This is a genomic window from Sinorhizobium alkalisoli (assembly GCF_008932245.1).
Classification (GTDB): domain Bacteria; phylum Pseudomonadota; class Alphaproteobacteria; order Rhizobiales; family Rhizobiaceae; genus Sinorhizobium; species Sinorhizobium alkalisoli.
The window spans coordinates 1763464-1821134 of sequence record NZ_CP034910.1 but is presented as its reverse complement, the minus strand read 5'-3'; the positions used below and the strand labels follow the sequence as shown (position 1 = coordinate 1821134).

The 57671-nt window shown below is 62.0% G+C and carries 50 protein-coding genes (2 of these 50 only partly in view); 35 read left to right on the top strand and 15 right to left on the bottom strand.

Annotation, left to right across the window (positions count from 1 at the left end):
• The 4 genes from EKH55_RS26265 to EKH55_RS26250 all read left to right on the top strand — a co-directional run.
• Positions 1 to 109 carry the end of a RidA family protein gene (locus tag EKH55_RS26265; RefSeq protein ID WP_151613757.1) on the top strand. 275 nt of this gene lie to the left of the window's left edge, so the window shows 109 of its 384 coding nt (coding positions 276-384); its start codon lies off the left edge, out of view; the stop codon is at positions 107 to 109.
• Between the two features lie 69 nt (positions 110 to 178).
• On the top strand, positions 179 to 991 hold the full coding sequence (locus EKH55_RS26260) for an IclR family transcriptional regulator (RefSeq protein ID WP_069457192.1): 813 nt from the start codon (positions 179 to 181) through the stop codon (positions 989 to 991).
• Positions 992 to 1070: 79 nt separating this feature from the next.
• Positions 1071 to 2168, top strand: a complete 1098-nt coding sequence (locus EKH55_RS26255; RefSeq protein ID WP_151613756.1) for a glycosyltransferase family 4 protein — start codon at positions 1071 to 1073, stop codon at positions 2166 to 2168.
• On the top strand, positions 2165 to 2935 hold the full coding sequence (locus EKH55_RS26250; RefSeq protein ID WP_151613755.1) for a polysaccharide deacetylase family protein: 771 nt from the start codon (positions 2165 to 2167) through the stop codon (positions 2933 to 2935). The genes EKH55_RS26255 and EKH55_RS26250 overlap by 4 nt, the downstream gene beginning before the upstream one ends.
• Here the strand turns inward: EKH55_RS26250 and EKH55_RS26245 are convergent.
• Positions 2922 to 3752 (bottom strand): MBL fold metallo-hydrolase, encoded by an 831-nt coding sequence (locus tag EKH55_RS26245; RefSeq protein WP_069457195.1) that lies wholly within the window; start codon positions 3750 to 3752, stop codon positions 2922 to 2924. The genes EKH55_RS26250 and EKH55_RS26245 overlap by 14 nt on opposite strands.
• 261 nt (positions 3753 to 4013) lie before the next feature.
• Between EKH55_RS26245 and EKH55_RS26240 the strand changes: the two genes are divergently transcribed.
• Positions 4014 to 5189 (top strand): DUF3095 domain-containing protein, encoded by a 1176-nt coding sequence (locus EKH55_RS26240; protein WP_151613754.1) that lies wholly within the window; start codon positions 4014 to 4016, stop codon positions 5187 to 5189.
• Positions 5190 to 5313: 124 nt separating this feature from the next.
• On the opposite strand, the gene EKH55_RS26235 is transcribed toward EKH55_RS26240, so the two are convergent.
• Positions 5314 to 6651, bottom strand: a complete 1338-nt coding sequence (locus EKH55_RS26235) for a nucleotide sugar dehydrogenase (protein ID WP_151613753.1) — start codon at positions 6649 to 6651, stop codon at positions 5314 to 5316.
• Between the two features lie 389 nt (positions 6652 to 7040).
• On the opposite strand from EKH55_RS26235, the gene EKH55_RS26230 reads away from it, so the two are divergent.
• The 9 genes from EKH55_RS26230 to EKH55_RS26190 all read left to right on the top strand — a co-directional run bounded on the left by EKH55_RS26230 (position 7041) and on the right by EKH55_RS26190 (position 19194).
• On the top strand, positions 7041 to 8390 hold the full coding sequence (locus EKH55_RS26230) for an adenylate/guanylate cyclase domain-containing protein (protein WP_151613752.1): 1350 nt from the start codon (positions 7041 to 7043) through the stop codon (positions 8388 to 8390).
• 8 nt (positions 8391 to 8398) lie between these two features.
• Positions 8399 to 9358, top strand: coding sequence for a polysaccharide lyase family 20 protein (locus EKH55_RS26225; protein WP_151613751.1), 960 nt, complete (start codon positions 8399 to 8401; stop codon positions 9356 to 9358).
• Positions 9359 to 9525: 167 nt separating this feature from the next.
• Positions 9526 to 11418, top strand: a complete 1893-nt coding sequence (locus EKH55_RS26220; protein WP_151613750.1) for an ABC transporter ATP-binding protein — start codon at positions 9526 to 9528, stop codon at positions 11416 to 11418.
• Positions 11415 to 13316 carry an ABC transporter substrate-binding protein gene (locus EKH55_RS26215; protein ID WP_151613749.1) on the top strand — a complete coding sequence of 634 codons (1902 nt, stop codon included), beginning with the start codon at positions 11415 to 11417 and terminating at the stop codon, positions 13314 to 13316. Before EKH55_RS26220 ends, EKH55_RS26215 begins: the two co-directional genes overlap by 4 nt.
• A gap of 1 nt (position 13317) precedes the next feature.
• Entirely contained in the window at positions 13318 to 14316 is a 999-nt protein-coding gene (locus tag EKH55_RS26210) for an ABC transporter permease (protein WP_069457740.1), read from the top strand.
• Entirely contained in the window at positions 14313 to 15488 is a 1176-nt protein-coding gene (locus EKH55_RS26205; RefSeq protein ID WP_151613748.1) for an ABC transporter permease, read from the top strand. Before EKH55_RS26210 ends, EKH55_RS26205 begins: the two co-directional genes overlap by 4 nt.
• Before the next feature lie 75 nt (positions 15489 to 15563).
• The gene (locus EKH55_RS26200) at positions 15564 to 16778 is read left to right on the top strand and encodes a glycosyltransferase family protein (RefSeq protein WP_151613747.1); all 1215 of its coding nucleotides are present in this window, start codon (positions 15564 to 15566) and stop codon (positions 16776 to 16778) included.
• 5 nt (positions 16779 to 16783) lie between these two features.
• Complete coding sequence (locus EKH55_RS26195; RefSeq protein ID WP_151613746.1) at positions 16784 to 18031, top strand: glycosyltransferase family 4 protein; 1248 nt, start codon at positions 16784 to 16786, stop codon at positions 18029 to 18031.
• Positions 18013 to 19194: a glycosyltransferase family protein gene (locus EKH55_RS26190; protein ID WP_151613745.1), complete on the top strand. Its 1182-nt coding sequence runs from the start codon at positions 18013 to 18015 to the stop codon at positions 19192 to 19194. The genes EKH55_RS26195 and EKH55_RS26190 overlap by 19 nt, the downstream gene beginning before the upstream one ends.
• On the opposite strand, the gene EKH55_RS26185 is transcribed toward EKH55_RS26190, so the two are convergent.
• A complete protein-coding gene (locus EKH55_RS26185; protein WP_151613744.1) occupies positions 19172 to 19846 on the bottom strand; it encodes a class I SAM-dependent methyltransferase in 675 nt (224 codons plus the stop codon). The genes EKH55_RS26190 and EKH55_RS26185 overlap by 23 nt on opposite strands.
• Positions 19847 to 20093: 247 nt before the next feature.
• Between EKH55_RS26185 and EKH55_RS26180 the strand changes: the two genes are divergently transcribed.
• The 3 genes from EKH55_RS26180 to EKH55_RS26170 all read left to right on the top strand — a co-directional run bounded on the left by EKH55_RS26180 (position 20094) and on the right by EKH55_RS26170 (position 24303).
• On the top strand, positions 20094 to 22805 hold the full coding sequence (locus EKH55_RS26180; RefSeq protein WP_151613743.1) for an ABC transporter transmembrane domain-containing protein: 2712 nt from the start codon (positions 20094 to 20096) through the stop codon (positions 22803 to 22805).
• A gap of 93 nt (positions 22806 to 22898) precedes the next feature.
• Positions 22899 to 23363: a Crp/Fnr family transcriptional regulator gene (locus EKH55_RS26175; protein WP_151613742.1), complete on the top strand. Its 465-nt coding sequence runs from the start codon at positions 22899 to 22901 to the stop codon at positions 23361 to 23363.
• Positions 23364 to 23553: 190 nt separating this feature from the next.
• Positions 23554 to 24303, top strand: a complete 750-nt coding sequence (locus EKH55_RS26170) for an FkbM family methyltransferase (protein WP_151613741.1) — start codon at positions 23554 to 23556, stop codon at positions 24301 to 24303.
• Between the two features lie 155 nt (positions 24304 to 24458).
• Here the strand turns inward: EKH55_RS26170 and EKH55_RS26165 are convergent, their stop codons facing one another.
• The 5 genes from EKH55_RS26165 to EKH55_RS26145 all read right to left on the bottom strand — a co-directional run bounded on the left by EKH55_RS26165 (position 24459) and on the right by EKH55_RS26145 (position 28705).
• Entirely contained in the window at positions 24459 to 24932 is a 474-nt protein-coding gene (locus EKH55_RS26165) for a DUF411 domain-containing protein (RefSeq protein WP_192803891.1), read from the bottom strand.
• Between the two features lie 33 nt (positions 24933 to 24965).
• Positions 24966 to 25442 carry a Cu(I)-responsive transcriptional regulator gene (gene cueR / locus EKH55_RS26160; protein ID WP_151613739.1) on the bottom strand — a complete coding sequence of 159 codons (477 nt, stop codon included), beginning with the start codon at positions 25440 to 25442 and terminating at the stop codon, positions 24966 to 24968.
• A gap of 235 nt (positions 25443 to 25677) precedes the next feature.
• The gene (locus EKH55_RS26155; RefSeq protein ID WP_151613738.1) at positions 25678 to 26790 is read right to left on the bottom strand and encodes a mechanosensitive ion channel family protein; all 1113 of its coding nucleotides are present in this window, start codon (positions 26788 to 26790) and stop codon (positions 25678 to 25680) included.
• A 155-nt stretch (positions 26791 to 26945) separates the two neighbouring features.
• Positions 26946 to 27419, bottom strand: a complete 474-nt coding sequence (locus EKH55_RS26150) for a DUF2269 family protein (protein WP_151613969.1) — start codon at positions 27417 to 27419, stop codon at positions 26946 to 26948.
• The gene (locus EKH55_RS26145; RefSeq protein ID WP_151613737.1) at positions 27419 to 28705 is read right to left on the bottom strand and encodes an SDR family oxidoreductase; all 1287 of its coding nucleotides are present in this window, start codon (positions 28703 to 28705) and stop codon (positions 27419 to 27421) included. Before EKH55_RS26145 ends, EKH55_RS26150 begins: the two co-directional genes overlap by 1 nt.
• Before the next feature lie 258 nt (positions 28706 to 28963).
• Here EKH55_RS26145 and EKH55_RS26140 point away from each other — a divergent pair, with 258 nt between their 5' ends.
• The 3 genes from EKH55_RS26140 (at position 28964) to EKH55_RS26130 (ending at position 32002) form a co-directional block, all read left to right on the top strand.
• On the top strand, positions 28964 to 29854 hold the full coding sequence (locus EKH55_RS26140) for an NAD(P)/FAD-dependent oxidoreductase (protein WP_151613736.1): 891 nt from the start codon (positions 28964 to 28966) through the stop codon (positions 29852 to 29854).
• A 623-nt stretch (positions 29855 to 30477) separates the two neighbouring features.
• A complete protein-coding gene (locus EKH55_RS26135) occupies positions 30478 to 31287 on the top strand; it encodes a nucleotidyltransferase family protein (protein ID WP_069457727.1) in 810 nt (269 codons plus the stop codon).
• Between the two features lie 4 nt (positions 31288 to 31291).
• Positions 31292 to 32002: a metallophosphoesterase family protein gene (locus tag EKH55_RS26130; protein ID WP_151613735.1), complete on the top strand. Its 711-nt coding sequence runs from the start codon at positions 31292 to 31294 to the stop codon at positions 32000 to 32002.
• 164 nt (positions 32003 to 32166) lie between these two features.
• On the opposite strand, the gene otsA is transcribed toward EKH55_RS26130, so the two are convergent.
• Positions 32167 to 33540: an alpha,alpha-trehalose-phosphate synthase (UDP-forming) gene (gene otsA, locus EKH55_RS26125; RefSeq protein WP_069457725.1), complete on the bottom strand. Its 1374-nt coding sequence runs from the start codon at positions 33538 to 33540 to the stop codon at positions 32167 to 32169.
• A gap of 36 nt (positions 33541 to 33576) precedes the next feature.
• The gene (gene otsB / locus EKH55_RS26120; protein ID WP_151613734.1) at positions 33577 to 34356 is read right to left on the bottom strand and encodes a trehalose-phosphatase; all 780 of its coding nucleotides are present in this window, start codon (positions 34354 to 34356) and stop codon (positions 33577 to 33579) included.
• 408 nt (positions 34357 to 34764) lie between these two features.
• On the opposite strand from otsB, the gene EKH55_RS26115 reads away from it, so the two are divergent.
• The 5 genes from EKH55_RS26115 to EKH55_RS26095 all read left to right on the top strand — a co-directional run bounded on the left by EKH55_RS26115 (position 34765) and on the right by EKH55_RS26095 (position 40098).
• Positions 34765 to 36060: a hypothetical protein gene (locus EKH55_RS26115; protein WP_151613733.1), complete on the top strand. Its 1296-nt coding sequence runs from the start codon at positions 34765 to 34767 to the stop codon at positions 36058 to 36060.
• On the top strand, positions 36047 to 36829 hold the full coding sequence (locus tag EKH55_RS26110) for a COG3904 family protein (protein WP_151613732.1): 783 nt from the start codon (positions 36047 to 36049) through the stop codon (positions 36827 to 36829). Before EKH55_RS26115 ends, EKH55_RS26110 begins: the two co-directional genes overlap by 14 nt.
• A gap of 313 nt (positions 36830 to 37142) precedes the next feature.
• Positions 37143 to 38060 carry a DnaJ C-terminal domain-containing protein gene (locus EKH55_RS26105; RefSeq protein WP_151613968.1) on the top strand — a complete coding sequence of 306 codons (918 nt, stop codon included), beginning with the start codon at positions 37143 to 37145 and terminating at the stop codon, positions 38058 to 38060.
• Positions 38057 to 38395: a chaperone modulator CbpM gene (locus EKH55_RS26100; RefSeq protein ID WP_151613731.1), complete on the top strand. Its 339-nt coding sequence runs from the start codon at positions 38057 to 38059 to the stop codon at positions 38393 to 38395. Before EKH55_RS26105 ends, EKH55_RS26100 begins: the two co-directional genes overlap by 4 nt.
• Before the next feature lie 410 nt (positions 38396 to 38805).
• Entirely contained in the window at positions 38806 to 40098 is a 1293-nt protein-coding gene (locus EKH55_RS26095) for an NCS2 family permease (protein WP_069457720.1), read from the top strand.
• A gap of 75 nt (positions 40099 to 40173) precedes the next feature.
• Here EKH55_RS26095 and puuE read toward each other — a convergent pair whose 3' ends face one another.
• Positions 40174 to 41589 (bottom strand): allantoinase PuuE, encoded by a 1416-nt coding sequence (gene puuE / locus EKH55_RS26090; RefSeq protein WP_151613730.1) that lies wholly within the window; start codon positions 41587 to 41589, stop codon positions 40174 to 40176.
• A gap of 174 nt (positions 41590 to 41763) precedes the next feature.
• On the opposite strand from puuE, the gene uraH reads away from it, so the two are divergent.
• The 4 genes from uraH to xdhC are packed head-to-tail and all read left to right on the top strand — an operon-like array spanning position 41764 to position 46824.
• A complete protein-coding gene (uraH, locus tag EKH55_RS26085) occupies positions 41764 to 42129 on the top strand; it encodes a hydroxyisourate hydrolase (protein ID WP_151613729.1) in 366 nt (121 codons plus the stop codon).
• A gap of 6 nt (positions 42130 to 42135) precedes the next feature.
• Entirely contained in the window at positions 42136 to 43614 is a 1479-nt protein-coding gene (gene xdhA / locus EKH55_RS26080) for a xanthine dehydrogenase small subunit (RefSeq protein ID WP_151613728.1), read from the top strand.
• A gap of 13 nt (positions 43615 to 43627) precedes the next feature.
• Entirely contained in the window at positions 43628 to 45964 is a 2337-nt protein-coding gene (gene xdhB / locus EKH55_RS26075; RefSeq protein ID WP_151613727.1) for a xanthine dehydrogenase molybdopterin binding subunit, read from the top strand.
• A 5-nt stretch (positions 45965 to 45969) separates the two neighbouring features.
• Complete coding sequence (gene xdhC, locus EKH55_RS26070) at positions 45970 to 46824, top strand: xanthine dehydrogenase accessory protein XdhC (RefSeq protein ID WP_151613726.1); 855 nt, start codon at positions 45970 to 45972, stop codon at positions 46822 to 46824.
• Here xdhC and EKH55_RS26065 read toward each other — a convergent pair.
• From EKH55_RS26065 to EKH55_RS26055, 3 genes are all read right to left on the bottom strand, one after another.
• A complete protein-coding gene (locus tag EKH55_RS26065; protein WP_069457715.1) occupies positions 46814 to 47782 on the bottom strand; it encodes a DUF2950 domain-containing protein in 969 nt (322 codons plus the stop codon). The genes xdhC and EKH55_RS26065 overlap by 11 nt on opposite strands.
• A gap of 16 nt (positions 47783 to 47798) precedes the next feature.
• Positions 47799 to 49160, bottom strand: coding sequence for a DUF3300 domain-containing protein (locus EKH55_RS26060; RefSeq protein WP_069457714.1), 1362 nt, complete (start codon positions 49158 to 49160; stop codon positions 47799 to 47801).
• 129 nt (positions 49161 to 49289) lie between these two features.
• The gene (locus EKH55_RS26055) at positions 49290 to 50024 is read right to left on the bottom strand and encodes a potassium channel family protein (RefSeq protein ID WP_192803829.1); all 735 of its coding nucleotides are present in this window, start codon (positions 50022 to 50024) and stop codon (positions 49290 to 49292) included.
• 516 nt (positions 50025 to 50540) lie between these two features.
• Here EKH55_RS26055 and EKH55_RS26050 point away from each other — a divergent pair.
• The 6 genes from EKH55_RS26050 to EKH55_RS26025 all read left to right on the top strand — a co-directional run bounded on the left by EKH55_RS26050 (position 50541) and on the right by EKH55_RS26025 (position 57079).
• Positions 50541 to 52781 carry a DUF3141 domain-containing protein gene (locus EKH55_RS26050; protein WP_151613724.1) on the top strand — a complete coding sequence of 747 codons (2241 nt, stop codon included), beginning with the start codon at positions 50541 to 50543 and terminating at the stop codon, positions 52779 to 52781.
• 48 nt (positions 52782 to 52829) lie between these two features.
• The gene (locus EKH55_RS26045; RefSeq protein WP_151613723.1) at positions 52830 to 53795 is read left to right on the top strand and encodes a phosphate acetyltransferase; all 966 of its coding nucleotides are present in this window, start codon (positions 52830 to 52832) and stop codon (positions 53793 to 53795) included.
• Positions 53796 to 53800: 5 nt separating this feature from the next.
• A complete protein-coding gene (locus tag EKH55_RS26040) occupies positions 53801 to 54988 on the top strand; it encodes an acetate/propionate family kinase (RefSeq protein ID WP_151613722.1) in 1188 nt (395 codons plus the stop codon).
• A gap of 83 nt (positions 54989 to 55071) precedes the next feature.
• Positions 55072 to 55854: an enoyl-ACP reductase FabI gene (gene fabI, locus EKH55_RS26035; RefSeq protein ID WP_151613721.1), complete on the top strand. Its 783-nt coding sequence runs from the start codon at positions 55072 to 55074 to the stop codon at positions 55852 to 55854.
• Between the two features lie 207 nt (positions 55855 to 56061).
• Positions 56062 to 56586, top strand: a complete 525-nt coding sequence (locus EKH55_RS26030) for a CYTH domain-containing protein (protein ID WP_151613720.1) — start codon at positions 56062 to 56064, stop codon at positions 56584 to 56586.
• A gap of 25 nt (positions 56587 to 56611) precedes the next feature.
• Positions 56612 to 57079, top strand: coding sequence for a histidine kinase (locus EKH55_RS26025; protein ID WP_151613719.1), 468 nt, complete (start codon positions 56612 to 56614; stop codon positions 57077 to 57079).
• A 106-nt stretch (positions 57080 to 57185) separates the two neighbouring features.
• On the opposite strand, the gene ppk2 is transcribed toward EKH55_RS26025, so the two are convergent.
• Positions 57186 to 57671, bottom strand: partial view of a polyphosphate kinase 2 gene (ppk2, locus tag EKH55_RS26020; protein WP_151613718.1) — the 3' portion only. Its footprint extends 363 nt past the window's final position; the window shows 486 of its 849 coding nt (coding positions 364-849); its start codon lies beyond the right edge, outside the window — the gene reads right to left on this strand; its stop codon occupies positions 57186 to 57188.

Sequence of the window (57671 nt, the reverse complement as noted above, 5' to 3'; positions counted from 1 at the left end):
CTACGCCGAATATTTCGGCATGAACCCGCCGGCACGCGCCTGTGTGCAGTCGCGCATGATGGTCGACTGCAAGGTTGAAGTTGACTGCGTGGCCTACAAGGCTAAATGAAGTGATCTTCCAAGTGGCCGGAGCGGGATGGGACCTTCTCGTCGCGTTCCGATCTAAACCGAGGGTGCGATGACGGACGCAGCAGACACGATCAATCGCCGGGCACGGGGGCTCGACCGGGCCTTCGAGATCCTCGACTTCCTGCGTCTTCAGCGCCAGCCGCTCCGCCCGAACGAAATCGCCCAGGGGATCGAGGCACCGCGTTCGTCGGTCTATGAACTCGTCAATCTGCTTCTCCGTCAGGGCGTGCTCGAATATCGGGGCGACGACGGCCGCGTGTTTCTGGGCCGCAGGCTCTATTTTCTCGGCGCCGCCTATGCCGAGCAGTTCGATCTCATCCGCGAGTCGGAGCATCTGCTCGCGCGGATTGCCGAAGAGACGCGCGAAACCGCGCAGATGTGCCAGTTGGAAGGCAATAAATATGCCGTCGTTCTGATGAACGAGGGCAGCCGGCCCTTCCGCATCTCGACGAATATCGGCGAACCGGTCGCCATTCCGTGGACTGCTTCTGGCCGCTTGCTCGTGGATCATATGAGCGACGAGGAGCTACTGGCCTTCATCCCGCAGGAGGATTTCCTGCTGCCGAACGGGCATCGGCTCGACCCGGCCGAATTCATCGCGCAAGTCCGCGAAGCCAAGAAGAACGGCTACTTCACTTTCAACAGCATCGTAGACAGTTTCACCCATTGCTTCGCCGTGCCGGTCTATGATGCGGGCGAAATTTGCATCGCTACACTCTGCCTTGTCGCCCCCAAGGAGGACGGTTTGCGCAATCGCGATGCCTATCTCCGTGTCCTGATCGACGCGGCGAAAGAGCTCTCGGAAAAGCTCGGCCATCGGCATGATTCCGGAGAGTTCGTCCGGGCCGCGGCAGCAGGCTGAGTGATTGATCCTGCGAGCACGAGAGTGCTCGTGCCTGCTGTTGACATGGGGTCTGGAAGGCGGGATAGCTCGCGGCGCAATGAAAATCGCGTTCCATGCGCCTCTGAAACCCCCTGACCACCCAGTCCCCTCGGGCGACCGGCAGATGGCGCGCATGCTCATCGAAGCGCTGCAACTGGCAGGGCATGAGGTCGACATCGCTTCGCGCTTGCGAAGCTTCTCGCGCGAAGCCTCGCATGCGGATTTCTCGACGCTACGCCTGCAGGCAGATCAGGAGATCGCGCGCCTTCGCGCCCTCTGGCGGCAGGGCGGCGCACCCGATGCGTGGTTCTGCTACCATCCTTACTACAAGTCCCCGGACCTGATCGGTCCCCGCCTGTCGGCGGAGTTCTCCATTCCCTATGTGACGGCCGAGAGCTCCTATTCGTCCCGTCGCAGTCACGGGCCCTGGAAGCTTGCCCAGGACGAGGTGGCCGCCGGTGCGCGGCAGGCCGCCGTCAATGTCTGTTTCACTCAGCGAGATCGGGAGGGACTGGAGAGCGCAATCCCGGACGGGCGCTATGCGATGCTCTCGCCCTTCATCGACGTAGCGCCTTTCGAGAAACTGGAAAGAAGAAAGAGCGGGAGCTTCCGGCTGATCTCGGTTGCCATGATGCGGCCGGGCGACAAGATGGACAGCTTTCGAATGCTGTCGCGTGCTTTGCAGCACCTTGTCGATCTGCCCTGGACGCTGACGGTCGTCGGGGACGGTCCTGCCAGCGCGGAGGTTTCTGATGCCTTTTCCTTCCTCCCGGCAGAGCGGCTCGACTGGGCCGGTGCGACGCAGCCGGGGGCGATCGCCGGAATTCTGGCTAGCGCCGATCTCTATGTCTGGCCCGGCTGCGGTGAGGCATACGGGCTTTCCTATCTCGAGGCGCAGGCGGCGGGCTTGCCGGTCGTAGCGCAAAGGACGGCAGGCGTGCCTGCGGTCGTCAAGGATGGTGAGACGGGAATTCTGACGCCGCCCGGGGACGTCGCGCTTCTCGCTGCGGCAATCCGGAGATTTCGCGATGACGAGACGCTTCTGGCCGAATGCGGCGAGCGTGCGCGCCGTTTCGTGTTCGAAGAACGCTCACTTCCGGCTGCCGCTCAGCGCCTCGGCGGGATATTCGACCATTATGTGAGGAGCAAGCCATGACCGGGCATTCCGCTTGGCAGGCGCTGATCGACCGCCTCGACCATTTGCAGGACGCCGGGCAAAGTGTCGATTTCTGGCTGCGCGACGACGATGCGGTCGAACCCACCGCGGCGCTTCACCGGTTGCTCGACCTGACGGAGCGCTTCTCCGTGCCGGCGACCTTGGCCGTCATACCCGCCTATACCGACGAACGCCTCGCGCGCTGCGTCGCCGGACGCCGCGGCATCAGCGTTGCGGTTCACGGCTGGTCGCACGAAAATCACGCCTCGGCGGGAGAAAAGCGGCAGGAACTCGGAGCGCACCGGCCGAGCGGCGCGATCGTCGGGGAATTGAGCACCGGATATGCGCGTCTGCGCATGCTCTTTCCCGCGGCCTTCGTGCCGTTGCTCGTCCCGCCGTGGAACCGCATCGATGCCGGGGTAGTTGCCGAACTCTCCAATATCGGATTCAGGGCGCTCTCGGTCTTCGGCCCGGAGGCCGCCGGCAAAGCCGCCGCCCTTCGCCGGCCGGAGCTCGCTTTCATCAATACCCATGTGGACGTGATGGATTGGCGGGGGACACGCGGCGGTCGCGATCACGCGATGCTCGTCCACGAAATCCTGCGGCGGTTGGACGAGGTAAGTGATGGCGAGGGAACGGTCGGAATCCTCACCCACCACCTGGTTCACGACGAGAGCGTCTGGGCGTTCCTGTCGAAGCTGTTCGAAATCACCGCGTCGCACCCCGCCTGCCGGTGGCGCAGCGTCGCCGATCTCATAGGTCGATGATCTGGCGGTCGCGAGCGGCGAACGCACCGGGAAAGAAAACCTGCACTTCCTGTTCCATCGCGGCAAGCGCCGCATCGGTGCGCGAAGGGTCGTGATGGAACATGGCAAGCCGCGGAATGCCGGCGGCCTTTGCCAAGCGTGAACCGTGCATACCTGTCGAATGACCGAAGCCACGATAGGTCGGAATTTCCGATTCCAGATAGGTGCAGTCGTAGACCATCAGGTCGGCGCCGGCGATGAAATCGAGGAGCGCGGGATCGAGGATGCCCGGCTCGTGTTCCGTGTCATAGATGAGCGCGACAGCGCGGCCACCCCAGTCGACCCTGTAGCCGACGCAGCCGCCCGGGTGAACAAGGCTCATTGTTCGGACGGAGACATCGTCTCGGGGAGAAAGCGTATCGCCAGGACCGAAGTCGACGCAGTCGAGGCTGGCTTCGCATATTCCCGTGCCGACCGGGAACCACGGCGGCCGCATGAACTCGTTGATCATCTCCCGGGTCGACATCTGCCCGTGAAGGTGCCCGGACCAGAAACGCACCGCCGTGCTGCAGCGGTAGATCGGTTTAAAATAGGGCAGGCCGATAATATGGTCGTAATGGCTATGGGTGAAGAAGACATCGAATTTCGATATGCCTTCCCGCATCAGTGACAGCCCGGCTTCCCGTATACCGGAACCGGCGTCGAAGATCAGCACCTCGTTGCCGTAGCGGACTTCGATGCAGGAGGTATTGCCGCCATAGGCCAGGAATTGCTCACCGGAAACCGGCAAACTGCCTCGTACGCCCCAGAACCTCACGCGAAAGGTTTCTTCCTGCATTCCAATCCGGCTTTATCCTGCCCGCTTCGAGCCCCTTGCCTAAAGCGCGCTGACTAGACAAGCACACATTATCATGGTCCTGCAAGGCATTCGCGCCTCGCGGCCGGACTGCATCTCTGGTGCGGCCGACCGGAGCCCCCCTTGAAACTCTGTTTTGGCGCACCAACGTGTTTGTCCATCGGCGGGACGCGATAGATGTTGATCGGGCGCTGATCCGGTAGCGGGCCCGCTCGCGCGATCAGTTGAAGGGTATGGATATCCATGGCTAACGCGGCCGACATGCAGTTCTACGCGAACCTACCGCTTTTCGAGGCGTTCGAAGGCGTTGCAGACGAGGCCAACTACAGGCCCCTGCCTGAAGGCTGGCTGCTCGCCGTTGCCGACATTGTCAATTCTACCGGCGCGATTGCGGACGGGAAGTACAAGAGCGTCAATACCGCCGGTGCCAGCGTGATATCAGCGCTCATGAATGCGCTTGACGAGCGAAACCTGGCCTTCGTCTTCGGCGGCGACGGGGCGCTTGCCGCCATACCGGCGGCGGTGGCGGTCAAGGCGCGATCGGCCCTCGCGGCGGCCAAGACCTGGGTGGCGGAGGAACTCGGCCTCGAGTTGCGTGCTGCGCTGGTGCCCGTCTCCGACATTCGGGCACAGGGGCTCGACATGCGCGTGGCCCGCTTCAAGGCGAGCGAGCAGGTCTCCTACGCCATGTTTTCCGGCGGCGGCGCAAGCTGGGCGGAAGCCGAGATGAAAGCAGGCCGTTACCAGGTCGAGGCGGCGCCGCCTGGCACGAGGCCCGACTTGACCGGCCTCTCCTGCCGCTGGAGCCCGATCGTCTCAAGACACGGCGCCATCGTCTCGATCATCGCCCTGCCGGGCGAGCGTGGCAGCGGCCCCGAATTCCAGGCCTTGATCGGCGAGATCGTGGCCTTGGCCGAGGGCGAGGAGCGGGCGGCGCACCCGGTGCCCGAAGACGGCCCGGAGCCGCGTCTGTCGATCAACGGGGTCACGGTCGAATCGCGCGCCGTGGCTTCGAGAAGCTGGCGGTTGCTCGCCTGGTCGTGGATCGCACTGCAGAGCCTCGTGCTCTTCCTGTGCTTCCGGCTAGGCCTCAATCTTGGCAAATTCGATGTCGCTCAATACAAGCACGATCTCGCCAGCAATTCCGATTTCCGCAAGTTCGATGACGGGCTCAAGATGACGATCGACGTCAGCGCCGATCGGTTGCGCCGCATCGAAGAGCGGCTGGAGCGAGGGGTGGACGCACGCGTTTGCCGGTACGGACTGCATCGGCAGGACTCGGCACTGATGACCTGCATCGTTCCCACACCCATGAGCCGCGATCACATGCATTTCATCGACGGTGCCGCCGGCGGCTATGCAATGGCTGCAAAGAACCTCAAGGCGATCTTTCCGGGACGGTTCGCTAGCGCGGGATGAGGAAAAGTGTGCGCGGTTTTCCGCCCCGCATCCCGCGCCAACTCTTTAGAATCGATCACGTTTATGAATTTAGGTCCATCCGACCTAAAATCATCGTGATCTAGTGGGGTCGCCGGTTCTTCCGTCATGCCTTGAGGATGTGGTCCGCCGAGTGTCCTCGGCGCGCAAAGACGTTGCGCGTGTCGATGATCAGCGGCGCCCAGCGGACGAGGGCGGCATAGTCGACGGCGTCATGGTCCGTCGCGACAAGCACGGCATCGAAACGGCGGATTGTGTCTTCGTCGAAGGCGACAGACCGGCGTCCCTTCAGCGAAGGATACTCTCGCGTCGAGGGAATTTCGTCCACATGCGGATCGTGGAAGGAAGCCTTGCCGCCCCGTTCCTCGATCAGTTCGATCAGCCTCAGCGACGGGCTCTCGCGAATGTCAGGGACGTTCTTCTTATAGGCAAGGCCGATGATGAGCACGCTCGAGCGGCTCAGCGCCTTTCCCTGCCGGCGGTCGAGCGCCTCGGCGAGCCGTCCGACCACATGGCGGGGCATGGCCGAGTTGATCTCGCCTGCGAGTTCGATGAAGCGGGTCGGCAATTCGTATTCGCGCGACTTCCATGTGAGATAGAACGGATCGATTGGGATGCAGTGCCCACCGAGTCCTGGGCCGGGATAGAAAGGCATGTAGCCGAACGGTTTCGTCTTGGCGGCCTCGATCACTTCCCAGATATCGATGCCCATCGCGTCGTAGACGACCTTGAGTTCGTTGACGAGCGCGATGTTGACCGCACGGAAGATATTCTCCGTCAGCTTCACCGCCTCGGCCGTCGCATTGGATGAGACCGGCACGACCGACGCCACCACGGCGCCATAGAACCGCTCCATGAGCGCCGCGGCGAGTGCACCGTCGCCGGCGACCACCTTGGGGATACTGGCCGTCTCGAAGGCGCGGTTGCCGGGATCTTCCCGCTCTGGCGAAAACCCGAGGAAGAAGTCAGCGCCCGACTTCAGTCCCGTCTCCTCGAGGATCGCGCGCACAACGCCATCGGTGGTTCCGGGATAGGTAGTCGACTCCAGCACGATGAGCTGACCCGGCCGCAAGGTCTTGGCGATCGCGTGAGACGTCTTTTCCACGAAGGAGAGGTCGGGATCGCGGTGCTTGGTGAGCGGTGTCGGTACACAGATCACGATCACGTCGCAGAGGCCGAGGCCGGCGAAATCGGTCGTCGAGCGGAAGCGCCCGGCTTCCGCTTCGCGTCCGAGAGCGTCGTCCGTAACTGCCTCGACATACGAGCGCCCCTCATCGAGTGCGACGATCTTCGCAGGGTCGATGTCGAAGCCGGTTACCGAAAAACCAGAGCGCGCGACGGCAATGGCGAGCGGCAGGCCAACATAGCCCAATCCGATGACGCCGACATGGGCGGCGTGCGCTGTAATCGATTCGAGGAGCCGGTCGTGATGAGGGGAGGTCAAGTTAAGTTTCCAGTGTTCTCAGGCGGTCGATCTGACCATGGTGCGGCTGCCATTTCGATTCCGTTTTGTTGGCGATAATGCAGCCTCAAGTCAAGCACGGGCCGTTCCGCTCCACGCAACCCCGGCAATTCGAGGGTGCAAACGGAGCCGACGTTTCGTGTAAGAGTCGCTCTGCGATCGAAAATTGCGGAGGTCTCTGGAAATCCTGCCCGACCGTGAATATCTGCGGAGGGCAGGCGACACCCGGTCGCCGTACGAGTCTGCCGCAATGCGGCGTGAACTTTTCTAATTCGACGGTGCGAAACTTCTGATGCTGCCCCGGTCAGGCGATCCCTTTTGCCGTCCTGCCGTAGCGGGAGCGGACGCCACCGCAACGATGAGGACATCCAATGAGCCAATCCGATGGCAATGTTTCCGAAATCCTCCTGGACAAGGTTGCGGATTGGCTCATGCGCACTTCGCTTAGCGACGAAACGCTGGAGACGATCGTGCGCGGCTTCTGCGAAAGGCTCGCGGCGGCGGGCCTGCCGCTGATGCGCGTCCATCTGTCTTTCTCGATGCTGCACCCGCTCTATGACGCACTCGGCTTTACCTGGTGGCGCGGCAGGGGCATCGAGGTGACCGGATTGCGCCACGAGGAATTGGCACGCAATCCGCAGCGCTTCCTGGAGAGCCCCTATTATTACCTGCTCAGCAACAATCTCGACCATGTGAGACGGCGCATCGACCCGTCTGAACCGTCGGAGTTTCCGATTTTTGACGAGTTGAAGGAGCAGGGCGCAACCGACTATATCGCGTTCATGCAGCCGCTCGGCGCAGAATCCGAGCATGGCATGGTCGGCTCGTGGACGACGGATCGCCACGGCGGCTTCAGCGATGACGTCATCGCGGCCTTGTTGCGGCTCCAGAACCACTTGGCGATCGCCGCAAAGGTCGCCGTGCTCGGCAAGCTCGCCGACAATATGCTGACGACCTATCTTGGCGCCAATGCCGGACGGCGAGTCATGAGCGGACAGGTTCGGCGCGGCGATGGCGAGACGGTTCGCGCTGCCCTGGTGATGGCGGACATGCGCGATTCCACCATGTTGGCGGAGAAGGAGGGGCGGCAGGCCTATATCGAAACGCTGAATGGCTTCTTCGACGCTATCGCCACGCCGTTCAATCGCAACGGCGGTCAAATCCTGAGCTTTGTCGGCGACGGCTTCATCGCCGTCTATCCCTGCGGCAGGCACCGGGAGCCGTCGGAACTGGCCAGCCGAGAGGCTTTCGCGGCCGTCGGCGCAGCGAGCGCGCGCATGGCCGCCCTCAATGCCGAGCGGAAAAAACTTGGCCGCGATCCGATCGGCTTTGGCATCGGTCTGCATGTGGGCAATGTCATGTTCGGCAATGTGGGGCTTCGGGACCGGTTGACGTTCTCAGTCTTCGGCTCCGCAGTGAACGAGGTGCAGCGGCTGCAGAGCCTGACGAAGAAATATGGCCACAGCGTTGTCGCCAGCGAAGCCTTCGTCAACTACTGCGGGGGCGACTGGCTGACCCTTGGCGAGGAGACCTTGCGCGGGGTGCGCCAGAAGTTCACCGTGCTTTACCCGCGCGATACTGCCCTTGCCGCGATCGTGGACGAGAATGCAGAGCGCGCGGTTGAGGATGGACTCTCCGAAGCCGAGCATGTCATGTTGCTCTATCGTAACAAGAAACAGGTGTCGGGGCCGCGCGGTCTGATCGACAAGATGCTTCAATGAGGAGTTCAATGCTTCGCGTCGTTTTGCTGGCTGCCATTTTCATTCTGCCCGGCGTTGCGGGTGCTCAATCGTCGCAGCCGCCGACGGAGCGCAAGCTCGTCGACGGCTTCGACGGCAAGGATTTCGCCCCGGAGGGCGGCCTTTATTACCGTGAGAACTTCGAACAAAGTGCTGGATCGGTCGAGTTTCAAAGCCTCGTCAAAAGAACGGGCACTGGGGGCCTGAAGCTCAGCGTGGTACCCCATTGCCCAAGCCTGAACGACGGGTGCAGCGAGCGGGCGGAAATCTGGGAAAAGACAGAGCTGCGCGTGCCTTACGACGAGGGCGTCTGGTACGGCTTCGCGGTAAAGTTCGACGATCCCATCCCGAACGGCGATCACCGCTACCTCATCGCGCAGTGGAAACGCGAGATCGACCCCGGTGCGGATGGCGATTTCAGTCCCTTCCTTGCGCTGCGCATGGATCTCGGCAAGCTTTTCGCGACCGTAGAGACGAATTACCTGCCGCCGGCTTCGACCGGGCCCGACAATGTCCCCGCACGCTGCGGCGCCGGCGAGACGCCCGTTTGGCTCCGCCCTGACGTTAACCAGATGCGCATTCTGGTTGCGGCAGACAGCAATTGGGAGCCGGAAGACGGCAGCCTCTTCAATTCCTGCACGACGGCCGTGAGGGTTACCAATCATGGCAACCCGCTGCCCCATCCCGACTCCGGCTGGATCGATTTCGCCGTCTACACCAAACCTGGCCCCGACGGTACCGGCCACATTGAGCTCTATGCCAATGGTAAGCCGATCGTGACGGTGAAAGGCCATATCGGTCATGCGGACAAGGGTCTTGGTGAAAACCAGTATTTCAAATTCGGTCCCTATCGCGCTGCCGATACCACCGACTGGACGCTCTACTACGACGATTTCCGTCGCTCGCCATTTTGCACCGACGTGTTGACGAACGGCACTTGCCCCTTTTAGGCGAATTCACCCGCCTTCCGGTCTGCTGGACAGCCTGTTGAACCTAGGCTACTGTTTTTGCTTGACGGCCGCCGCGGATGCGCGAGCGGCGCTGATAACACTTTGGGGTTGCTTGCATAATACCAAGCCGGATTATGCGAGGAGTGGCGCGAAGGAAGCGTGTTGCAATGAGCTTGGGAGCGGACCTGCTGCGAGTTGAGGGTCTGCGGATCACGTTTTCGGTTCTTGGGGGCGAAGTGCATGCGGTCCGGGGGGCCAACTTCAGGATTTTGCCGGGCAAGGTGACCGCGCTCGTCGGTGAGTCCGGCTCGGGAAAATCGGCGATCAGCCAGGCGATCATGGGCATTCTGCCGAGCGTGGCCAAGGTCAGCGGGCGGGTCCTGTTCAGTGACCCGAAGGCGGTTGGAAAGCCTGTCGACCTTCTGGCGCTGGAGCCCGATGGACGCGAGATCCACGAGATTCGCGGTGCGCGCATCAGCAAGATCTTTCAGGAGCCGATGACGTCGCTGTCGCCGCTCCATACGGTCGGAAACCAAATTTCCGAAGTGCTGACGATTCATACGGATGCGGACAAGGCCGAGCGGCGGCAGCGGACCGAGCAGCTTCTGGGATATGTTGGATTTGCCTATCCGAAGCGAGCATACGACATGTACCCGTTCGAGCTTTCCGGTGGAATGCGGCAGCGCGCGATGATCGCGATGGCACTGATCTGTCGGCCGGCGCTGCTGATTGCCGACGAGCCGACAACCGCTCTCGATGTCACGGTGCAGGCTCAGATTCTCCAGCTCCTGCGTGAGCTCCAGGCCAAGATGAACATGGCAATGCTGCTGATCACGCATGATCTCGGCGTCGTCGCCAACATGGCCGATGAGGTCGTGGTAATCTATCATGGGGAAATCGTCGAGGCCGGCCCGGTCGATGCGATCTTTCGCAATCCCCAGCACCCTTATCTGAAGGGGCTGATGGCCGCCGTGCCGCATTTCGACATGAAGCCCGGCGAACGGTTGAAGGCGCTTCGCGAAGTGCCGGTCAAGGCGGACACGCTGATCGGCAGCCAGCAGGCGAAACGAGCGGCCGGACCGGATGTCCTCGTGTCGGTGCGCGATCTTTCGAAGACGTTCACGACCCGCAGTTCCGGCTGGTTTGGTGGCGACGACGGTTCGCGTCACCGGGCGGTCGACAATGTCAGCTTCGATATTCGCCGCGGCGAATGCCTGGGTCTGGTCGGCGAAAGTGGCTGCGGCAAAACGACGGTCAGCAAGATTCTTATGCGAGCCGTGACTCCGGATAGCGGCTCTGTCGCCTTCGACGACGGTGACGGGCCGGTGGATGTCCTGAAGCTCCAAGGGGCGGACCTCAAGGCGATGCGCACGAAGATCCAGATGGTCTTCCAGGATCCCGTGTCGTCGCTCTCTCCGCGCCTGACGATCAAGAACATCTTGAGCGAACCGCTTGAAATTCACGGCCGGGGTACGCCGCGGTCGCGGGTCGAAACCGTGCGCTCCCTGCTACAGGCGGTCGGCCTCGACCAGCGTTTCATCAACCGGTACCCGCACAGTTTCTCCGGCGGCCAAAGGCAGCGCATCGGCATTGCGCGAGCATTGGCTCTCCTGCCGCAGCTGCTGATCTGCGACGAGCCCGTTTCGGCACTCGATGTGTCGGTGCAGGCGCAGATCCTCAACCTCCTGAAGGATCTGCAGAAGGAGCTCGGCTTGACGATGCTGTTCATCTCGCACAACCTCGCCGTCGTCGACTACATGGCGGACCGCATTGCCGTCATGTGCGCCGGCCGCATCGTGGAACTGGCGCCGCGCGAGGTGCTGATGCGCGACCCCGTCCACCCCTATACGAAATCGCTGCTGGCGGCCGTGCCCTATCCGGACCTCGACCGCAAGCTCGACTTCGAGTCGCTCCAGGCGAGCGGCGGTTCGGATCAGCGGCAATGGGGCGCACAGTTCGTCGGCGGCGGCGAGAGGGATGCGCTGGTTCCCGCCGATCTCGGCGGCGGTCATTTCGTGCTCGCCCGGAAATCGGTGGATGCAAGGGAGTTACGACGGTGATCACGCGAAGAACCGCGCTCGGCATGCTCGCCTCGACGGCGTTGCCGAGATCGCTGCTCGGCGCCACGCGCGAGCTCGACGCTCTGGCGCCGCTCGTCGCTGAAGGCAAGGTGCCGCCGCTGAATGAACGACTGCCGAAGATCCCGCGGGTAATCAAGGTCGCTGCGATGGGACGGGAACCGGGCCGCCATGGCGGCAGGCTCCGTATGCTGATCGGCAGCGCTAAGGATATTCGCCTAATGACGATCTACGGCTATGCCCGGCTGGTCGGCTACGATGAGAATCTCGACCTTCACCCCGATGTTCTCGAGGGCTATGAGACGGAAGAGGATCGCATCTTCACCTTCCGCCTGCGTGAAGGTCACAAATGGTCGGACGGCACGCCGCTGACGGCGGAGGACTTCCGCTATTGCTGGGAGGATGTGCTGCTTAACGAGAAATTGTCGCCGGCTGGCCTGCCAACGGCACTGGTCATCGATGGGGAGGCTGGGAAGTTCGAAACCCTAGACGAGCGCACCCTGCGCTATTCCTGGTCGGTGCCCAACCCGGATTTCCTCCAGAAGCTTGCCGCGCCGCAGCCACTGGTCATTGCCGTGCCGTCCGCCTACCTCAAGCAGTTCCACGAGAAGTACCAGGACGAGGAAAAGCTGAAGGCGATCCTCAGGCAGGAGCGCCTGAAGAAGTGGAGCCAATTGCATATGCGCATGGCGCGCTCCTATCGCCCTGAAAATCCGGATCTTCCAACGCTCGATCCCTGGCGCAACACCACGCCGCTGCCGGCCGAACAGTTCATCTTCGAGCGCAACCCGTATTTCCATCGCGTCGACGAAAACGGCCTGCAATTGCCCTATATCGACCGGTTCGTGCTCAGTGTCAGCTCGTCCGCGCTCATTCCGGCAAAGGCCGGCACGGGTGAGAGCGACCTGCAGGCGACCGGCATCGACTTTGTCGACTACACTTTCCTCAAGGATGCTGAGAAGCGTTATCCGGTGAAGGTCAAGCTGTGGAAAAAGACGCAAGGTTCGCGCCTTGCGTTGCTTCCGAATCTCAACTGCGCAGATCCGGTCTGGCGGCCGTTGCTGAGAGACGTGCGCGTCCGCCGGGCCCTGTCGCTGGCGATCGACAGGCGCGAAATCAACATGGCGATGTTCTACGGCCTGACGAAGGAAAGCGCCGATACCGTCCTGCCGGAGAGCCCGCTCTTCGCGCCTGAATTCGCCAGTGCCTGGATCGCTCACGATCCGGATCGCGCCAATGCGCTGCTTGACGAGGCCGGTCTCGTCGAACGCGACAGCGACGGCATCCGTTTCCTGCCCGACGGGCGCAGGGCGCAAATCGTCGTGGAAACGCCCGGCGAAAGCACGCTCGATACGGATGTGCTCCAGCTTGTCGCCGACTATTGGCACAAGGTTGGCATATCGCTCTTCATCCGTGCCTCGCAGCGCGATACCTTCCGCAGCCGCGCCGTCGGCGGCGAGATCATCATGTCGCTGTGGTTCGGCATCGACAACGGCGTGCCGACGGCAGACATGAATCCCGGCCAGCTCGCGCCGACTGCGGATGACCAGTTGCAATGGCCGGTCTGGGGGCTCAACTACATGTCCCACGGCGAGATGGGTGAGGCGCCCGATATGCCGTCGGTCGTCGAGCTTCTCAAGCTTCTCAAGCGCTGGAGGCTTTCCTCCGACGCTGCCGAGCGGGAAGAGATATGGAAGGAGATGCTCTCCATCTACACGGACCAGGTCTTCTCGATAGGACTGGTCAACGCATCGCTACAGCCGATCCTCGTCACGGAGAAACTGCGCAACTTCCCGGATGAGGGGCTCTATGGCTTCGATCCGACGAGCTATTTCGGCGTCTACAAGACCGATACGTTCTGGCTGGAAGAGGGCAACTGACATGCTTCGCTACATCCTCTGGCGTATCGCTGTCATGGTGCCGACCCTCATCATCATTTCCGCGCTCGTCTTCGCGATCATAGAGCTGCCGCCGGGCGACTATTTCGAAAGCTACATTGCCGAACTGCGCGCCCAGGGCGAGGGTGTCGACATGGAGCAGATAGAGGCGCTGCGCAGAGAGTACGGCTTCGACAAGCCGGCAGTGTTGCGTTACGTTTACTGGGTCGGGGGCATGCTGCAGGGCGACTTCGGCTATTCCTTCGAATACCAGCTGCCGGTGAGCGAGGTCGTCGGCGACCGGTTGTGGCTGACGATTCTCGTCTCCTTCCTCACGATCGTGTTTACCTGGATCATCGCCTTTCCGATCGGCATCTATGCCGCGACGCATCAATATAGCTGGGGCGATTACGGCCTGTCGCTGGTCGGGCTCATCGGCATCGCAGTCCCGAACTTCATGCTGGCGCTGATCCTCATGTATTTCGCCAACATCTGGTTCGGCACCTCGATCGGCCATCTCATGGACCAGAAATATTTCGCGGAGCCGATGAGCTGGGAGAAGGCGAAATCGATCCTCGAACACATCTGGATTCCGGTTGTCATTATCGGCGCCGCCGGTACGGCCGGCATGATCCGGCGGCTGAGAGCCAACCTGCTTGACGAGCTTCAAAAGCAATATGTCGTCACGGCGAGGGCCAAGGGGCTTTCGCCGACGAAGACGCTGCTCAAATATCCACTGCGCATGGCGCTCAATTTCTTCATCTCCGACATCGGCTCGATCCTGCCGGCCATCATCTCCGGTGCGGAAATCACGGCGATCGTGCTCTCGCTCGAGACCACCGGCCCGATGCTGGTCAAGGCGCTGCAGAGCCAGGACATGTATCTGGCCGGTTCGTTTCTGATGTTCCTCGCCTTCCTCACCGTCATCGGCGTGCTGATTTCCGATCTGGCGCTGGCCGTCCTCGATCCGAGAATTCGCTTGCAAGGCAGGAGCACCAAGTGACGTCCCCCATTCCGGCGCCCGGCGAGCCCCTGCCGCATTACGTTTCGACCGCTCCCTTCGATCCCTATTCGGTCGAGGAGATGACGGAGGAGCAAGTCCGCGTCAACCAGGCATCGCAGTTGCGCCTGATGTGGTGGAAATTCAAGCGTCACAGGCTGGCGCTTGCGTCCGGCATTTTCCTTGCGGTCCTCTACGGAATGATCCTCATCTGCGAGTTCCTGGCGCCCTACAATCTGCATACGCGCAATGTCGATTTCATCTATGCGCCGCCGCAGCAGATCCATCTTTTCCATGAGGGCGAATTCGTCGGCCCCTTCGTCTATGGCCGGACCATGACGCTCGACATGGACACGCTGAAGCGAAACTATGCGGACAACCCTGCCGACGTGGAGCCGGTGCGTTTCTTCTGTCGCGGCGACAGCTATCGCTTCTGGGGTCTCTTCGAAAGCAATGTGCATCTCTTCTGTCCGGCAGAAGGTGGTCAGCTCTTTCTCCTCGGCACGGACAGGCTTGGTCGCGACGTGCTGTCGCGCATCATCTATGGCGCGCGGATTTCGCTCACGATCGGTCTCCTCGGCATCACCGTCAGCTTCGTCCTGGGTATCATCATCGGCGGACTGGCCGGCTATCACGGTGGGGTCTTCGACCTCGTCGTCCAGCGGCTGATCGAGGTCCTGCAATCGATACCGAGCATTCCCCTGTGGCTGGCGCTCGCGGCGATCATGCCCGCAACATGGAGCCCGATCCTGATCTATCTCGGCATCACCGTGATCCTCGGGCTGCTCGACTGGACCGGGCTTGCGCGCGCCGTGCGGTCGAAGCTGCTTGCTTTGAGAGAAGAAGATTATGTCCTTGCCGCGCAGCTGATGGGAGCAAGAAGCAGCCGTATCATCGGGCGCCATCTCGTGCCGGGCTTCATGTCCCATTTGATCGCCACGGCCACCATCTCGATCCCCGGCATGATCCTCGGCGAAACCGCGCTGAGCTTCCTTGGTCTCGGTCTCCGGCCGCCGATCACGAGCTGGGGCATCCTCCTGACGGAGGCAAGAAGCGTCAGCGTCATTGCCTTCTACCCATGGCTGCTGTTACCGACCATACCTGTTATTCTTGTGATATTGGCGTTCAACTTCCTGGGAGACGGGTTGCGCGACGCCGCCGATCCCTACAAATAGCCTCGGTATCACCTCACCTCCCGGGCCATCTCGCGCTGCAGCGGGCCGCGGTCTCAAGAAGAGAAAGGTTCTGGCATGACACGGCGTTTCGAAGATGCCCGAATCCTGATGTACAGCCATGATACCTTCGGCCTCGGTCACCTCAGGCGCTGTCGTGCGATTGCGCATGCGCTGGTCGAGGACTATAGCGGTCTGCAGATTCTCATCATTTCCGGCGCGACGATCGCCGGCGCGTTCGACTATCGCGCCCGCGTCGATTTCGTGAAGATCCCGAGCGTCATCAAGCTTCGAAACGGCGAATACACCTCGCTCGACCGGCACATCGAGTTGCACGAGACGCTGAAGATGCGCCAGTCGATCATTCGCTCCACGGCGGAGACCTTCAAGCCGGACATCTTCATCGTCGACAAGGAGCCGATGGGCCTGCGCGGCGAGGTAGAGGACACCTTGACATATTTGAAGGCGCACGGAACCCGGCTGGTCCTCGGTCTGCGCGACGTCATGGACGCGCCACACCTGCTTGAGGTCGAGTGGAAACGCCGCGACACGATGCGTAAGATCGAGCAGTTCTACGATGCCATCTGGGTTTATGGCCCGCCGGACTTCTATGATCCGTTGGTGGGACTGGATGTGCCCATGGCCGTTCGCGACCGGATGAACTTCGTCGGCTTCCTGCAAAGAGGCGTTCCGCGCGACAATATGCCGAGCCACAGGCCGGAGGGGGATTACATCCTCGTGACGACCGGCGGCGGCGGCGACGGCGCCGATCTGATCCATGATGTCATCCATGCCTATCAGCAGGATCCCGAACTGACCTACAATGCGCTTGTCGTCCTCGGACCCTACATGCCTGCCAAGAAGCGCAACAAGCTGACCCGCAAGGGCAGCAGCATACCCTTCATCAGGATGATCGAGTTCGACAATCGCATGGAGGAACTGGTCGCCGGCGCCAAAGGCGTCGTGTCGATGGGCGGATATAATACCTATTGCGAGATCCTTTCCTTCGACAAGCCAGCGCTGATCGTGCCGCGACTGGTACCGCGTGAGGAGCAGTTGATCCGGGCGCAGCGTGCCTCCGCCCTCGGCCTCGTCGACATGCTGCTGCCGCAGGAGTCCGAAGATCCGTTGCGCTTCGCCGCCGCCATCAAGGCCCTGCCGCATCGCGCACCGCCGTCCCGCAGCGCCCACGGGCTGAGGCTGGAGGGCCTTATGCACATTTCCGACATCGTCGGAGATTGGCTCGACCACCGGTCGCAACAGCACTTGAGCATCGTAAAGCAGACAAGCTGATATCCGTGTCCTCGAATCGAAAAATCGCTGTCGTCCTGAAGGGCTATCCGCGCCTTTCGGAAACATTCATCGCGCAGGAATTGCTTGGTCTCGAAAGGGCGGGACACGAGCTCGTGCTTATCGCGCTCCGCCGACCGACCGACCTGAAGCGCCACCCCGTCCATGACGAGATCCGCGCCGCCGTCCATTATCTGCCGGAATATTTGCACGATGAACCCCGTCGCGTGCTGCGGGCGCTTGTCAGGTCGGTGCCGAAAGCCGGTTTTTGGCGCGCGCTCGGGCCCTTCCTCCGCGACCTCCTGCGTGACAGGACGCGCAACCGCTTTCGCCGCTTCGGCCAGGCGCTGGTGCTCTTCGCAGAGTGGCCCGGAGACGCAGGCTGGCTGCACGCGCATTTCATCCACACGCCAGCATCGGTCACGGCCTATGCCAGCCTCATGGCCGGCGTTCCCTGGACCTGTTCGGCGCATGCGAAGGACATCTGGACGTCTTCCGACTGGGAGCTTTCCGAGAAGCTGGGGCGCGCTCGCTGGACCGTGACCTGCACCAGGACAGGTTTCGAGCATCTCAAGGGCCTCACGGATGCCGAATCGCGTGTGCACCTGAGCTATCATGGCCTCGATCTCGCCCGCTTTCCGGTGTTTGCGGGTGATCATTCGAGCCGCGACGGCTCGGACCCGGACGATCCCGTTCGGATCGTCAGCGTCGGCCGGGCGGTCGCAAAGAAGGGATTCGACGTTCTCTTGAAGGCGCTGTCGCTGCTGCCCCCCGACCTCAATTGGCGATTCGACCACATCGGTGCCGGTGATCTGACGAGGGAACTTCGCGCACTCGCCGGCGAGCTTGGCCTAGCCGAACGGGTGAGCTGGAACGGCGCGCTCGATCAGAAGGACGTCCTTGCCCGTTACCGCGAAAGCGATGTCTTCGCACTCGCCTGCCGGATTGCCGCGGATGGTGACCGCGACGGTCTGCCGAACGTCCTGGTCGAGGCGTCGAGCCAGAGGCTCGCCTGTGTCTCGACCGCTGTCTCCGGCGTGCCGGAATTGCTCGATGATGGGGAAAACGGTCTCGTGGTGCCGCCCGAAGACCCTCGCGCGCTTTCCGCGGCGCTCGAGCGCCTGATCCGCGACCCCGATCTTAGGCGGCACCTCGGGGCGGCCGCGGAAAGGCGCGTGCGCACCGAATTCGATCATCACTCGAGCGTCCGCCAATTGATCGGGCTTTTCCAAGAAGAATGGAGAAAGGTTCCTTGAGCAAACGGCGCGTCTTCTTCTATGTCCAGCACCTTCTCGGGATCGGCCATCTCGCGCGGGCGAGTCGAATTGCCAAGGCGCTTGGCGAACGGGGCTTCGACGTGGCGATGGTGATGGGCGGCTTGCCCGTGCCGGGCTTTCCGGGAGCGGGAATAAAGACGGTTGCCCTACCGGCGGTGGCGGCGGGCGATCATGGCTTTTCCGGTCTCTGCGACGCGGCCGGCGATCCGGTGACGCCGGCATTCCTTGAGCACCGAAAGGACCTGCTTATCGATGCGTTGCGGCGTGCCAAGCCGGACGTTGTCATCATAGAAGCTTTCCCGTTCGGGCGCCGGCAGATGCGCTTCGAACTCCTGCCGCTGCTCGACGCCATTGCGGCCATGGAACGGCGTCCTCTCGTCGCGACTTCGCTGCGCGACATCTTGCAGGAGCGGCTGAAGCCAGGACGCGCGGAGGAGACGGTGGCGCTCGTCAGGGAGCATTTCGATCTGGTGCTCGTCCATGGCGATCCGGCCTTCGCGCGGCTTGAGGAGACCTTTCCGCTCGCAGGCGAGGTCGCGGACAGGGTCGTCTATACGGGCCTCGTCGCACCGCCGCCGCCAGCGCAGTCGAGCGAAAGATTCGACGTCGTAGTCTCCGCCGGCGGCGGTGCGGTCGGCAAGGAATTGATCGCCGCCGCGCTCGCGGCTGCGCGGCTGCTGCCGGACGCGCTTCGCTGGTGCCTGGTGACCGGTCCCAACCTGCCGCAAGGCGATTTCGATGCGCTCAGCGCAGCGTTGCCCGCGGGCGTCGGTCTGTTTCGCTTCCGTCAGGACTTTGCGAACCTGCTCGCCGGTGCCCGCCTTTCGGTTTCTCAGGCCGGCTACAACACCGTCTGCGATGTCCTTCGCGCCGGATGCGCTTCGTTGCTCATTCCCTTCACCGCGGGCGGGGAAACCGAACAGAGTACACGTGCGGAGAGGCTTGAAAGGCTTGGTCTTGCGGCCGTTCTGCCAGAAGAGGGCATCACGCCCGAGGACCTTGCGCATCGCGTCGAAGCAATGCTCGTGCGGCCAAGATCGGCCATGCCGCCGCTCGACTTAAACGGTGCGGCGCAGACCGCAATGATCCTCGAGGATCAGTTGTCGCGAGATAGAACGATCAGACCGTTCCGATCAGCATGAAGCGCGTGTATTTCTTCATCGGCAGTGCGCCCGCGAAATCGATATGCGCGAGAGCGGCTTGGGCACGGAATTCGTCGAGCGAGTGAACACAGCTGATGTGTGTGGGTTCGCTAAAATAGTTATTCGACTGGAGAAGAACGCGAGTTCCGGAGGGCAGGAGGCGAAGCCAACCGGCAAGGTCCGCAATGTGTTCGCAACTCGTGTTGACGATCAGATCGGCCCCGATCGCCCGATAATCGAGGGCATACATGTCGGCGGTGACCGCGCGAAATCTCTCGCCAAACCCGGCACCCAGCGTGCGCGAAACCTCTTCAACCGCGGGATCGATGTCATAGCTTACGGCAGTCGCAATGTCGAAGCGTGGGTCTTCGAGGAGCATGGCAGGCAGTACGCCGTACCACCCGCCGAGAACTGCAATCTTGCGATAGCAGGGGCCGGCGCAATCGAAGAGCTTCTCGCGTGCCCAGAGCTTGCAGCCGACCTGCTTGTAGTTGAAGGCGTTGGCAATGTTCGCATGCGGATGCTTGGCTATCACCCTTGCGATGCCGTCCGCCAGCAAGCTTCCGGAATAGGCGGCGAGTCCCCGCACAAGATCGTAGGCGTTCTCGTGCCAATCTGCATCGGAGCGGGGGGAGTGGCTGGCATGCGTCATGCGGGTGTTGTAAGCTCACCCTGTACCAAGCGCAAGCAGCGCGCGAGAAGCCCTCGGCTCGGGCGATGGGGAGCTCACCATATTTGAAGTCCGTGGCGCAACGGCAGCCTGCGCTCGTGGCGAGCGGTCACAGTTGGTTGAAGGGAAGCCATTGAAGATCAGATGTAGAGAAACCATGTGCGGCGAGCGTCTGCCATCAAGGCGGCCGCGCGATCCCGTATTATAGTTCAGGTTTCATTGCCGACCCATGGAAACACGTCTTTCCCGCTACATATGGACTCATACCCGCAAGCAGCAGCTTTGGATCCTGCTGGTCGTGGCACTGTCGATGATTCCCTATTTCCTGTCCTTCGACCTGCCGAAGCAGATCGTCAACGGGCCAATTCAGGGTGACGGCTTCGAAACACCCGGGGCTACCCAGCCCTTCATGCCGATTTCCTTCGATTTGCCGATCGTTGGTCATGTCGATTTGTTTTCCGGCTTGGAGCTTGGCCGGCAAGGTACGCTGCTGGCGCTCAGCCTCGTGTTTCTCTTGCTCGTGATCGTCAACGGTCTCTTCAAGTTCTACATCAACACCTACAAGGGCCGCCTTGGCGAACGGCTCCTCAGACGCATCCGTTTCGAACTGATCGATCGCGTCCTGCGCTTCCCGCCCAACTATTTGAAGCGGGTAAAGCCTGCCGAAATCGCAACCATGGTCAAGGACGAGGTCGAACCTATGGGCGGCTTCACGGGCGACGCCTTCGTGCAGCCGGCGCTGCTCGGCGGGCAGGCGCTGACTGCGTTGGTCTTCATCCTTCTCCAGAATTTCTGGCTCGGCTTCGTTGCGGCGCTCGTCGTCGCCCTGCAGGCGATAATCATTCCGCGCATGCGCAAGCGGCTGCTGGTCCTCGGCCGCGAGCGCCAGCTGACCGCCCGTCAGCTCTCGGGCCGGGTCAGCGAAATCGTCGACGGCATTCACACCATCCGCGGTCATGATACGTCGAACTACGAGAGGGCCGATATCGCCGCGCGCCTTGGCTATATCTTCAAGATCCGCTACGACCTCTACCAATGGAAGTTCCTGGTGAAGTTTCTCAACAACTTCCTCGCCCAGGTGACGCCATTCCTCTTCTACTCGATCGGCGGCTATTTCGCGCTGCAGGGGCGGCTCGACATTGGCCAACTCGTCGCGGTGATCGGTGCCTACAAGGATCTGCCAGGTCCTTTGAAGGAACTGATAGACTGGGATCAGGCCCGCCAGGACGTCCAGGTGAAATACACGCAGGTCGTGGAACAGTTCAGCGTCGAACCGCTGATCGATCCGAAGGTCCAGGAGGTCTCGGTCGAGCCGGCTCCTCAACTGAGCGGCGCGCTTGCGGCGGTCAATCTGTCGCTCGCCGATGACGGCGGGGCGAAGCTCGTCGAGCACGTGTCGCTCCAGATCCGTCCGGGCGAGACGGTTGCGATCACCGGCGGCACCGGCAGTGGCGGCGAGGCGCTGGCCGAGGCTCTCGGCCGGTTGACGTGGCCCGCAAGCGGGAGGATCGTCGTCGGTGACAACGATATCCGCGAAGTGCCGGAAGCCATCGTCGGGCGGCGGATCTCCTATGCCTCTTCCGAGGTCTACGCCTTCCAGGGCAGCCTAGGCGACAATCTTCTCTACGGGCTGAAGCACGCGCCGTTGACCGAGGTCGTCTATGAGGGTGACAGGGCCGCCCACCGCAGATGGGAGTTGCTGGAAGCGAAGCTTGCCGGCAATCCGTCGCTCGATATCAACAGCGATTGGATCGACTACGCCGCCGCCGGTGTGACCGGCACGGAGGATCTCTTTGCCAAGGTGAGGGCGGTTCTCGATGTTGTACTGCTGACCAATGACGTCTTGGCGCTGGCCGTCCGCTCAACCATGGATCCGGTAGAACATGCGGACTTCGCAGGCGAGATCGTCGATATGCGAGGCGCCCTGCGCCGGCGCCTGGAGGACGAGAAGCTAAGCGATCTGGTCGTGTTCTTCGAGCCTGGCACCTACAACATCGAGGCGACCGTCGGCGAGAACCTGCTTTTCGGAACCGTAACGGACCGGGCAAGGTGGGAGCAGGCGCTTGAAAACCATCCGTTCTTCAAGACGGTGCTGAAGCGCGCGGGTCTGCACGAGACCTTTTATGAAATGGGGCTGGAGATCGCGGAAAACGTCGTCGAATTGTTCCGCGACCTGCCTCCGGATCATCCGTTCTTCCAGCAGCTCACCTTCATGACGAGTGATGAGATTCCCGTCTATGAAGGGCTCCTGCAGAGGCTGAGAGGGCGGCCGCTCGAAGAGGTCTCGGAAGATGACGCTATTCGCATCATCCGCCTATGCTTCGGCTACATCGAGACGCGGCACCGCTTCGGTCTCTTGAGCGATGACTTGATGAAGAAGATCGTCGAGGCCCGGCGCGAGTTCAGCGACGGCCTGCCCGCCGATCTCGTGGGTATCATCGAGCATTACGAGCCGAGCCGCTACATGGCTTCTGCGAGCATCATCGACAACGTGCTCTTCGGCCGCATTGGCCACAAGCACACGGACGGTTCGGACAGAATTCGCGCGATCGTGCGCGATCTTTTCGAATCGCTTGGGCTTGACGGCAAGGTGCTGGCCTTCGGCCTCGATTTCGACGTCGGGGCGGGCGGCAAGCGCCTGACGGCTGGTCAGCGACAGAAACTCAATCTGGCGCGCACGCTCATGCGCGTCTCGGACTTCTATGTGTTCAATCAGCCCCTGCTTGCCCTCGATCAGCGGACGCAGGACCGAATTACGCGGAATGTCTTTGCGTTCCTCCGCGATGAGAATCGCAATCCAGCCATCGTCTGGGTCATTTCCAATCCGGCCCTTTCGGAACTCTTCGATCGCGTTGCGCATTTCGAGAATGGGCGCCTGTTGAGGGATGAGAGCGCGCAAACGCCCGCAAAGGACAGCGACTACAAGGAATTGGCATCTTGATGTAGTATTTGTGTGAGGAGGCAGGCATATTTCCCGAACGTGGGGACGGGAGGTGTATGCGCCCGTGAGAGATGCGGAGAGAAGCGGACTGACATGCTCCTAAAAGATGAAGTGGAAATGCTGCGACGGATTACGCTGTTTGCCGGTCTGCCACCTGCAAAGCTCAAGCTCCTGGCCTTCACCTCAGACCGAGTGCTCTATGGCGCGGGAGAGAACCTGTTTCATCAGGGGGACATCGGCGATGCTGCCTATGTCATCCTGTCAGGCAAGGCCGACGTGCTGGTCTCGACGCCCAGCGGCGCGGTGAAGGTCGCCGAGGTGGAGGAGAATTCGATCATAGGCGAGATCGCCATTCTCTGTAATACGCCGCGCACCGCTACGATCACGACGACGACGCCGCTCGAAGCCCTGCGCATCCGCAAGGACGATTTCCTGAAGCTATTGGCCGATTTTCCTGAGATGGCTGTGGAAATCATGCGCGTTCTTGCCGATCGCCTCAGCCAGACGACGTCGGAACTGACAGAGGCCCGCAGCCGCGCCCAACGCGTCGAAGCCTGAGGTTTTTCGTTTTCTGCCAGATGCCGCGGTCGCTTTGGCTTGGTGATCTTGTCGTGAGCCGGTTCCGATTCCCCAAGTCATGCGCACGGTGCCGCGCGTCTCTTCAGACACGCTGTATCTCTTTGCACCTACGTATCGCGCTTTCGGAAAAACGATTTCGATTTTCGGGTCGATGCGCTAGAGAAGCGCCATGCGCGCGATAACTTATTTCCAAAAAACCGTATACTTTCCCGAGAAACCGGAAAAGAAGCGCTTCTTCGCCCGGCTCCAGGCCGGGGAGTGGGAGCCCGGCACGTTCCGTAATATCGAACGCCTCGTGGACGACAGGACGACGTTCATCGACATTGGCGGCTGGATCGGCGTGACCCCCTATTGGGCTGCGCAGATCGCGCACGACGTCATTGCCGTCGAGCCCGACCCGGTCTGCTTCGATGTGCTGACGCAGATGCGGGCGGGAAACGTCGGCCGGGTGGAACTCATCGCTGCCGCGCTCTCCGAGGATGAGAGCCTAGTGCTCCACTCCGTCGGCGGCGGCTTCGGTAGCTCGGAAACCTCGGCGCTCATTGCCGACGAAACGGGCATGGCGATTACCGCCAGGACCGTCACCATCCCGGAACTCCAGGCGATGGCGAAGAGCGAACGGCTTTGCATCAAAATCGACATTGAAGGCTACGAGTATAAGGCGCTCAACCAGTTTCGCGCGATCGATCGGAGGAGGACCACGGGCGTGCTCCTTGCGGTGCACCCGCAGATCCTTGCGGCCACGCTGTCCGGCCCCGCCGCGCTACGGGTGCTTCGCACCGTCGCGGCGACGATCCGCCTCGTCCGGAGCTTCCGCGGCTTTCGGCTTGAAAATCCCTCCGCGATGTGGGTGGCGCTCCGCAAATCTGTCGCTCGGCGCGAAATTAGAGGCTTCGACCTGCTCTTCGTCGCGAAATAATTCATTTCCGCCAGCGCATCGGCCCGAAAATCGTCCCCGATTGTCCGAAAGCTCGATGCGCAGATTCAAATAGTTGCAGCGACCTTTGCGCGTCGGAAAAGACGCGCGGCGCTGTAAAGCACAGCGCATCGCATGCACTCCGGTGAATGCAAGCTTCAGGGCTCGGTTCGCGGGCGCACGCTGTGGAAAATTGTCGGCATCCCCCCAGCCTGTCGTGGAATCACATAGACTTCATAGCTGGCTTCGGGGTCGTCACCCATGCCGGTCGAGCCTGCAGGCATGCCGGGCACGGCGATGCCCGCGATGTCCGGGCGCTCGGCTAGAATCTTTCTCACCGCCTCCACGGGCACATGCCCCTCGACGACATAGCCGTCGAGAACGGCGGTGTGGCAGGCCTCCAACTCCGCCGGGATGGCGAAGCGACGCTTGATCGCGGTCATGTTGCTTTCGTCGTGAATGCTGACTGAGAACCCCGCTTGTCTCATTGCTGCGGCCCAACTCTCACAACAGCCGCATAGCGGATCCTTGTAGACGTCCATGCGCGCATCGCCCGCCGCAGCGGTGCGCAGAGCGGGAACAAAGACGAACGAGCCTGCCAGTGCGCCAGCGAGGAATTTCCGGCGAGGCATGGTCATAGGTTGCTCCTTTCCGCTTCGATGCCGCTATGCTCGCGATCGCTGTGCACCCTGCAGGGGATTGATGTCGGTGCGTCCGAACCGGGCCGGCTCGCCTGACGTTTCCGGCTCGCTGACGCCCCCTGAAAGATCGTCGAGGATCGGGCAATCCGGCCGGGCGTCGCCGTGGCAATGCGCGGCCAGATGCTTGAGCGTGCGGCTCATTGCCTTCAGTTCGTCTGCCTTGCGCTCCAGGATCTTCACCTGATCAAGCGCGATTTTCTTGACCTCGGCGCTGGCGCGTGACCGATCCCGCCACAGTGCCAGGAGATCGCCCATCTGCTCGACGGTGAAGCCGAGATCGCGTGCCCGGCGAATGAAGCGCAGCGTGTGGACGTCATTGTCGCCGTAGGTGCGGTAGCCGGATTGGCTGCGGCTCGCAGGCGGAATGAGGCCGATCGTTTCGTAGTAGCGGATCATTTTCGCCGAGACGCCCGAAGCGCGTGCGACATCGCCGATATTCATGCGATTACCTTTCGATTCCCGAGCCAAGATATAGGCCCTGTGGCAGCCGGATTCCATGTCTCTACAGCGCCGCGCGTCTTATTAGACGCGCAAAGGTCGCTGTAGCACTTCGAAATGCTGCATGTCTCCTTTAACCGAGGTGGATTAAAGGTGGGGCGGTTGCCGCCCTCCCCAGACGGCATTGCGATGTGCCAAGGTTGTCACGCTTGCGCCCTTGCGGCAGTTCGCGAGACAATCATCCGCTCCGCTCTTGCCAATCGCCTGATCTACCAGGCGAAGTCGCCGATGGTGTCTCCTCCAGACGCAAACGCGGCAACGCGTTCGGAAATTTCTGCTGCACGAAATCGATGATCTGCTCGCGCAGCTCGCAACGCAGATCGAAGGCGCGGCCAGAGTCGGCAGCCGAGGCGAGGACGCGGATCTGCATCACATTTTCGCGCAAATCGGTTACCGCCACATTCAGAACCTTGCCGTCAAAATTGACCGACCGCGACGCAATCTCCTCCACCTTCCTGCGAATGACGCCAACGGGCATCGTGTAGTCGAGGTAGACCATCATCGAACCGATCAGCGGAGCGCTCTCGCGCGTCCAGTTCTGGAAGGGATGCTCCATGAAATAGTTCAATGGAAGAACGAGACGGCGCCAGTCCCAGAGTTTCACGACGACGTAGGTGGAGGTGATCTCTTCGACCCGTCCGAATTCTCCCTCGACGAGGATGGCGTCGTCGATGCGGATGGGCTGTGTGATCGCAAGCTGTACGCCGGCCAGGAGGTTCTTCAGGACCGGCTGCAAGGCGAGACCCACGACGATACCGGCGGCGCCGGCGGACGCAAGAAGGCTCACGCCATATTGTCTGACGTTCTCGAAGGTCATCAGCACAGCCGCTGCCGCCAGAACGATGAGCAGAGAATTGGCGATGCGGCGCATGATCCGGAACTGGGTGACATGCTTGCGTGCGAGGAGGTTGTCCTCGGCATCGAGCTGGAACCGTCTGAGATAGACGACGGACCAGATATGTATGGCAGTGTGGACGATCCACGCCACCAGGATGATGCAACAAACCAGAAGCACGTGGCGTAGAGCGCCGGCCTGGCTCGACGTGAGCGGTGCCACCGACGCGCCGGCATAGAGGCCGAACACGAGCGCCACCATTCTCGCCGGCCGTTCCGCGCGCGCGACGAACGAGCGCCAGAATAGATCCTTCGGGCCGACGAGCCGTCGCAATAGGCCGAAAGCGAGTCGATGGATGAGAAGTCCCGCGGAAATGAAAACGGCAAGCACTCCCACGCTCACGACCCAGTCCGGCAGTAGCTCGATTTCGCGTTCCATCCTGGATAGAAAATCCATTCGCTCACCTCCCGGATCGAGTATTGAGGGAAGACCCTGCCAGTCTGCGATGATTGCAGGGGCATGTTGCGGAGCGGCGACAGGTCGCCGAACCCCAGATACGAACGACGAACTCAACGAAATGTTTCCGCACCGGCCAGGCGGGAACCGTGCGGCTACCACTCTATTGCGGGCCGAGCGATCATTAGCCAGAAGATCCCGAGCACTGCGGCAAAGGCGGGAAAGCCGAAGGCGAACCACAGATGAAAGAGCCTGTGATAGCGTTTGGGCAAGGGCTTCCCGTCCTTGTCGGCGGCCTCCGCGAGTCTGCGCATCTCCATCTGCATCCACACCACCGGCAGCCAGAATGCACCCGTTAGCAGGTACAGGAGGATCGACAACACAATCCACCCCTCCGCCAGCGAATAACCCACATGCCAGGCAAGAGCTACTCCCGTGATCGGCTGCAGGAAGACGGCGGTGGCGGTGAACAGGAAGTCCGCCAGGACGACGATGCGCGCAACGGCAGCGACGGTGTCGGCGCGCCCGGTGCGATGCGCCACAAGCATGAAGAATGCGATTCCGGCTCCCGTGCCCAACAGCACGGAGGCGCCGATGATGTGGAGGTACTTGAGGACGAAATAGAGCATCATCGCTCCTTGATGATCGCCAAAGCGGCGAGGTGAAGCACGATGATCGGCCAGATCTTCATGAGCGGGCCGAGCGGCTCGTTCCACAATTCCGGAAGCAGAATCGTCCCGGCGACGGCATAGAAGAGGGAGAGGCCAATAGCAGCATAGAGACCCGTGCGGCTGGTTCGACGAACCGCAATGGCAAGTCCGATGACGATGTCTGCGACCGCTCCGGCAATGACGCTGGGACCGGCGAGGACACCAGCGCCGGTGCGTTCCATGAGATCGATGCCGATCTGGTATCCGGCCGTTAGCGATATGGTCCCGGTGCTGATCCAGAACAGTGACAACACGACGAAGACGACCGGCTTCAGGAGATACAGCTTGGCAAACCATCTTTCCTGAACAGAGACCGGCGTATGCGCCAGCGCTGCCGAGAGCGCTGTCGGTTCGACCTGTATGGCCTCCGCCCAGGCGCGGTTGTCGCCCGTGGCGCCGCGGGTGATCTCTTTTTGGGCCGTACTCCGCGTCGGCGGACGCCAGCCGAGCGCTCCGGCAAGGTCGCTGAGCTTGTAGAGGAGGTGTGCGAGCGGCGCGGGGATGGAGAGCGTGCGGGCTGGGGGCCAGCCGAACCAGCGCCGGTAAGCGCCCACGATTTCTTCGAAGGACAGGGTCTCTGGTCCCGCAACTTCGAGGACCAGCCGCTTGGGGGCACTCGGGTGAACGAGCATCTCGACGGTGCGAACAACGTCTTCGAGGCGCACGACCTGCAGGCGACCGGTATCCGGCATGAGCGGCAGCACAGGAAGTGCCGCGAGGCCACGGAAGAGCGCACTGGCGCCAAAGGCGCCCGGGCCGAGGACGACGGAGGGGCGCAGAATGATCCAGTCCAGGTCGCGGGCCATCAACGCCTGGTCGCCCTCGAACTTGGTGCGCGAGAACGGCGACGGTTGCTGCTTTTCGACACCCATTGCGGAAAAATGAATGACGCGGCGCACGCCTGCCTTTTCGCAAGCCTCGAACAGCGCCGAGGGACCGCGGACGTGGACGCCGGTTGTATCCTCGCCCGGCCCGTCCTGAAGCGTGCCTGCACAGTTGACCACCGCCGCTATGTCCGACAGATGAGGCAGCCAGTCTGCGGGCCAGACGGCGCGCGCAAGATCGAGTTCCACGGCTTCGCCGGTCCATGACCGGGAAGTGCCCGGACGAACCACGCGCACCACCGTCATGCCCCGCTCGAGAAGCCTCGCGCAGACGGCCGAGCCGATCAGGCCGGTAGCCCCTACCACAAGCACTCTCATCACCTCTCCTTCAGTCGCTGACGAGAACGCGTTACCGCGATGCCCGCGTTCGCTTCACGTTGCGGTTTCAACTGGGCCGGACGGAACATGTTCCTCGGACAGCGAATTGGGAGTGGCCCGGCACGAGGACGAACTCGCCATTTTCTCCCCAGGAACTATTTCTTCGGGAACACCTCGAGGGTTCGGCAGTTTGGCCGCATCCGGGCGTCAGCGTCCGGGTCGAATTCCATACAGAACCCAGCAAGCGGGAGCGCCCGGCCGATGTACGATTGCGTCATTCTGGGCGGAGGCCCCGCCGGGCTCGTCGCGGGCATCTACCTCGCGCGGCTCAACCGACGAGTAATCATAACCGACGGCGGACAAAGCCGCGCTTCCCTTATCCCGAGATCATTCAATCATCCGGCGTTCCCCGACGGGATTCCGGGTCGAGACCTTCTCACCAGAATGGGTGCGCAGGTCCAAAAGCTTGGCGTCGACTACATCGCCGGCTGCGCGGATCGGGTCGAGCAGGCGAGTGCCGGTTTTCAGTGCATGGTCGCGGAACGCACGCTCGACAGCCGTGCCATGATCTGCGCGACAGGTCTCGTGGACATTCTCCCGCCGTGGCGGGATGCAACGGAGCTGGTGCGAAAAGGCAATCTGCGGATTTGCCCCATCTGCGACGGTTACGAGATCAACGGCGCTGCTGTCGTCGTCATCGGTCACACCCGGCGGGCACTGAAGGAAGCAAAATTCCTCCTGTCGTTTACGGATGACGTGACGCTTGCGACCCTGGGTGTTGAATTGCAGGGGGTCAGTGCCGCCGATGTGCGCGAGCCGGTGCGCCTCGCCACATCCCCATTGCTGTCACACGGTCCGACGGCGGACGGTCGCCTTATGCTTGAACTGGCGGAGGGTAGGCGGCTGGAGCCCGTGGCGGTTTATTCCGCGCTCGGCTGCAGGCCACGCTCCAACCTTGCTGCCAGTGTCGGAGTGAGACTTGACCAAGAAGGGCGGATCCCCACCGACGCTCACCAGCGCACCAATGTAGAGCGGTTCTACGCGGCCGGAGATGTCGTGACCGGTCTTAATCAGCTCGGCGTGGCCATGGCGCACGGAGAGATTGCCGCCGTTGCGGTTCATAAAGATCTGCTGGCTGGCGTCGCTCCATGAGCGCCTAGTCTCTTTGGAGAAGGCGCCGCTACTCTAACGAAATGAAATGTTCTCGACGATCGGGAGCGCCAAGGGCGAGCATAATGCAGGGCGGGGCGGCACTCCGGCTCATGTCGCCGGCGCTTCCGCTCATCGGCAGACGCATCTCTTTAACAATCGACTCGCCACGAGCGACGAAAAAGCCCCGCACGAGGGCGGGGCAAGTCCCGCCTCCAGTTGCCTTCGTTGGGAGCGGGGACGTAGCTTAGAGATGTAGCTACGCTGAGACGCTATCTGCGGTTTGATCAGAGAGGAAGGTCTTATTCCGGGATTTCGGTACTCCGTTTAAGAAAACGTCCGTAAGGGTAAACGCTTTTGCGCAATTATGGAGCCTGTCCCCGCAAGCCGGAGATTGCGCGTCCGCATCTTTGCCGGGCATGGTCCTTCGACTTGAATGACCGGCTGAAGGCCAGTGCGCGGAAAAACCGCGCATGTTTTCCCTCAACATGTGCGGGGGACGTCGGCTACAAAAAGTCTCCGGCGACTTTCGCCCTATCGAGCCGAGCTGCGCTGATTCGAGACGAGCGGAACATACTCAAGTTCTCGAATGTTCTCGTAGGAATTCCTTCGCAGGAGACGAGAATATGGCGAGGTCATCGCAGCAGAAATCCTCTCGCCGCGCTCAGCCTCCGCTGGCGCTGCCGCGACTCGCCGGCGCGGAGGCTGAGGACTTCGTCGCGACCGCCATCGCCGATCTTGTGAAGTCGAAAATCCCGTTCCTGATCGCTGGCACGTTCGCCGTCAGTGCTTATACGGGCATCTCGCGGCTGACCAAGGACCTCGATATATTTTGCAAGGCAGGCGATTTCGCCCGCATACTCAACCATTTCCAGTCACTCGGCTATACCGCCGAGATCGAGGACGAGCGCTGGCTGGGCAAGGTTTACAAGGGCAAGCATTTCTTCGACGTCATATTCTCCTCCTCGAACGGAACGATGCTGGTCAGCGATGCCTGGTTCGAACATGCGCTGAAGGTGAAGATCAATGCCAACGCAGTCTCGATTGTCGCACCGACGGAACTGGTTTGGTCGAAATCCTTCATTCAGCTTCGCGAGCGCTACGATGGCGCCGACGTGGCTCATATGATCCTCAAGTCCCACGATCAGATCGATTGGCGCAGGCTGCTCGACTACATGGACGCGCATTGGGAGGTTTTGCTGATTCATCTCCTCAACTTCCGGTGGATATATCCTTCCGAACGCGACCGGGTCCCGCCATGGCTGCTCGACGAGCTGTTGCGTCGGTTGGCCGCGCAGGGGGAACTTCCGCTGTCGCAGACGAAGATATGCCGCGGACGAATGTACTCGCGAGCGGATTACGAAGTCGACGTCACGGAATGGGGCTTCGCCGACGTCGGCGGCGATGTCGAGATGCGTACGGGAACCAAGGAGTAGCGCGATGAGCAAGACGAAAGTGGCAGCGGTCGCGGATCTTCATGTGAAGGAGGACGGCTCGGCCTCCTGCACGGAGCTGTTTTCAGAGATATCGCGCGTGGCGGACGTGCTTGTGATCGCCGGCGACCTCACTGATCTCGGCAAACCCGTGGAAGCCGAACTCCTCGCCGCCGACCTGAAGTCCTGCACGGTTCCGGTGGTGGCGGTGCTCGGCAATCACGATCACCAGTGCAATGCCGTCGACGAGATATCGGCGATCCTGATGAAGGCCGGTGTGCACCTCCTCAACGGACAGGCGGTTGAGGTCGCCGGCGTCGGCTTCGCCGGCACAAAAGGCTTCGTGGGCGGCTTCGGCCGCCACATGCTCGGCTCCTTCGGCGAGCCCGCGATCAAAACGATGGTATCCGAGACGGTCGATGAGGCGATGCGCCTGGAGAACGCCCTGCGAAAGGTCAGCGCGCGGCACTCCGTCGTGGTGCTCCACTATGCCCCGATCGCGGAAACCGTCGCCGGAGAGCCGGAGGCGATTTATCCGTTTCTTGGTTGCTCGCGGTTTGCCGAAACCATCGACCGCTTTCGGGTGAGTGCGGTCGTTCATGGCCACGCGCACAGGGGCACCTACCGAGGAAATACACCCGGCGGCGCGCCCGTTTACAACGTCGCCGCCCATGTCGAGAAGCCGTCCGGGCGGCCCTATGCGATCCTGGAGTTCTGATATTGCTCCCGGCCGAACGCCTTGTTCAAGTGGTGAGGACCAGCTTTGCGCATCGTTCTAGGGTCAGGACCCTAGCAGCGAGCATATGATCCTGCGGCACCTCGAACGCCATGCAGCATTGAGATCGGCAATCGCTGCGGAGCGCCCTGACCGAACTGATCCGATCATGCTGTCAAATCGTTGAGAAAATTACGACACCAGCGCGAAACGTCGTGTTCCAGCAAGTGGTCCATCATCAGCTGCCAACGCTCCTTCCGCTCTTCCAGCGGCATGCTGAGCGCGCGCGCCATGGCGTTCGCGGTCCCCTCTATGTCGTATGGATTGACGAGAAGCGCGCCCCGCAGCTCGCGGGCAGCGCCCGCGAAGCGCGATAGCACAAGCACGCCCGGATCGTCCGGATCCTGCGCGGCCACATATTCCTTCGCGACGAGGTTCATGCCGTCTCGAAGCGGCGTCACGAGGCCGACTTTGCCCAGCCGGTAAAGCCCTGCAAGAATGCGACGGCCGACGGAGCGGGTGATATAACGTATAGGCACCCAATCGACGGCGCCGAGTGCGCCGTTCACCCGGCCGGCCTGTTCTGCAACCGTGCGTTGCATAGCTTCATATTCCGGCACTTCGGAGCGCGACTTCGGCGTGATTTGCAGATAGGTAACGCGCCCCCTGTAGGCCGGATTGTCCAGGACGAAGCGTTCAAATGCGTCGATGCGCTGCGTGATTCCCTTGGAATAATCCAGGCGATCGACACCGATTATCAGACTGCGGTGTTCAATGCTTTCCCGTGCCTTCTTGACCGTGCTGTTGGTGGATGCCTTTTGGGCGAATTCGGCGAAGGCGGCAGTCTCGATGCCGATCGCATAGACGCCGCCCCTGAATACGCGGCCATAGGCACTGAAGCGGCCTCCGCCAATTTCGTCGCCGATGCCTTCCCGCCTGAGGCAGCTGGCGAAGTTCTCGAGGTCGTGATCGGTTTGAAAGCCGACGACGTCGTAGTGCGACAGGCCACGCATGATCTCCTCGTGAACAGGCATCGTGAAGAGCACGTCCGCAGGCGGCCAGGGAATGTGAAGAAAAAAGCCGATACGGTTCTTCAGGCCCATCTGACGCAGTTCCGCGGCGAGAGGGATCAAGTGGTAGTCATGCACCCAGAGGACGTCATCGGGCTTGACAAGCGGCGCCAGGCGATGGGCGAAGAAGCGGTTGACGCGGAAATAGCCGGCCATTTCCTTGCGACCGTATTCGGCGAGATCAAGCCGATAGTGGCAGATCGGCCAGAGAACGCGATTGGCGAAGCCGTGGTAGTATTCCTCTACGTCGGTATCGGTCAGATCGGTCAGCGCATAGGTGACATTGCCCTGCTGGAGATGCGCAAGCGGCGCCGGCTCGTGCTTGCCGCTCGACGTTCCCGACCAACCCATCCAAATGCCGCCATGCTCTTCAAGCGCGACTTTCAACGCGACCGCCAGCCCGCCAGCGGGCGCAACGCCGCCCTTGTCCGGAACGGGCACGCGGTTGGAGACAATAACGAGGCGGCTCATGCTCAATGCCTTTCATGCAGATAATATGTCAGGTGCTCAGGAGACCAACCTGGCGATGATGGCGCGCAAAGCCTCGGAAGAAGGGGTGGTGCCCAGCGCTTCGCTCGCAGGCAAAGGCGGACCGATGCGGATCGAATAGCCGCCGAGCCGGTTGACCGTGCGAAACATCGCTTCGTCGGTCACATCGTCGCCGATCGCGATCGCGCGTCTGCCGGCAAAGGTTGGCTGCGCCAGAAACGCCGCCACGGCCTGGCCCTTGTCGGCGCTGGCCGGACGAATTTCGATAACCATCTTGCCGTGCTGGATCGTCCAGTCTGGTCCCGCTCGGATCAATGCCCGCTCTATCAGCGGTTCAAGTGCGTGCTTTCGGTCCGGCGCAAGCCGGTAATGGGCGGCGACTGCCGCTCCCTTGTCTTCGATCAGAACGCCCGCCCAGTTGGCCGTATCGGCGATCAGATCGGCCTTCAGTCGCTCAAATTCCGCCGTCGCCGCGGCTTTGTACATCCGGCCATCCGCATCGCGGCGCTCGGCACCATGAAGTCCGGCGATGGGAAAACGGAACGGCGAAAAAAGCTGCCCCGCATAATCAAGCCCGCGACCGGTCACAAGTGCGAGCGCGCCTCCGAGTTTTCGCGACAAGGCCTCGAGATGGGCGGGCAGCGAAGGCGGAACCGCTATGGCGTCCGGCGTTTCGGCAAGGTCAAGCAACGTACCATCGATATCGAGGAACAGAGCCCAGCTTTCCGGATCGGTCGAGAGAGCGGCGACAAGGAAGTCCTCTCCTGAAACTGCATCAGCTTTTTTCCGGTACGACATGCGGTCATAACTATATCAGATGCCGTGAACGACCACCCCAGCTTTGCATTTGAAGCGGCTTTATGTCGACGTCCAAGCAAACCTCACCTTCGGCGGGCCGGCCGCAGCGGTGTGATCTTTAACCTGGTGGGCACGGGTATCCGATCACATGGACATCTTCCACTGGACAATTGCGTGTTCCCCGCCGCGCATGACACTTGATGAGTGAAACTCGTATTCGTTTCTTTCCACTCGTCAGGGATGACAAGCTTTTCGCGGCTTTCCCCCGTATCCACCTCGCCACAGTCATACGCAGAGCGCAAGAAGTGCGAGAAATGCGGGCCAGGCCCGCTGCAAAGCGGCGGCCTTTATTCCGCCCGCTTCTTCATTCTTTGTTAAGGAATACATTCCTTTGCGGAGATTTCGCTCATGACGCTCGGAGCATCCCAACGTTTGCACGAGGGCGTCGCGGCCGTCGAAACCATGACGCGTTTTGCGCTGGCAGTGCTGGCGCTCGCCTCGGGCGTCTACACCTACCTCGGCGTGCGCAGCCTTCTGGACGGCTCGCCGACCGCGGTGTTCTTTGCGGCGATCATCTACTCGGCCTCGGTTTCGGTCGGCATATACGCCTTCTGGTCCTATATGGCGCGCTTCTATCCGCATGTGACCACCCATGCGGGCCGAGTGGCGATGCTGGGTGTGATGGCTTTGGGTGCGGCGATGATCATCGCCATGTCGAGCTGGCTCAATGCGGCGGCGCTGGCCGGTTCGGCCGCGCTCGAACAGCACCTTGCGGAAACGGTGGAGGACTACAGCGGCGACCTCGACCAGGCGCATCAGAATGCGCTTGCGGCCCAAAGCCTGCTTCCCGATATCCAGCGTGCATCCGAACGCTTTGCCCAGCTCGCCGTCTCGGAGCGGCAATCGGGCGCGCTGACGGGGACGCAAGGATCCGGAAGCGTGGTGCAACTTCTGTCGCAGATGTCGGCGCAGATGAGGGAGCTGGAGAATGGCGTCCATGCCTCCCGTGAACAGGTCACGAAACTGTTCAATAACGGGCAGAAGCGGCTCGAAACCATGCGCAGGCTCGTCTCGGCGCCGGGCGCGGTGTCGCCGCGTGCCGACCAGTTCTCCTCCGAAGTGGTGGCGCTTACAGGCGTAATAGCCTCCCTTGGGCAGACTTCGATCGCGCCATCCATCCGCCGCGCCGCAGATGACCTCTCCCTCGGTTTCATCGCGCCGGTCGCCGATGGCGGCAATGCCGATCTCGTCAACCGCCAGGACACGGTGATGGAAACGGTACGGTCCTCCGTCGCGGCGCAGTCCAGGGTCCTTTCCGAAGCGGCCGACGAAATTCTCGCCCGTGCGCCCGTGGCGGAGCGCCGCTTCGTGCCGCTCTCCTCCGCCGAAGCCGTATTGCGCTACGCGGCCGATTTCATACCGGCTTGGGCCGGGGCCATTTCCATCGACCTGCTGCCGGGCGTGCTGGTCTTCATTCTGGCCACGGTGCATGGCGTCATCCGCAAACAGGAGGAGAAGATGCCGTTTGCCGAGCGCATTACGGCGGCCGAGCTCCTGAAAGCGCTTGAGGTACAGCAAGCCGTGACGGCAAGGGGGGTGAGCCCTTCTGAGATTGACGCCCCTCCGGAAGGCGAAGAGCTGAACAACATCACCAGCCTGGAGGCGAGGGCGCGTGCAAAGGATCGGTCGCATGAGGATCGATGAGGCATGCAAGGCGCTGGCGCGGCTTGACGACGGCATGCTGATGCGCGGCGCCTTCTTCACCCTGTTGTCGGCGGCGGGGATCTTCCTCTGGATCGATATGCGCGAAATCGCAGCCATGAACGCCGAATTTCCGGGCATCGACCCGAATCGCCAGGACCAGCCGGTCCTGCCTCCGGCGCTGACCGAAGGCGCGCCAAGCGCTCCGCCGGTGCAGCCCGCCAGCTCCAACGAAGTGCTGCGCCAGCCGATGAAACTCGAGCTCAAATCCGGTGGCGTTTTGCTCGCCGAAGGTACGATCGACCTCGGGGCCGCGGCGCGCTTCGCCGAGGAGATCGGGAAGCGCGGTGAATATGTGAAGACGGTGGCGCTCAATTCCCCGGGCGGGTCGGTGGAGGACGCGCTCGCCATGTCGAAACTGATCCGCGAAAGGCAACTCGATACCAAGGTGGCATCACGGGCGCTCTGCGCCTCTTCCTGCCCGATCGTCTTTGCCGGCGGCGTGGCGCGCATCGCCGAAAAGGACGCCGTCGTCGGCGTGCACCAGGTCTTTAGCGGTAGCGGACAAACGACGGCGGAACAGGCCATGTCGGCCGCACAATCCACCACCGCCCGCGTGGCCCGTCACCTTCATTCGATGGGCATCGGCGCCGGGCTCTGGATCAATGCCCTCGAAACGCCGCCGGACCGGCTCTACTACCTCACCGCGGAAGAGATGGCGGATTTCAATTTGACGACGGAACCGGTCGCAACCGCCGAGAAAAAAGACTGAGCCATTGCTGCGATCCGCCTACAGCGTCGCGTGTCTTATAAGAACCGCGGCGCTGTAGCACTTTGACTTGCTGGCGGCGGGGAAATTGGCCTTAAGCTCGAATCCAGATTCGCCTATCGGCTGGGCCCTCTCACCCCCCTTTTTGAAATCGATGCTCAATGACACCATGTCCTTAGTGCGGATCGCCGCCCGTGAGGCATCAGGTCTTCCACCGGGGCCATTGCGCTGCGGCTGGGCTGCTGGCGCGGTTTGGAAAGATCGAGGCTGCCGGATGGTTGCGGGATCCGTGGATGAAGTCGATGGAGGGCAATTGGTGAGTGACGATCCGTATCAGGTTCTTGGTGTTTCGCGCACCGCCACGCAGGATGAGATCCGCAAAGCATATCGCCAGCGTGCGAAGCAGTTGCACCCCGATTTGCACCCGGGCGACAAGGAGGTGGAAACGCAATTCAAGACGCTTTCGGCGGCCTACCAGCTGCTGAACAACCCCGAACAGCGCGCCCGCTTCGATCGCGGCGAGATCGATGCCTCGGGGGCGGAGCGACCGCAGCAACATTACTATCGGCACTACGCCGACGCAGACCAGGCACGCCGCTACACTTCCTCGGCCGGAGCGGGCGAATTCGAGGATATGTCGGACATTTTTTCCGATCTTTTCGGTCGGGGACGGGGCGGGGGACGGTTCAAGGCGCGCGGTCAGGACCTCTACTACCAGCTTGAGATCGAGTTCCTCGAGGCCGTCAACGGTGCCCGCCGCCGCATCACCTTTCCCGACGGAAACACGCTCGATCTCACGATTCCCGCCGGCACGCGCGACGGCAGTACTCTGCGGCTCAAGGGGAAGGGCACGGCCGGGATCGGCGGCGGCGAGAACGGGGACGCCCTGATCCAGGTGAGCGTCCGTTCTCATCCGGTTTTCCGTCGCGACGGCAACGACATCGAAATCGACCTGCCGATCACGCTGTACGAGGCGGTGCTCGGCGCCAAGATCGAGGTGCCGACGATTTCCGGCCGGGTATCGATGACCGTTCCCAAGGGGTCGAACACCGGCAATGTCCTTCGTCTCAGGGGCAAGGGCGTGAAGCCTCAACAGGGCTCCTCGGGGGATCAGCGCGTCGTCCTGAATGTTGTTCTGCCGGAGAAGGTCGATCCTGAGCTGGAGAAGTTCATGGAAGGCTGGCGCGGGGCGCATGCCTATGATCCGCGCGGAGCACTACGGAGGGCCCAATGAAGCTGCGTGAAAGGGAAGTCCTCGAAGTCTTCGGTACAATCACCCTCAGGCAGTTGCGTCAATGGGTGCAGCGCGGCTGGATCATGCCATCGCAAGGCGAAGCAGGGCCCGTCTTCGACGAGGTCGATATCGCTCGAATTCGCCTGGTCTGTGAACTGCGCAGCGACATGAACGTCAATGATGACGCCGTGCCGATCATTCTGACGCTGCTGGATCAGCTCTATGGGCTGAGGTGCGAGCTCAGGACGATCGCGACGGCATTGGTGGATCAGCGCGATGACGTTCTCCAGCAATTGAGGCAGGCCCTCTCGGCGCGAAGCGGCCGGCGGCTATAGCCGGCTTCGAAGCAACGCAATAGTTGCAAAGTAAGGCATTCGGAGCCTCGGACGTTTGCTACGGGGATCGGGTGCAGCATGCCGACTGCCCTGGAGATTCTTGAAAGTGTTTCGTTTTCCTTTGGGAAATAGGCGGCTAGCGGTCGCTCGCGCGACGAAGCACAATCAGCAGGCTGCGAATGAGAGGCGAGAGCGCTCGTGCGCCGCGGCCAAAGGGCCGCCGTGAACCTGGATCGTCCAACGACCGGTCAGAAACAGCAATGGTCGGAGCCGGAGGAGCGGTTGCCGGCCCCTGTCTCGCGGCGGTGCGCCTGCCGGAGCGGGTCGAGGAGAGGCGGCCGGATTCCACGAGTCCGCGTCCTGCCATGAGGATCGATCACGTCCATGAGCCGTGATCCAAGGGAGGAACAATGTTCGAGCGACTATTCAAACTGAAAGAGCATGACACCACAATCCGCACCGAGCTGGTGGCGGGTCTCACGACATTCCTGACGATGTCGTACATCATCTTCGTCAACCCGGATATCCTTTCGACCACCGGCATGGACCGCGACGCGGTCTTCGTCGCGACCTGTCTTGCGGCGGCCCTTGGTTCCGCCGTAATGGCGCTCGTCGCCAATTGGCCGATCGGCATGGCGCCGGGCATGGGGCTCAACGCCTTCTTCGCCTTCACCGTGGTGGCAGCACTCGGCTTCACTTGGCAGCAGGCGCTTGGCGCCGTGTTCATCTCGGGCATCATCTTCCTGTTTTTGACCGTGACGGGCGTCCGCAGCTGGCTGATCGCCGGTATTCCGCATTCGCTGCGCAGCGCCATTGCGGCCGGTATCGGCCTGTTTCTCGGCATCATCGCGCTCAAGAATGCCGGCATCGTCGTCGACAATCCGGCGACGCTGGTCGGCCTCGGCGACCTGAAGCAGACCGGGCCGCTGCTGGCAATCCTTGGCTTCTTCGTCATTGCTGTGCTCGACTCGCTACGAGTCCGCGGTTCGATCCTGATCGGCATTCTCGTCGTGACGGTCCTGTCGATGGTTCTCGGCGTTTCCGAATTCAAGGGCGTCGTCTCCGCACCGCCGAGCATCGCACCGACGTTCTTCCAACTCGACATCATGGGCGCCCTGCATGGCGGTCTCGTCCATGTGATCCTCGTCTTCGTGCTCGTGGAAGTCTTCGATGCCACCGGTACGCTGATCGGTGTTGCCAAGCGGGCGAAGCTGGTGGAAGAAGCCAAGCCCAACCGCCTCGGACGTGCGCTGCTTGCCGACAGTTCGGCCATTATCGCCGGATCGATGATCGGCACCAGCAGCACCACCGCCTATGTCGAAAGCGCCTCAGGCGTGCAGGCGGGCGGCCGCACCGGCCTGACCGCGCTCACCATTTCGGTATTGTTCCTCGCGGCCCTTTTCGTCTCACCGCTCGCCGCCGCCGTCCCGTCCTACGCGACCGCGCCGGCGCTGCTTTACGTTGCGGGGCTGATGATGCGCGAACTGACGGAAATCGATTGGGACGACCTGACCGAGGCGGCGCCGGCTGCGCTGACGGCGCTCGCCATGCCCTTCACCTACTCGATTGCCAACGGTCTTGCCTTCGGCTTCGTGAGCTATGTGATCCTGAAGCTGTGCACGGGCCGCTGGACCGTCATCCACCCGGCGACGCAGATCGTTGCAGCGCTGTTCATCGTGCGCTTCGCCTTCTTTGCCGAGTGACGATCTACGTTTCAGACGAAACAGCCGGACCCGCAGCGATGCGGGTCCGGCTGTTTCGTTCTGCTTTTGCTGTCTTCAGTCCGGTAGCATCTGCTCGAGGCGCAGCACCGCGATCCGCTCCACCTGGCGGCATGCCGTCTCGAATTCGGTATCGCGGTCGTTGCCGATCCGCTCTTCGAAGGAGGCGAGGATTTCGTCCTTGCTGCGCCCTTTGACCGCCATGATGAAGGGGAAGCCGAAGGTCTCGACATAGGCGGCGTTGAGCGTCGCGAAGCGTTCCCGCTCACGATCCGTCAACGCGCCGAGACCGGCCGAAGCCTGTTCGTTGGTCGAGCTCTCGGTCAGGCGCTTCGCCTGGGCGAGCTTGCCCGCCAGATCCGGGTGGGCATTGAGCACCCCAAGGCGTTCCGCTTCGCTCGACCCGCGAAAGACCGCCGTCAGTGCCGCGGAGAGACCGGTGGCCGTGTCGTGGGCAGGCGAGAGCTCGCGGGCAAAGGCGCGCCGGGCGATCCAGTCCGAATGCTCGAATACGCCGCCAAAACGGGCGACGAAGTCCGCCTCGGAAAGCCGCGAGGGGCGATCGTCCGCCGGGCGGAACGGGTAGGCGTCGGCCCAGTAGCGGGCGATGTCGATACGGCGGGCGAGCCAGACTTTTTCATGGCTCTTGACGTAATCGATGAAGCGGGCGAGGGCAGCTGCCCGCCCGGGCCGCCCGGCGAGACGGCAGTGAAGGCCGATACTCATCATCTTCGGAGAGCCGGCCAGCCCTTCGGCATAGAGCATGTCGAAACTGTCCTTGAGGTAACTGAAGAACTGATCGCCGCTGTTGAAGCCCTGCGCCGTTGCGAAGCGCATGTCGTTGGCGTCGAGCGTGTAGGGGATGACGAGTTGGTGCCGGTCGGCATGCTCGTGCCAGTAGGGCAGGTCGTCCGCATAGCTGTCGGAAATATAATCGAAGCCGCCGGTCGCGGTGACGAGATCGAGCGTGTTCTCCGAGCAGCGGCCCGTATACCAGCCCCGCGGCGGCTCGCCGGTGACGATGGTGTGCAGCCGGACCGCTTCGGCAATTATCGCGCGCTCTTCCTCGGCAGTGAAATCCCTGTGCTCTATCCATTTCAGCCCATGCGAAGCGATTTCCCAGCCTGCACTTTGCATGGCGGCCACCTGTGCGGGTGATCGCTGCAAGGCGGTTGCGACGCCATAGACCGTAACCGGTACGCGCCGGTCGGTAAGAATCCGGTGCAAGCGCCAGAAGCCGGCGCGTGCGCCGTATTCATAGATCGTCTCCATGTTCCAATGGCGCTTGCCGGGCCAGGGCTCGGCGCCGACGATTTCCGAGAGAAATGCCTCGGAAGCCGCATCGCCGTGCAGCACGCAATTTTCGCCGCCCTCCTCGTAATTGACGACGAATTGCACGGCGATGCAGGCTTGGTCCGGCCAGGCCACATTCGGATCGGGGCCGTAGCCGTGGAGATCGCGCGGATATCTCATGTGAAGCAAATCCTCCTGTTGTTTTTTCGAGGAAGGATTCGTAGCGAGGAATATCGGGTCCAATTCCCCTCGAAAAATTTGAAAGTCTCGAAGCCTATGCGCGCTACACAAGGCGGGCAGTCCTCCGGATACTCGGCCATCGACTGCCAGGAGCGAGTTGGGAGGAGGAAAGGCATGCAAACTGAGAGCGGCGGCGCCGGGCGGCTGACCACCCACGTGCTGGACACGGCAAGCGGCAAGCCGGCGGCGAACCTGAGGATCGACCTTTACCGTCTCGACGGCGAATGGCGCGAGCATATTGTGTCGGTCCGTACGAATGGCGACGGCCGATGCGATGACCCGCTCATCAGCGGAGAGGCGATGGAATGCGGGATCTATGAATTGCGGTTTCACGCGGGCGAATATATGGGCGCCGAAGGCGCTGCCGCTCCATTCCTCGACCTCATCCCGATCCGCTTCGGAATTGCCGATCCAGGCGCGCACTACCACGTGCCGCTCCTGCTCTCGCCCTTCGCTTATTCCACCTATCGCGGGAGCTGACAAGCAATGATAATCGAGATCCGCAACACGATCCGCTTCATCCTGAACGATCGGCTGGTCGAGCTTGCCGAAGTCTCGCCGGTCCAGACTCTGCTCGACTTCCTGCGTATCGATCGCAACTTGCGCGGCACCAAGGAAGGCTGCGCCGAGGGCGACTGCGGCGCCTGCACGGTGCTCGTCGGTCGATTGTTCGAGGGCCGGTTGAAATACGAATCCGTCAATGCCTGCATTCGCTTCGTTGCTTCGCTCGACGGCTGTCATGTCGTGACCGTCGAGGCGCTTTCGCAGCCGAGTGGTCCGCTGCATCCGGTGCAGCAGGCGATGGTTGAGACCCATGCCTCCCAGTGCGGCTTCTGCACGCCCGGTTTTGTGATGTCGCTTTACGGGCTCTGGATGGGGAACGCGCAACCGAGCATCCGGGAGATCGAGAAGGCGCTGCAGGGCAATCTCTGTCGTTGCACCGGCTATGCCGCCATAATCCGCGCGGCGGAAGCGATTTCGTCGATCGGTGAGCTCGGAAAGGATCCGCTGGTTGCCGAACGCGACAAGATCACCCGACAGCTCGTCTCGCTCAAGGATGGCCGTCGCGTCGAGATCGGCGGCGAGGACGAAAGCATCGTGCTGCCGGGCTCGGTCGACGATCTCGCTGCGGTGCTCGAAGCCAATCCGAACGCGACGATCGTTGCCGGCTCGACCGATGTCGGCCTGTGGGTGACGAAGTTCATGCGCGAGATCGCGCCGGTCGTTCACCTCTCCCCTCTCGACGAGTTGCGACGGATTTCCGTAGACGAGAGCGGCATCACGCTTGGCGCAGGTGCCAGCTATTCGGAGGCCTATCCGGTAATCGTCCGTCATCTGCCGCAACTCAGCGAGCTCTGGGACCGGATCGGCGGCGAGCAGGTGCGCAACATGGGCACCATCGGCGGCAATATCGCCAACGGCTCTCCGATCGGCGACACGCCGCCGGCACTGATCGCGCTCGGCGCATCGGTGACTTTGCGCAAGGGAGAGAGGCGGCGGACGCTGCCGCTCGAAGGATTCTTCATCGAGTACGGCAGACAGGATCGCGAGCCCGGCGAATTCGTCGAGAGCATCCGGGTCCCGTTCATCGGCAGGGAGGAGCGTCTTGCGGTCTACAAGGTTTCCAAACGGTTCGACGAGGATATCTCGGCTGTTTGCGGCGCTTTCCGCGTGAAGTTCGAGGAAGGTAGGGTTGCCGATGCGGTCATTGCCTTCGGCGGCATGGCGGGCACGCCGAAGCGCGCCAGGAGCGTGGAGGCGGCGCTGAAGGGGGGCATCTGGAGCGAAGCCGTAGTCGAGGCGGCCGCCTCGGCCTTCGAGCGAGATTTCACGCCTCTCAGCGATTGGCGGGCCTCGGCCGACTACCGGATGCTCGTCGCCGAGAACCTGTTGCGTCGCTTTTATCTGGAAACCCAGGGGACGAGCAATTTCCGCATCGACCGCGGTCTCGCGGTCGCCGTTTAGGAGGCTTGAGCACATGAATGTGATGCAGCCCGTCGATCGCATCCGCGGTGGCGTCCATGAGCAGGAGCGGCACGAATCCGGCCATAAGCATGTCACCGGAACGGCCGAATATATCGACGATATTTCCGAGCCGGCCGGGACGCTGCACGGCTATCTCGGCCTGTCTGAGCGCGCCCACGCCGAAATCCTCTCCATCGATTTCGGCGCGGTGACGAGCAGCCCCGGCGTTATCGGCATCGTGACGTCCAGAGATATTCCCGGCGAGAACGACATCAGTCCGGCGCACAAGCACGACGATCCCGTGTTCGCAACCGACAAGGTCGAGTTCCATGGACAGCCGGTCTTCGCCGTCATCGCCACCACGCGCGACGCAGCCCGGCGTGCGGCGGCAAAGGTCAGGATCGAATACCGGGATCTGCCGCACGTCACCGACGTTGTGGAGGCCGCGGCTGCGAATTATCCGCTGGTCGTCGATCCGCTGAAGCTCGAACGGGGTGATATCGAAGCCGGTTTTGCCAAATCGCGGCATGTCGTCGAAGGCGAGATGCGGATCGGCGGCCAGGATCATTTCTATCTCGAAGGTCACATCTCCCTCGCCATCCCCGGCGAGGACGACGAGGTCACGGTCTTCGCCTCGACGCAGCACCCGAGCGAGACGCAGCACATGGTCGCCCAGGTGCTCGGCGTTCCATCCAATGCGGTAACGGTCAATATCCGCCGGATGGGCGGCGCCTTCGGCGGCAAGGAGACGCAGGCGAACCTGTTCGCCGCCGCCGCGGCGCTTGCGGCGAAGAAATTCGGCCGCGCCGTCAAGCTGCGCCCGGACCGCGACGACGACATGACGGCGACGGGCAAACGCCACGATTTCCATGTCGGCTACAAGATCGGTTTCGACGACGAAGGCCACATTGAGGCGGTGGACGCGGTGTTCGCCGCGCGCTGTGGCTTCTCGGCCGATCTTTCCGGGCCCGTGACCGACCGTGCGCTCTTCCATGCCGACAATTGCTATTTCTACCCGAATGTCAGGCTGCGCTCGCGGCCGCAGAAGACCAATACGGTCTCGAACACCGCCTTTCGCGGCTTCGGCGGTCCGCAGGGCATGGTCGGCGGCGAGCGGATGATCGAGGACATTGCCTATACGCTCGGCAAGGATCCGCTCGAAATCCGCAAGCTCAATTTTTATGGCGGCGAGGGGCGGAACCTGACGCCGTACCACCAGACGGTGGAAGATAACATCATCGGCCGGATCATCGGGGAACTGGAAACCTCAGCCGATTACGCTGCCCGCCGGCGGGCCGTGCTTGCGTTTAACCGCGAGAACCACGTGGTCAGGCGCGGCATCGCTCTGACGCCGGTGAAGTTCGGCATCTCCTTCACCAAGACGGAATACAACCAGGCCGGTGCCCTGATCCATGTCTATACGGACGGGTCGATCCAGCTGAACCATGGCGGCACGGAGATGGGGCAGGGGCTCCATACCAAGGTTGCCCAGGTCGTGGCGGACGAGTTCCAGGTCGATCTCGACTGCATCAAGGTGACGGCGACCTCGACCGGCAAGGTGCCGAACACGTCCGCGACCGCGGCCTCCTCCGGGTCCGACCTGAATGGCATGGCCGCCGCCAATGCGGCCCAGCAGATCAAGGCGCGGCTGGTGCGCTTCGCGGCGGATCGCTACGGCCTCAGCGAGGCCGACGTGGCTTTTGAGCCGAATATGGTCCGCGTAGGCGCAGAGCGCATCGCCTTTGCGGATCTCATCAAGTCCGCCTATGCCGCGCGCGTGCAGCTCTCGGCGGCCGGCTTCTACAAGACGCCGAAGATCCATTGGGACCGCTCGGAGGGCAAGGGAAGGCCGTTCTACTACTTTGCCTATGGCGCCTCCTGTTCCGAGGTCTCCGTCGACACGCTGACCGGCGAATACCAGGTCGAGCGCACCGATATCCTTCATGACGTCGGCCGGTCGCTCAATCCGGCGCTTGATCTCGGCCAGGTGGAGGGCGCCTTCGTCCAGGGCATGGGATGGCTCACGACCGAGGAACTCTGGTGGGATGCAAAGGGGCGGCTGCGCACCCATGCCCCCTCGACCTACAAGATCCCGCTCGCCTCGGACCGGCCGCGTGTCTTCAATGTGCGGCTCGCCGAATGGTCGGTCAACCGCGAGGAGACGATCCGTCGCTCGAAGGCAGTCGGGGAACCGCCCTTCATGTTGGGCATTTCAGTTCTCGAAGCGATATCCATGGCAGCGGCGAGCGTGGCGGGCTATCGTATTCCGCCGCGCATCGACGCGCCGGCGACGCCGGAGCGTGTGCTGATGGCAATCGAGCGACTGCGCTCGGCAGAAGCGGACGGATGATGGAGATGGCGACAAGAAAGGACATCCGCGATTTTCTCGCCCGGGAGCCCGCCTGTATCCTCATCGAGGTGACGGGCGCGGCAGGCTCGACCCCGCGCGATACGGATGCCTGGATGCTCGTCTCGAAGGACCGCATCTTTGCCACCATCGGCGGCGGGCAATTGGAGTTCATGGCGATCGACCACGCGCGCGACCTGCTTCGGGGCGCGACCGCCGAGCATCGGCTGGAAATACCGCTCGGCCCGGAAATCGGCCAGTGCTGCGGCGGTCGAATGGCGCTCTCCTTCGCCGCCGTCGACGGTGATACCCGCTCTAAGCTGGTGGAGCGCTGCGACGGTGAGCAGGCGCGCCGCCCTCACGTCTATATTTTCGGCGCTGGCCATGTCGGAAATGCGCTCGCCATGGCCTTGTCGCTTGCGCCGGTCCGGGCCGTGCTCGTCGATACGCGGGAGCTTGAACTCGCAACGGTCGACGTGCAGGGCGTGGAAACCTGTCTCACGGCCATGCCGGAGACGATCGTTCGCAAGGCGCCTCCGGGCAGCGCCTTCGTCATCCTCACCCATGATCATGCACTGGATTTCCTCATCGCCGCGGAGGCGCTCGCGCGCGGGGACGCCTCCTATGTCGGCATGATCGGCTCGAAGACGAAACGCGCCACCTTCAGGAACTGGCTCTCCCGCGAAATCGTGCGGCCGGGACTTTTCGACCAACTCGTCTGCCCGATCGGCGGTGCGGCGCTGAAGGACAAGCGCCCGGCGGTGATCGCGGCCCTTACCGCCGCCGAGGTTCTTACGGCAGTGCTCACTTATGAGCACCCGAAGCAGCGCCACGCCGCTCCCGCGAATCAATTCAATCGTTGACCACAGCCCATTTGTCGTCCGGATCGAAACGGTCGATGAACGGCACGATCGCCTCGGTGCTCGGTCCGAGATCCCGCTCGTAGACAATGCCTTGCTGGTTGACGACGAAGGTCTTGACGCCGGTCTCGGCATAGGAAACCGGCCAGGCGATCAGTCCAAAGCCGCCGATCATGTTGCCGTTGATGACATAATCGTACCTTCCGCCGGCGACATTGTCGCCCTGCGAAGTCAGGATTCGGAAGCGGTAGCCGAAATAGCCCTCACCCGCCTTTGCCTTTTCCAAGGCCGCCTCGCTGATGGCATCTCCGACGGGGCTTTCGCCGTCGCCCTGGTCGGCGGGCCAGTATAGCCCGTCGGTCTGGCCGGGGCTGCTGATCAGCTTCTGCGCATATTCGAACACGCCATCCGCATCACGGTCCTGAAAAGAATAGTCCTTCTGTGCCTCGATATAGGCGCGCGCGGTATCGATCGCCTCAAGCTCGTTCTCGCCGACCCGGCGGTTGACGATCTCCTCGAGCCCGACATAGGTGTCGAAGGCCCACTTGCCGTCCTCCCCCTTGGCAATCGGGAAGGGCATGGGCCAGAGCCTGTCGCCGATCTGGAGGATCTTGCGCTCCTCGAGATCGCGAACGACGACATTGCGGGCCGCCCCCTCGCGAATGAGGGCGAAGGTCTCCAGCGCGTCTTCGCCTTCCTTCAGCTTCGCCGCATCAAGCCCCAGGAGCCGGGCAAGACCATCGAAGTCGTTGGCGGCGAGGCTGGCTTTGAATGCCTCCACGGCCATTGCTGGATCGTCGAACAGGGGAGGATCTTCGTCTGCGGCATAGTCGTCGATGCCTACCGGTCCTTGGGTATCGGCTGGCTGCTGCGCCTGGGCAATAGCGACGTAGGCGACCGCAGGCACGGTCGCCAGCGTGACCACCGATCCGAGAAGGAGAGTATGCAAATACTTGGTCATCGCCGTTCCTCTCCGCTCAGCGCCTGCGCCCGCCACCGCGGCCACCGCCGCCGCGGGCCATTGGCGGCCTGCCGCCGCCGCGGCTTACATGCTGCCGCCCGCCGCCGCGATGGCCGCCGCCCATGCTGTGGCCGCCGCGCCGTGACGAGGCCACCTCGCGCCGGCCGGAATTGACATTGCCGAGGCCGGACGGCTTTTTCGACCGTTTCTGCGCCTTGGAGGCCATCTTCTTCTTGCCCGCCGGCCGGCTCGCCTGCGAGGGCTTCTTGCCCTTGGAGCGGTTGAGGCTCTGCTTCGATCCTCCGGATTTCGCCTTCGCCACCTTCTGCCCGCCTGCGGCCTTCGCCTTCGGCTGCGCCTGAGCCTTCAGTCCTTCTAGCGTGCTCTTGCGCACATCCGTGATCTTGCTCGTGCCGCCCCCAGGGCGCGCCCGGTCGCGGTTGACCTCTGCGGCGCGGTTGCGGATATTGTTGTCGCCGTTGGCCTTGATGCTGTTCTTGATGTTCGTCCGGTCGAACTTCTGAAGCTGGTCGCGGTCGAACTTGAGCTTGCTGCGGTCGACATTCTTCCAGTCGATGTCATTCAACTTCAGCTTGCCGTCGAAATCCACGTTGTTGAAGCATTTGTTACAGTCGACATCGATGTCGCCGTCCCAGCGGCCGCCCCAGACACCCCAGTCGTCCCAGTCGATGATCGCGCCGAAGATCGCGCCGGTGACGGCGCCGGCGAAAAAGGCCGCCCCAGGGTACCAGTAGGCGGGGTAGGCTTCGTCGTAATAGTCGATCGGCGCCGGCGCATAGCCTGGCTCGTAGAGCATTTCCGGCGGGTATTGGGGGACATAGATCGTCTCTGGGTTCGCCGACTGGATGATGATGTTGTCACCCTCCTCGACCACCTTGATCTTGTCGTCCGTCTTAATGATGTCCTTGGCGACCGCCTCGTCGCGCAACTGCTGGATCGCGATCAGCACGTCCTTCTGCTGATTGGCGATCGCCTCGCCAAAGCTCTGCGTCCATTCGAGATCCTCGCTCATCATCTTGACGATCTCGGGATAATTGAGCAGCGAAATCACGCTGCCGTCCCAGCTTTCCTTCGGCTTCAGATCGGCCTTTTTCGCACGTCTCTGGAGAAAGCGCTCTGCCTCGACGATCTGCAGCGGGTATAGCGAGGCCGCCGAAACGAGTGCGATCAACTCGTCCGGATAGAGCGCGATCCGCGCTACAAGAACCTCGAGTTCCTCGTCGGTGAGCGGCTCCGGCGTGGCGGCCGGCGCTTCGGTCGCTGCCGCCGTCTTTTCCTGCGCGAAGGTGCTGGAACTCTGCATCGCCAGCATGATCGCCATCGCGCCGCCAAGTGCAATTGCAGCTTTTCTGATCATCAATTGCCCCCGTGGCGCTTGTGCCGAGCTCCACGACGTCTCGGCAACCACTCGGGAAAGGTTACCCGCTTCACGCGGCCGCGTCGTTGATTGCAATCAAAGGCAGGAAAAGTTCCCCTGAACGGTATGTCAGGACGCGCCTTTGTCCTCCTCCGGCGATCGCTGGCCGGTGAAGAACATCGCGCTGCGCTCAGACTCTGGTTCGACGGGCTTTTCCCCAAACTTGAATTGCCCGACGATCCGACCAATCAGGATCGCAATGTAAAGGGTCCCGATTGCGGCTTCGAGCACAGACAGAACTTGGGCGGTTGGGGTGGCCGGTGTGATATCGCCGTAGCCGACCGTCGTGATGGTCACGAGGCTGAAATACAATAGTTGCATGTCGAGATCGCCGCCATTCGGGATTCTGAATGATCCTGCCTGCCAGGCTTCGAGCCGGAGATAAAGCAGCGCCCAGGCGGTGGCGATCATGAAGTAGCCGAATATCGCGCCGGCGAGACTGTCGGTGGTCATCTCGCGGCTTCCCACGAGCTCTGCAAACGTCGCGATCAGTGCACTGACAACGATGACCAGCATCAGCCCCAAGAGCGGACCATCCAGACCGGCAATCCCTAAAGTGCTGAGAACTTGAAGCGCCAGAGCCATCGACAGCAGCGCAATCACACCGACCGCAGACGTTGCTCCGATCCGGCCGGCATGGACCGCGCCTCCGAAAACCAGAAGATAGAGCGTAACATTCGCAAGTTCGCCGAGCCTCGTGTGCGACCAGAGGGGCTGCAACAAGAACGTCGCAATCAACAGGGTCAGCAGGAGGCTCCATCGCCACCGCTCCACGAGACGAAGATAGGCATTGATGATCGACATGGCCGAATTGACGATCATGAGGAGCCCCGAGGCGGCAGAAAGAAAGCCACTTTGCAAGTCGCGGCGAACAGCATACTTCCGACTGTGAAGGGCGGCAGCACGAAGCGGCGGCCAAGTCCCGTATGTTCGAGTATCTTACGGTCAAGCATTGATCCAGCTCAATTTCATCGAGGCGGTTTTGCTGTTTTGTCGACCGGCCGGCCCGTGTGAGCATGCGGCCGTGGAACGATGAGATTGTCTCTCGGCGGCGCAAAACGGAATGGAGTATTGAATCGCGTCATTTTGCGATAGCGCATTAAGTTTGCGTAATATTAATACAATATATCTCATTAAAATACGAAATATATTGAAGATGTGGCCAATGTTGTCTTAATTTTGCAGTATATCATCTATAGATATTTTGCTTGGTTGATGCGTGCTTGTTGCGGCATCCGACGATCATTCGTTGGGTACTGATCGAGATCCGCGAAGATGCGGCGACACGAACATGCGATGACACTGGCACAGGGGACGGTTATGGAAGATTCTGCAAAAGGGCGAGACCGCGCAAACGCCGGGCTTTGGCAGGCTCCGCCGTGGCAGGAATCGTGGCAATACGCCATCGATGCATGGCAGCGCACGATCCTCTTCTGTGACGTTCTGCGCCGCCGGGGCAATCAGTATGCCGAGCACAATTCGAGCCCGGTGCCGCATGTCTTGCGCTTCGATGTAAAGCTTGTGTTGAGCGGACGGATGTTGCCGCGCCCGGTCAACTATGGCCTGGTGCGCATCGTGCCGCCGGCGGATGTCATTGTCGATCCGGGCAAGCGCCCCTTCGTCGTTGTCGATCCGCGCGCCGGCCACGGTCCCGGCATCGGGGGCTTCAAGGCCGACAGCGAGATCGGCGCCGCGCTGCAAGCGGGACATCCCTGCTACTTCATCGGTTTTCTCCCGGACCCGGTGCCCGGGCAGACGATCGAGGACATCATGCGGGCACAAGCCGCATTCCTCGAAAAAGTGATCGAACTCCATCCAGAGGCGGACGGCAAACCTTGCGTGATCGGCAATTGTCAGGCCGGCTGGGCGGTGATGATGCTCGCGGCAACGCGGCCCGAACTCTTCGGACCGGTCATCATAGCCGGATCCCCGCTTTCCTATTGGGCCGGTGTCAGAGGCACAAACCCGATGCGTTACACCGGCGGGTTGCTCGGCGGCAGCTGGCTCACGGCACTCACCGGCGACATCGGCGGCGGCAAGTTCGACGGGGCCTGGCTGGTGACGAACTTCGAAGGCCTGAACCCTGCGAACACCCTTTGGGGCAAGCAATACAACGTCTGGTCAAAGGTCGATACCGAGGCTGAGCGCTATCTGGAATTCGAGCGCTGGTGGGGCGGACACGTCAATCTCAACGCCGAGGAAATGCAGTTCATCGTCGATAAGCTGTTCGTCGGCAACCGACTGGCAACGGCGGAGATCGTTACCTCGGATGGCATGCGGATCGATCTACGCAACATCAAGTCGCCGATCCTCTGCTTCTGCTCCAAGGGCGACAACATAACGCCGCCGCAGCAGGCGCTGGGTTGGATCCTGGATCTCTACCGGAGCGTGGACGATATTCGCGCGCACGGACAGACGATCATCTACGCGATGCACGAGACGATCGGTCACCTCGGCATCTTCGTCTCGGGCAAGGTGGCGATCAAGGAGCATGCCGAATTCGCCAGCAACATCGATCTGATCGACACCCTGCCGCCGGGGCTCTATGAAGCGGTATTGATCCCGCACACGATCGAAAACATTGCACCGGACCTGGAGCTCGGCGAGTGGATCGCCCGTTTCGAGCCGCGCACGTTTGATGATCTGCGGGAGATGGGCGGCAACGATCCGGAGGACGAGCGGCGCTTCGCCACGGTGCGGCGCGTCTCGGAGATCAATCTCGGCCTCTACCGCACCTTCGCGCAACCGTTCGTTCAGGTCATCGCCAGCGAGCATGCCGCCTCCTGGCTTGCCCGTCTGCATCCGGCGCGCCTGCCCTTCGAGTTCTTCTCGGACAGCAATCCCCTCATGGCGTCTATCGCGACTCTGGCGGACCAGGTCCGCGAGGAGCGCCAGCCGGTCGGTCCGGACAACATGTTCGCTGCATTGCAGGATTTCATGTCCAAGCAGATCGAAACCACTCTCGACCTTTGGGGCGCCTGGCGGGACCAAGCTCAGGAGCAGGTTTTCCTCGCCGTTTACGGTTCTCCGATGCTGCAGGCCGCCGTGGGTCTTCATGCGACGGACGAACTGCCGCGGCACTACCCCGGTGAACAGCCGGAGACCTTGGCCTTCATCCGTGCACGGATCGCCGAACTCAAGGCGCGCATCGGCGAAGGCGGGCTGCGCGAAGCCAGCATTCGGGCTCTCGTCTATGTCGGCCGCGGCTATGGCCTCGACGAGCGCCAGTTGGCGGTGCTGCGGCGCATCCGGGCACGGCACCGGGAGGGTCTTTCACTCCAGGAGTTCAAACGAATTCTCCGGGAACAGTCGCTGATGCTGCTGGTCGACGAGCCGGCGGCTCTCGCCGCGCTCCCCTCCATGCTGCCGTCAAGCCATGAGCAGCGGACGGCGGCGCTGGCGGCGGTGCGTGAGGTCATCGAGAGCACCGGAGATATGAACGAGGACGTTCAGGCTCGTATGAGCTGCGTCGAGGCACTCTTCTCCGACGGCACGGGCAAACCGGCAATTGTGAGGGAAACTCCGGTGAGAGCATCGGTACGTGCGCGCCGCACTTCGTGACCGGAGGCGGAGCAGGAGGCGACGGGAAAAGGCATAAGGAGAACGGCGATGCCCTTGACGAGCCCCGCAGAAGCGGATCGTCCGCATGTCAAATATGAGCGCCTGATCGAGCGGACCCATGGTGTAGGGCCGATCCCGACGGCGGTTGCCCACCCCTGCGACACGAGTTCGTTGCAGGGCGTGGTCGAGGCCGCGCATGCAGGTATGATCGATCCGATACTCGTGGGTCCGTCCGCCAAGATCCGTGCCGCCGCCGAGGGCTGCGGCGTTGATGTTGCAGAATACCAGGTCGTTGATGCCCCGCACAGCGACGCCGCCGCCGCTGGGGCTGTCGAGCTTGTTCGCGCGGGTAAGGCGGAACTGATCATGAAGGGCAGCCTCCATACGGACGAACTGCTGCGGGCGGTCACCGCCAAGGATACAGGTCTTAGGACGCAAAGGCGGATCAGCCACGTCTTTATCATGGATGTGCCGACCTATCCCGAGCCGCTGTTCATCACCGACGCGGCGGTCAACATCTTTCCGGACCTCGAGGCCAAGCGCGACATCGTGCAAAACGCGATAGACCTGCACCTCGGTCTCGGTCTCGGCGAACCTCGCGTCGCCATCCTCTCGGCGGTGGAGACCGTCACGACGAAGATCCCCGGAACGACCGACGCTGCCTGCCTCTGCAAGATGGCCGATCGTGGCCAGATCACCGGGGGCATTCTCGACGGCCCGCTGGCGCTCGACAATGCGATCAGCGAGGAGGCTGCCCAGATCAAGGGCATTCGGTCCCCGGTGGCCGGGCGGGCGCAGATTCTCGTCGTCCCCGATCTCGAGGCCGGCAACATGCTCGCCAAGAATCTCACCTTTCTCGCCAATGCCGATGCCGCCGGCATTGTCCTGGGTGCCAGAGTGCCGGTCATTCTCACGTCGCGGGCGGACAACCTGCGCGCACGGATGGCCTCCTGTGCGGTAGCAGTGCTTTATGCTGCTGCCAGACGCCAGACCCTGGCCGTCCCCGCGGAGTGACGGACATGGACAGCATCCTGGTGGTCAACGCCGGCAGTTCGAGCCTCAAATTCCAGCTTTTCTCGATCGACGAACGCGACACGATCGAGCGTCTGTTGAAGGGGCAGCTTGACGGGATCGGCACCAGACCGCGTTTGATGGTCCGTGATGCGAGAGGGCAAGTTGTTGCCGAGAAGGCATTTTCCGCGGACGAGGTCGAAGACCTGGCGGCTGCGCAGGATATCGTCGGCACCTGGCTGGTCGGCCATATCGGCACACCGCCGACGGCGGTCGGCCACCGAGTGGTGCACGGCGGACCGTTGTACAGCGAACCCACGGTCGTCGACGACCAAGTGCTTGTGACACTGGAGAAACTGATACCCCTGGCGCCACTCCATCAGCCCAACAACCTGGCCCCGATCCGTTCGATACGCCGACAGCGGCCGGACCTTACCCAGGTTGCTTGCTTCGATACCGCCTTCCACCGCGGCCACCCGGAAGTCGCCGATCGATTTGCGATTCCCGAAGCATTCTATCGGGAAGGCGTGCGGCGCTATGGTTTCCACGGCCTGTCATACGAATATATTGCCGGCCGGTTGAGGGAAGTTGCGCCCGATCTGGCAAAGGGGAGGGTCATTGTCGCTCATCTCGGCAGCGGCTGCTCGATGTGCGCGCTCGTCGGCGGCCGCAGTGTCGAAAGCACGATGGGCTTTACCGCCCTCGATGGCTTGCCCATGGGGACTCGTCCGGGTCAACTCGACGCTGGCGTCGTCCTTTATCTGCTGGCCGAGAAACAGATGGACGTCAAGGCCGTCGAGCATCTGCTCTACCACGACTGCGGTATGAAGGGGCTTTCCGGCATCAGCAGCGACATGCGCGAGCTGATCGCCAGTTCGGACGAGCGGGCCAGGCTTGCCCTCGAATATTTCGTCCATCGCGTCGCCATGGCCGCTGGCGCGCTCGCCGCGGCCATGGGCGGACTTGACGGTCTCGTCTTCACGGCGGGCGTCGGCGAGAATGCGCCGGCTATCCGCCAAGCGATCGTGGAGCGGCTGGCATGGTTGGGCATCGAGGCCGATCCGGTGGCGAACGCGGAGGGAGGGCTGCGCATATCGAGCGCCCGGAGCCGCGTTGCGGTGCTCACCGTGCCGACGGACGAAGAACGAATGATCGCCGGCCATACGCTCGCGATCCTCCGCCAAGTCACGCGCTGAATTCGTTGTCGGCCCGGGTCAAGATCGTCGGCTGGCCTTTTCGTGGAAGTGATCCTGGTCCGACCGTTTGCGAGGAGAATCCCATGTCGTTTAATCCACGTTCCGTTTCGCTCGAAGGCCGGCGCGGCCTCGTGACCGGCATCGCTAACGATCAATCGATCGCCTGGGGCTGCGCCAAGGCTTTCCGCTCGCTGGGGGCGGAACTCGCCGTGACGTATCTCAACGAAAAGACACGGTCCTATGTCGAGCCGCTCGGCCGAGAACTCGGGGCGACGATGATGCTGCCTCTGGACCTTGGCGTCGGGGGGCAACTCGAGGCAGCCTTCGATGAGATCGGCGCCAGATGGGGCCAGCTCGACTTCGTCCTGCACTCGATCGCCTTCGCCCCGCGGGAGGATCTCCACGGTCGCGTGGTCGACTGTTCGAAGGTCGGCTTCCTGCAGGCCATGGAGATATCCTGCTGGTCGTTCATCCGCATGGCAAAGCTCGCCGAGCCCCTGATGCGTGACGGCGGAACGCTGTTCACCATGACCTATTACGGTTCGCAGATGGTGGTCGAGCATTACAACCTCATGGGCCCGGTGAAGGCCGCGCTGGAAAGCGCCACGCGCTACCTGGCCGCAGAGCTCGGCCCCCAGGGCATCCGGGTCCATGCCATCTCACCGGGCCCGCTCCAGACGAGGGCGGCCTCCGGTATCGCCGAATTTGACGAGCTTCTCGACAAGGCGCAGTCCAAGGCGCCGACGCGCAGCCTGGTGTCCATCGACGACGTCGGGGCCGCGGTGGCCTTTCTCGCAACCGACGCCGCGAAGTTGATCACCGGCGAAACCCTGTACATCGATGGCGGCTATCACATCATCGATTGATAGGAGGGCTTCCGCCCCTTTTGTCTCAAATCAATGACAGATCCGCTCGCCATTTCTAACATGGATGCGATTGCACAAAGGCTTCGGGGCGCCGTTGCCGCCAAGGGGCATCGCACTTGGGTCGGACCGCATCCTGTCCGTCAAGTGGGTCGGGATGATCGGGGTTTGGCCGGATCGAGAGCGAATCGTGACCTGCAAGAGGTGGAAATGACCACTGAGATCGAGCGGAAATTCCTTGTTCTGGGCGATCGTTGGCGCAGTCACGCATGTAAGGCGTCTGAGCTGCGGCAAGCCTACGTCGTGAGTACCAGGAATCGAATGGTTCGCGTCAGGATCTCGAACGCAACGCAAGCGACGCTGACGGTAAAGATCCGAACCGGCCGGCTGCGACGTGAAGAGTATGAGTACGAAATCCCTTACTCGGACGCGATGGAGATGTTCGAGCACGCTCTGGGGATCGTAGAGAAGACCCGTTACGAGGTGATTCATCAGGGCCATCGCTGGGAAATAGACGTCTACTCCGGCGCAAACGACGGCCTCGTCATAGCGGAGATTGAACTGAAAAAGGGAGACGGCGATCCACCAAAGCCCGTCTGGCTAGGTTCGGAGATAACGGGGAACCGGTCATATTCGAACCGGGCGCTGGCGATGGGTGCGCGCCGTCTCGAGGGGCGTGGTCACCCGTCCGAATCCCTATGTGCCTTTCGAGATGAGAAGCGAGCCATAACCTAACGCCGATCTGAACTGGAGCAAAGCGATGGCGGAACAGAAGGACCTGAATACGAAGGCACCCCCAAGTGCAAAAGAGCTTCGCATGCAACTCCTCCAGCGCGAGATGGACGAGATGGAGAAAGAGCGAAAGCTCAAGACGATACAGCAACAGAAACTCGCCGATTTCGCTGCCGAATTCCTCGAGGAACGTGTCACCGAGGAAGAAATAGCCATGGTGCGCCGTCTCGTAACGAACGCCGTCAAGGACGGCAAGTTCGAGGCGATGGTCTACAGCTTCCCGTCCGATCTGTGCACCGATAGCGGCAGGGCAATAAACAGTGGCGACCGGGACTGGCCGAATACCCTCCAGGGAAAGGCGAAGGAGTTCTTCGACCGCTACCAGTCCTTCGGCAAGCCGCAGGGCTACAAGCTAAAGGCGATGATCATCAATTTCCCTGGCGGCATGCCCGGCGACGTCGGCTTTTTCCTGAACTGGGCGCCGGACGACGTCTGATCACCCCGACGTTGCGCTTTTCTGGACGCGCAAAGCCCGGTCGGAAGGCTTCACGGCCAGATCATCGGCTGCACCTCCCGCGAGGCGGCTCGCAGCCTGCATCCTTTCAATAGATATTCGGCACCAACCGACGAACATGCCTGACTTCGTCGAAGTCGTCCGGGCGCTTCTGGCGCTTTCCGAGATCGGGTTCCTGGAATTTCACACGCTCATACGGAATCGAGTTCAAGAGGTGCGAAATGCAATTGATGCGCGCTTGCTTCTTGTCGTCGGATGGGACGATCCACCAGGGAGCATATTCGGTGTCCGTCATTCGGATCATTTCGTCGTAGGCGCGGGTGTAATCCCACCACCGGCGATAGGATTCGACATCCATCGGGCTGAGCTTCCACTGCCGCAGCGGGTCGCCGATGCGCTGGCGGAAGCGGCGCTCCTGTTCCTCCTCGCTGACATCGAGAAAATATTTGAGCAGAATTACGCCGCTTTCGACGATTGCCGCTTCAAAGCGCGGTGCGAGCTCCAAGAACCGTTTCGCCTGTGCTTCGGTGCAGTAACCCATGACGCGCTCGACCCCGGGACGATTGTACCAGGA

Coding starts and splice junctions, on each gene's coding strand:
- cueR (WP_151613739.1), bottom strand. CDS start 25,442: ATGAATATCGGCGATGTCGCACGCGCTTCGGGCGTCTCGGCGAAAATG.
- EKH55_RS26185 (WP_151613744.1), bottom strand. CDS start 19,846: ATGACGCATGCCAGCCACTCCCCCCGCTCCGATGCAGATTGGCACGAG.
- EKH55_RS26240 (WP_151613754.1), top strand. CDS start 4,014: ATGGCTAACGCGGCCGACATGCAGTTCTACGCGAACCTACCGCTTTTC.
- xdhC (WP_151613726.1), top strand. CDS start 45,970: ATGGCGACAAGAAAGGACATCCGCGATTTTCTCGCCCGGGAGCCCGCC.
- EKH55_RS26045 (WP_151613723.1), top strand. CDS start 52,830: ATGCCCTTGACGAGCCCCGCAGAAGCGGATCGTCCGCATGTCAAATAT.
- EKH55_RS26155 (WP_151613738.1), bottom strand. CDS start 26,790: ATGGATTTTCTATCCAGGATGGAACGCGAAATCGAGCTACTGCCGGAC.
- EKH55_RS26065 (WP_069457715.1), bottom strand. CDS start 47,782: ATGACCAAGTATTTGCATACTCTCCTTCTCGGATCGGTGGTCACGCTG.
- EKH55_RS26255 (WP_151613756.1), top strand. CDS start 1,071: ATGAAAATCGCGTTCCATGCGCCTCTGAAACCCCCTGACCACCCAGTC.
- EKH55_RS26150 (WP_151613969.1), bottom strand. CDS start 27,419: ATGCTCTATTTCGTCCTCAAGTACCTCCACATCATCGGCGCCTCCGTG.
- EKH55_RS26175 (WP_151613742.1), top strand. CDS start 22,899: ATGCTCCTAAAAGATGAAGTGGAAATGCTGCGACGGATTACGCTGTTT.
- xdhB (WP_151613727.1), top strand. CDS start 43,628: ATGAATGTGATGCAGCCCGTCGATCGCATCCGCGGTGGCGTCCATGAG.
- EKH55_RS26225 (WP_151613751.1), top strand. CDS start 8,399: ATGCTTCGCGTCGTTTTGCTGGCTGCCATTTTCATTCTGCCCGGCGTT.
- puuE (WP_151613730.1), bottom strand. CDS start 41,589: ATGAGATATCCGCGCGATCTCCACGGCTACGGCCCCGATCCGAATGTG.
- otsB (WP_151613734.1), bottom strand. CDS start 34,356: ATGTCGTACCGGAAAAAAGCTGATGCAGTTTCAGGAGAGGACTTCCTT.
- EKH55_RS26135 (WP_069457727.1), top strand. CDS start 30,478: ATGGCGAGGTCATCGCAGCAGAAATCCTCTCGCCGCGCTCAGCCTCCG.
- EKH55_RS26245 (WP_069457195.1), bottom strand. CDS start 3,752: ATGCAGGAAGAAACCTTTCGCGTGAGGTTCTGGGGCGTACGAGGCAGT.
- xdhA (WP_151613728.1), top strand. CDS start 42,136: ATGATAATCGAGATCCGCAACACGATCCGCTTCATCCTGAACGATCGG.
- EKH55_RS26190 (WP_151613745.1), top strand. CDS start 18,013: ATGGAGAAAGGTTCCTTGAGCAAACGGCGCGTCTTCTTCTATGTCCAG.
- EKH55_RS26130 (WP_151613735.1), top strand. CDS start 31,292: ATGAGCAAGACGAAAGTGGCAGCGGTCGCGGATCTTCATGTGAAGGAG.
- EKH55_RS26210 (WP_069457740.1), top strand. CDS start 13,318: ATGCTTCGCTACATCCTCTGGCGTATCGCTGTCATGGTGCCGACCCTC.
- EKH55_RS26165 (WP_192803891.1), bottom strand. CDS start 24,932: ATGCCTCGCCGGAAATTCCTCGCTGGCGCACTGGCAGGCTCGTTCGTC.
- EKH55_RS26200 (WP_151613747.1), top strand. CDS start 15,564: ATGACACGGCGTTTCGAAGATGCCCGAATCCTGATGTACAGCCATGAT.
- EKH55_RS26115 (WP_151613733.1), top strand. CDS start 34,765: ATGACGCTCGGAGCATCCCAACGTTTGCACGAGGGCGTCGCGGCCGTC.
- EKH55_RS26055 (WP_192803829.1), bottom strand. CDS start 50,024: ATGTCGATCATCAATGCCTATCTTCGTCTCGTGGAGCGGTGGCGATGG.
- EKH55_RS26060 (WP_069457714.1), bottom strand. CDS start 49,160: ATGATCAGAAAAGCTGCAATTGCACTTGGCGGCGCGATGGCGATCATG.
- EKH55_RS26260 (WP_069457192.1), top strand. CDS start 179: ATGACGGACGCAGCAGACACGATCAATCGCCGGGCACGGGGGCTCGAC.
- EKH55_RS26030 (WP_151613720.1), top strand. CDS start 56,062: ATGACCACTGAGATCGAGCGGAAATTCCTTGTTCTGGGCGATCGTTGG.
- EKH55_RS26220 (WP_151613750.1), top strand. CDS start 9,526: ATGAGCTTGGGAGCGGACCTGCTGCGAGTTGAGGGTCTGCGGATCACG.
- EKH55_RS26110 (WP_151613732.1), top strand. CDS start 36,047: ATGAGGATCGATGAGGCATGCAAGGCGCTGGCGCGGCTTGACGACGGC.
- EKH55_RS26050 (WP_151613724.1), top strand. CDS start 50,541: ATGGAAGATTCTGCAAAAGGGCGAGACCGCGCAAACGCCGGGCTTTGG.
- EKH55_RS26170 (WP_151613741.1), top strand. CDS start 23,554: ATGCGCGCGATAACTTATTTCCAAAAAACCGTATACTTTCCCGAGAAA.
- EKH55_RS26180 (WP_151613743.1), top strand. CDS start 20,094: ATGGAAACACGTCTTTCCCGCTACATATGGACTCATACCCGCAAGCAG.
- EKH55_RS26250 (WP_151613755.1), top strand. CDS start 2,165: ATGACCGGGCATTCCGCTTGGCAGGCGCTGATCGACCGCCTCGACCAT.
- EKH55_RS26025 (WP_151613719.1), top strand. CDS start 56,612: ATGGCGGAACAGAAGGACCTGAATACGAAGGCACCCCCAAGTGCAAAA.
- EKH55_RS26100 (WP_151613731.1), top strand. CDS start 38,057: ATGAAGCTGCGTGAAAGGGAAGTCCTCGAAGTCTTCGGTACAATCACC.
- EKH55_RS26095 (WP_069457720.1), top strand. CDS start 38,806: ATGTTCGAGCGACTATTCAAACTGAAAGAGCATGACACCACAATCCGC.
- EKH55_RS26140 (WP_151613736.1), top strand. CDS start 28,964: ATGTACGATTGCGTCATTCTGGGCGGAGGCCCCGCCGGGCTCGTCGCG.
- EKH55_RS26230 (WP_151613752.1), top strand. CDS start 7,041: ATGAGCCAATCCGATGGCAATGTTTCCGAAATCCTCCTGGACAAGGTT.
- otsA (WP_069457725.1), bottom strand. CDS start 33,540: ATGAGCCGCCTCGTTATTGTCTCCAACCGCGTGCCCGTTCCGGACAAG.
- uraH (WP_151613729.1), top strand. CDS start 41,764: ATGCAAACTGAGAGCGGCGGCGCCGGGCGGCTGACCACCCACGTGCTG.
- EKH55_RS26040 (WP_151613722.1), top strand. CDS start 53,801: ATGGACAGCATCCTGGTGGTCAACGCCGGCAGTTCGAGCCTCAAATTC.
- fabI (WP_151613721.1), top strand. CDS start 55,072: ATGTCGTTTAATCCACGTTCCGTTTCGCTCGAAGGCCGGCGCGGCCTC.